Origin of the sequence: Sphingomonas sp. GCM10030256 (assembly GCF_042666415.1) — a bacterium.
Classification (GTDB): Bacteria; Pseudomonadota; Alphaproteobacteria; order Sphingomonadales; family Sphingomonadaceae; genus Sphingomicrobium.
Window position 1 is genome coordinate 56,873 of record NZ_JBHTDI010000003.1, and the last position, 53,510, is coordinate 110,382.

Sequence of the window (53,510 nt, forward strand, 5' to 3'; positions counted from 1 at the left end):
GGCTCACTTGATATCTCCTTGTGGCACTGCGGTTTCGAGCTGCAGTGCGTGAAGCTCGCCCCCCATGCGCCCCCCAAGCGCGGAATAGACCGCCTGATGCTGCCGCACTCGGCTCAGGCCCGCGAAAGATGCGCTGACCACGCGGGCTGCATAATGGTCGCCATCGCCCGCGAGGTCACGGATCGTCACCTCCGCATCGGGAATGGCCGCACGGATCAGCGCCGCGATGTCGTCGGCTATCATCGGCATGGCAGCTCTCAGCGCTCCGCCATCAACTGTTGCCTGGCTTCGTGGGTCTTGAAGTCCAGCTGCTCGCGGATACGGCCGTCGTCCATGTCGATCCCGGCGCCGGTGAGGTCGCCGAGCAGCTTGCGGATTACATCTTCGTCGCCGGCCTCCTCGAAGTCGGCGCGGACCACGTCCTTGGCATAGGATTCGGTCTCCGCCGGCGACAGCTTCATCAGTCCCGCCGCCCATTCACCGAGCAGCCGGTTGCGCCGCGCGAGGAGCCGGAACTTCATCTCCTCGTCATGGGCGAATTTGGCCTCGAACGCCCGTTCGCGGTCATCGAAAGTGGTCATGGCGGCTCCGTGGTTGGTTGCCCGCCGAGATAGGGGGCGGAGCGCTAGTCGTCCAGCGTCACCACCAGCTTGCCGATCACCTGGCGCGATGCCAGTGCCGCGATCGCCTCGCCGGCGCGCTCCAGTGGGTAGGTCGCGCTGACCACCGGGGCGATCTTGCCTTCATCCCACAGCCGGAACAGTTCCGCGACGTGCGCCGCATTGGCCTTCGGATCGCGCATCGCGAACGCGCCCCAGAACACGCCGCAGACATCGCAGCTCTTGAGCAGGGTGAGGTTGAGCGGCAGCTTGGGAATGCCGGCCGGGAAACCGACCACCAGATAGCGGCCCTCCCACGCGATGGAGCGCAGCGCCGGCTCGGCATAGTCGCCGCCGACCGGATCGAAGATCACGTCGGCGCCGGCCGGCCCGACCGCAGCCTTGAACTGGTCTGCCAGGGCTTTCTGCCCGGCCTTGTCGAACGGCCCCCGTGGATAGACGATGGCGTCGTCCGCTCCCGCCTCCCGGGCTGCCTGCGCCTTTTCCTCGGAGGACACAGCGGCGATGACCCGCGCGCCTCGCGCCTTGCCAAGCTCGATCGCGGCTAGGCCAACTCCGCCCGCCGCGCCAAGAACGAGCAGGGTCTGTGCGTCCTTCAACCGTCCGCGGTCGTAGAGCGCGTGGATGCTGGTGGCGTATGTCAGCAGCAGTGCCGCGCCATCCACATAGCTGCGGCTGTCCGGCAGCCGGAAAGCGCTCCTGGCGGGGATAACGATCTTCTCGACGAGGCCGCCGAACCCAGGAACCGCGATCAACCGGTCGCCCGGCTTCCACTCCATCACGCCCTCGCCAACGCTCAGCACCTCGCCCGCAATCTCTCCCCCCGGAGCGAACGGACGCGGCGGTTTCAGCTGATACTTGTCCTCGATGATCAACACATCGGGATAGTTGATCGCGGCGGCATGGACCCGGACGAGGAGTTCGCCCGCGGACGGCGTCGGATCGTGGATCTCGGCGACCTGGAGGGTGTCGGGGCCACCGGGTTCGTGGGAGAGCAATGCGCGCATGTCCGGGCCTCCGTCATGCCGAAACTGATCCGGCATCCGCCTTGGTTCTTGCTCCTAGAGACAGGGCGGCCAGGGCTCAAGGCCGGGGTGACGAAGCTTCCCGCCACCGGTAGTCCGCGACCACTTCTTCCGCAGTCATTCCCTCGAACGTCGCCCGCGCCATGGCCTGGGCGTCGCTACGAGCCATCCGCCGTGCGCCGACGGTGGCGATCGCCCGGTCGAAGTCGAGCCGGTCGGCCACGGGAAGCTCCTGCCGGGCGACGCTGGTCGAGCGAGCGAAGGTTTCAGGAGAGGAGCCGTCGATCACGGTGGGTGAGGGGGACGAGCAGGCGGCGAGCAGCCAAAATCCGCTGATGCTGAGGAGGGACTGAGCCCTTTGACGCCCCCTGCGCCTTCGCTCAGGGCTCAGCGGTTCCTCAGCATGAGCGGTCTCGTTGGTCACTCCACGTAGTTCGCCGTGGTCTTCTCTCGCACCTCGTCGCGGGTCACGCCGGGTGCCAGTTCGATCAGCTTGAAGGGCGCGTTGTGGTCCTCGCGGCTGAACACGGCCAGATCGGTGACGATCATGTCGACGACGTTCTTGCCGGTTAGCGGAAGCGTGCATTCGGGGATGAACTTGGGGCTGCCGTCCTTGGCGTTATGCTCCATTACCACGATGATCCGCTTGACGCCTGCGACCAGGTCCATAGCGCCGCCCATGCCCTTGATCATCTTGCCCGGAATCATCCAGTTGGCGATGTCGCCGCCTTCGCTGACCTCCATCGCGCCGAGCACGGTCAGGTCGATATGCCCGCCGCGGATCATCGCGAAGCTGTCCGACGAGCTGAAATAGCTCGACGAGGGCAACTGGCTGATCGTCTGCTTTCCGGCGTTGATCAGGTCGGCGTCGACCTCATCGTCATACGGGAACGGCCCGATCCCGAGCATGCCGTTCTCGGACTGAAGCGTGACTTCCATCCCTTCCGGAATGTTGTTTGCAACGAGTGTCGGGATGCCGATGCCGAGATTGACGTAATAACCGTCGCGCAGCTCCTTCGCGGCACGCGCGGCCATCTGGTTGCGGGTCCAGCCCAGGGGCGCAGCTTGGGTTGCCATCATGAAATCCTGTCGCCGGGGTCAATCGTGGTCATGTTGTCGCCGTCACCGGCGCGCTCCTCGTCGAGGCCCTGCCAGATCATCGCTTCGGCCTCGGCTTCCGAAATTTCGAGCGCGTGGGCATAGGCCCGCGCACCGTGCCGGATCGCATCGGCCATCATCATCCCGAACATCTCGGGCTCGGGCATTTTGTGGGCGTTGATGAAAAACGTTCCCGGGCCACCATCCTCGACCCACAACCGTGCGATCTCGGTGCTGTCGGCAAGCGCCTCACGCTGGCTGGCCACGTTGATCGCTCCATTACCGATGCCGGTATAGCTTTGGCTAGTCATACCGCCTCCCGCACGCGCGTCGTCACGAACTCGATCTTCTTGTCGTAGGGCGCGCCGAGGATGAGGCGCTTCACGTAGATCGACGGCAGGTGGATACAATCCGGATCAAGGCTGCCGACAGGGACGATCTCCTCCACCTCCGCAACGCAGATCCTGCCGCAGGTGGCGGCCGGCTGGTTGAAGTTGCGGGCGGTCTTGCGGAAGATGAGGTTGCCGCTCTCGTCGGCCTTCCATCCCTTGATGATGGCGAGGTCGGCGCGAATGCCGCGTTCGAGGATATACTCCTCGCCTTCGAAGCTCTTCACTTCCTTGCCCTCGGCTACCTTCGTGCCGACGCCGGTCTTGGTGTAGAAGCCCGGAATGCCGGCCCCGCCCGCGCGCATCCGCTCCGCCAGTGTCCCCTGCGGGCAGAACTCGACCTCCAGCTCGCCGGCGAGGAACTGCCGCTCGAACTCCTTGTTCTCGCCGACGTAGGACGAGATCATCTTGCCTACCTGCCGGGTGCGCAACAGCTTGCCGAGGCCTTCATTGTCGATGCCGGCATTGTTGGAGGCGATGGTGAGGTCCTTGACCCCGCTGGCGACGATCGCGTCGATCAGCCGCTCGGGGATGCCGCACAGGCCGAACCCGCCCGCGGCGATGGTCATGCCGTCGTGGAGCAGCCCGTCGAGAGCCGCCGCGGCGTCAGGGTAGATTTTCTTGGCCATGTGCCCTCCTGCTTGAGAAGGCGGTTAGGCGAAGTTGAAAAGCGCTTCAACTTCGTCATTGCGAGCGCAGCGAAGCAATCCAGTCACCTTCAAAAAGGAGCTAGATTGGCGCGTCGCTGCGCTCCTCGCAATGACGGTGCTTAGCGCAGCTTGGCCATCACGCCCTGCAGCTGCATCGCGTTCGACATGTCGCCTTCGACCTTGAGCTTGCCGGTCATGAAAGCGGTCATCCCGTCGAGCTGTCCGCCGACCATCGCGTCCCAATCGGCGGTGGTCGCCTTGAGTGTCGTGTCGGCCGCGCCATCTTCCTCGCTGACCTGGTTTGCCTGGCCGTCCAGCAGGATCGCACCTTCGTCCATGACGAGCTTGATCCGCTTGCCCGGCACCCAAGCCTGCTTTTCCTGCATCTTGGCGACGAGTTCCTGCTTGGTCATGGCAAACTCCCTTTGAGAACATGAATGTCAGTAAGCGAGCTAGCGGGCCGGCGCTTGGCGGGCAAGGGCGGTGGGAGTAGAGCCGCGCTCATGGACGCACAGACTCGCTACAACGCCGACCTCTCCCTGTTCATCGATGGTGCCTGGAGGAGCGGCGAAGGCCGCGAGGCGCACCAGGTGGTCAACCCGGTCGATGGTGGGACGATCGCCGAGGTGCCCTACGCCACCACGGCCGACTTGGAGGAGGCGCTCGCCGCTTCCGACCGGGCGTGGCCGGAATGGCGGGCGACCGACGTCGAGAAGCGCGGCGCGATCCTGCGCAAGGCCGCCCAGCTGATGCGCGAACGGGCCGACGCCATCGCTGCAATCCTCACGCAGGAGCAGGGCAAGGTCGTCGCCGAGGCCCGCGCCGAGGTGGTCGGCTCGGCCCAGCTGTTCGACTGGTACGCCGAGGAGATCAAGCGCGACTACGGCCGCACCCTGGTGCGTCCTGCCGGGCAGCTGTCGCGGGTGATCCGCCAGCCGGTCGGTCCGACCGCGACCTTTACGCCGTGGAACTTCCCCATCTACCTGCTGGCCAAGAAGGTCTCGGCCGCGCTCGCCGCGGGCTGCACCGTCATCTCGCGGCCTCCGCACGAAACCCCCGGCTGCACCACCGAACTGTTCCGCGCACTGGCTGACGCGGGCATCCCCAACGGTGTGGCGCAGCTCGTCCACGGCGATGCCGACCTTGTCAGCCGCACGCTCATCGGCAGCAAGGAAATCCGCAAGATCAGCTTCACCGGCTCGACTGGGGTCGGCAAGCATCTCATGAAGCTCGCTGCCGACGGGATGAAGCGGATCACGATGGAGCTTGGCGGGCATGCGCCAGTGCTGATCTTCGACGACTGCGACCTGGAAAAGACGCTGGACATGGTCGTGCCGCAGAAATTCCGGAACGCGGGTCAGGTGTGCGTGTCCCCGACGCGCTTCTACGTACAGCGCGGCATCTACGATGCCTTTCTCAAGGGTTTCGCCGAACGCACGGCCCAAGTGAAGGTCGGCAATGGCCTCGACGCCGACACCCGGATGGGGCCGCTCGCCAACGCGCGGCGCCCGGACGCGATCGGCACGATGGTAGAGGATGCGCGTGCGAAGGGGGCCAGGGTGCTCGCAGGCGGTGAGCGAGGGCCAAGCGGCTTCTTCTTCCAGCCGACGCTGCTGGCCGATGTTCCAAACGAGGCCGCGATCATGAACGAGGAGCCGTTCGGACCGGTCGCGGTGACGCGCGCCTTTGACACGTTCGACGAAGTGATCGAGCAGGCCAATCGCCTGCCGTTCGGCCTTGCCGCCTTCGCCTTCACGGAGAACGGCCGTCGCGCGAACCTCATCGGCGACCTGGTCGAAAGCGGGATGGTGGGGATCAACACCTTTGCCATCTCCGTCGCCGACGCCCCGTTCGGCGGGGTCAAGGATTCCGGCTTCGGCTCAGAGGGAGGGATCGAGGGCCTGCAGAGCTATCAAGTGACCAAGGCCATCCACCAGGCCTGAGTCAGGGGAGAGAGGCTAGGCTCCCGCCGCCTCGCGCTCGCAGTTGCCGACTTCCAGGAGGTAGATGCCGGTGGTGACGAAGCTGACCGCCAGGAACCAGGCGAAGTTGGCGATCACCTGCGGCGTCGGGCCGAAAAGGGTCACCACAAGCGTGTAAGCGGACAGGCCGGCGAGCGACAGCAGGCCGAGCAGCAGGTCGGTGAGGCCGGACACGAAGCTCCAGCGGCGGGTCGATCCCGTCGCCATCACCGCGGCGGCGATGTTGGCGAGGCTCCGGATCAGCAGCCAGGCGGTGATGACATACAGGGTCGGCAGGAACTTGGTCTCGGGCCGCAGCAGGAACAGCACGCCCGCCACCATGGTCACCGCTCCCGCCATCATTGTCGCAACGCGCGCGGATTTCCGAAGAGTGCCGGCCATCAACTCGGCCACTCCCGCAGCGAGCAGCAGCGCGCCGACCAGGCGCGCCCCGGAAGTCCGTTCGAGCAGCGGAAGCAACGCCGCCCCGCCCGCAAGCAGGATGATCACCCACGCGGCCGTCAGCATGGCGTGGTAACGGCGGGGGCGGGGCTCCCGAATGGCCTGGGTCTCGGTCACCGCGGCTGGATAGCAGAGGACGCGCGGCAGGGCCAAGCCGGACCGGCCGGCCCTCTCTCGCCTTGCTCTCCGGCCCTCTCTCCAGTATAGGCGCGCCCGTCCGGCGAGCGTGCAAGCGTCGCGGGCAAGCTCGTCATCTGGCGTGCGTGTGGAGTCCGGTCGACCGAGAGGCGCCGTGCTGCACGCGCTGTTTTTGCATGAAGGGGGTTTGCCTCGCGCGGTGTGCGCCGTGGGATGTCTCTCCGGCATGGGGCCGGCGGGGCAGGCATGGTTTCACCAGGCCCGCCAGATGGAAAGCCGACCACAGGTGGTCCGGCTGGCGGCACTTGAAACGAAGACACAGGAAGACAACGACCTTATGGCCACTACGGCATTTCCGTCCCGCGACGACTTCGCGGCTCTCCTCAACGACTCCCTCGGCGGTGAGAACGAGGCCTTTGAAGGCCGCGTGGTCAAGGGCACCGTCACGGGGATCGAGAACGACCTGGCCGTCATCGACGTCGGCCTGAAGTCGGAAGGACGGGTCCCGCTGCGCGAATTCGCGGCTCCGGGGCAGAAGGCCGAACTCAAGGTCGGCGACGTGGTCGAAGTCTATGTCGACCGGGTCGAGAACCACAACGGCGAGGCCATGTTGTCGCGCGACCGCGCCCGCCGCGAAGCCGCGTGGGACCTGCTGGAAACCGAATTCTCCGCCGGCAACCGCGTCGAGGGCGTGATCTTCGGTCGCGTGAAGGGCGGCTTCACGGTCGACCTCGGCGGCGCCGTGGCGTTCCTGCCGGGCAGCCAGGTGGACATCCGCCCGGTCCGCGACGTCCAGCCTCTGATGGACATTCCGCAGCCGTTCCAGATCCTGAAGATGGATCGCCGCCGCGGCAACATCGTCGTCTCGCGCCGCGCCATCCTTGAGGAAACCCGCGCCGAGCAGCGCTCCGGCCTCATCCAGAGCCTGGCCGAGGGTCAGGTCATCGAGGGCGTGGTCAAGAACATCACCGACTATGGTGCGTTCGTCGACCTTGGCGGCATCGACGGCCTGCTGCACGTCACCGACGTCAGCTACAAGCGCGTCAACCACCCTTCGGAGCTGATCAACATCGGCGACACGGTGAAGGTGCAGATCATCCGCATCAACCGCGAGACCCAGCGCATCAGCCTCGGCATGAAGCAGCTGGAAAGCGATCCGTGGGAAGGTGCCGCCGCCAAGTATCCGATCGAGGGTACGTTCAAGGGCCGCGTCACGAACATCACCGAATATGGCGCCTTCGTCGAGCTGGAGCCGGGCATCGAAGGCCTCGTCCACGTCTCGGAGATGAGCTGGACCAAGAAGAACGTCCACCCGGGCAAGATCGTCAGCACCAGCCAGGAAGTCGACGTCAAGATCCTCGAGGTCGACGAGGAAAAGCGGCGCATCTCGCTCGGCCTGAAGCAGGCGCAGTCCAACCCGTGGTCGGACTTCGCCGAGAAGCATCCTGTCGGCAGCCAGGTCGAGGGCGAGGTCAAGAATTCGACCGAGTTCGGCCTGTTCATCGGCCTCGATGGCGACGTCGACGGGATGGTCCACATGTCGGACATCGCTTGGGGCGTGTCGGGCGAGGAAGCGCTGGCGCTTCACCACAAGGGTGAAACGGTGCAGGCCGTGGTCCTCGACGTCGACGTCGAGAAGGAGCGCATCAGCCTGGGCATGAAGCAGCTCGAGCGCGGCGGAGTCGCGGTCGGCGGCGGCACCGGCACCGGCGCGAACAAGGGCGAGACGGTCACCGTCACCGTTCTGGAAATCCGCGATGGCGGCCTGGAAGTGCAGATCGGCGACGATGGCGCGACCGGCTTCATCAAGCGCACCGACCTTGGGCGCGACCGCGACGAGCAGCGTCCGGAGCGGTTCCAGGTGGGCCAGAAGTTCGACGCGATGGTCACCGGCTTCGACCGGTCCAAGAAGCCGACCTTCTCGATCAAGGCGCTGCAGATCTCGGAAGAGAAGCAGGCGGTTGCCCAGTATGGCAGCTCCGACTCGGGGGCGTCGCTCGGCGACATTCTCGGCGAGGCGCTGAAGCAGGCGCAAAAGAAGTAAGGAGCAGGGGCGTGGCGGGGAGACCTGCCGCGCCCTTCTTCTGTCGGACCACTCACTTGCGCGCGCAAGTGAGTTCTGACAGCATGAACACCGACGCGGGGTGCGGGGGCGCCCGGCGTCAAGACTGCGGGGACAACATGATCCGGTCTGAGCTCGTTCAAAAGCTGTGCAACGATTTTCCCGACCTGACCCAGCGCGAGGTCGAAGGGGTGGTGTCGGCCTTGTTCGACGCAATCACCGAGCAGCTGGCCGATGGAGGCCGGGTCGAGCTTCGCGGCTTCGGGGCTTTTTCCACCCGTCAGCGCGACGCCCGGGTAGGGCGCAACCCGCGGACCGGTGCCTCGGTCGACGTCGACGCCAAGCGCGTGCCCTACTTCAAGCCGGGCAAGGAAATGCGCGAGCGGCTGAACCTGCATGAAGTGACGGCCGAGTAATCACCGTCATCCCGGTGGTAGCCGGGATCCCAGCGAGCTTGCGCGCCACTTCCTCATCACGGCGTTGGCGGGGCCGGCGCTTGACCGCGCGTGTACACTGTCCAACACAGCCAATCGGGGCGGACGTGGCGGAATGGTAGACGCAGCCGACTTAAAATCGGCTTTCCGAACGGGAGTGCGGGTTCAAGTCCCGCCGTCCGCACCAAGAGAATGTTCCGACGCGGAGCAATTTGTTAAATAAACGCACGTTATGCCCGCGAGGTGACGTTTCGCCGCGCCCTCGCTCCCGATGATTACGACAGTTCGCGCACGGCTGCGGCGCGGCGTGAGTTGGGAGTCATCCTGATTGTCGTCGCCGCGCTGGGCATGCTGATCTGGAACGGCAGCAGCCTGCTTCAGCAAGTCGTCACCGGCCTGCCGCCAGCCGTCACCGTGACCGTGAAGATTGCGGCCGGAGCGCTCGTGCTGAACGTTGCGCTGCTCCTGTTCGGGTGGCGGCGCTACGTTGATCTGCACCATGAAGCGGAGCTGCGGGCGGACGGCGAGCGGCGTGCCGCGATCATGGCCGTCACCGATCCCACCACCGGACTGGCCAATCGGAAGGGGTTTGCCGACCGGGCCCAGGCCGTGCTGGCGCGGGCGAAGTCGGTGGGACAGGCCGTGGCCGTCGTTTCGCTTCAGATGCATCGATTCAAGACGGTCAACGACCGCCACGGCCATGACTGCGGCGACGAGCTCCTGCGGCTGATCGCCAATGGCCTGAACGAGATTGTGCCCCCGGGGGCGGTGCTGGCGCGACTTGGGGCCGACGAATTCGCACTCGCCATGCCGCACCCTCGCGGTGAGCAGCAAGCGGTTGCCGCGCTTGCCGAAGCCATGCTCAAGATCGTCAGCAGGCCCTATGCGATCGATGATCGGATCACCCAGGTCGGGGCCTTCGCCGGGATCTCCAGCCAGTCGGCGGACCAGCAAGCGGTGATCGGGGACGGCCTGCGTCGGGCCGACATCGCACTGGAACACGCCAGCGGGTCGAGGGCGGCGCGGGCGGTTTGGTTCGACGCCGGCATGGAGCAGGAACTGATCGCCCGTGGTGAGCTGGAGCAGGCGATCCGCATCGGCCTGGAGCTCGGCCAGTTCGTGCCCTTCTTCGAACCCCAGGTCGATCTGCGCACCGGCCAGATCATCGGCTTCGAGGTGCTGGCTCGCTGGGACCATCCGACCCACGGCGCGATCGGTCCCGACCTGTTCATCCCGGTCGCCGAGGAGATCGGCCTGATCGACGAATTGTCGACCAGCATCATGGCCGCAGCGCTTGGCCGCGCCCGCGACTGGGACCCTTGCATCTCCCTGTCCGTCAACTTCTCCCCGTCCCAGCTTGGCGATGCGTGGCTGGCGCAGAAAATCGTGCGGCTGCTGACCGAGACCGGGTTTCCGGCCGACCGGCTGGTCATCGAGATCACCGAAAGCTCACTGTTCGCCGACATGGACATGGCGCGAACCATTGTTGACAGTCTCAAGAACCAGGGCATCCGCCTAGCGCTCGACGACTTCGGGACAGGTTTCTCGTCGCTGTCCCACCTGCGCGCGCTTCCGCTGGACGCAATCAAGATCGACCGGAGCTTCGTCGCCAACCTGCACAAGGACCGGGAAAGCGCCGCCATCGTCAAAGCCGTGACGACCATGGGGCATGCCTTGTCGGTGCCCGTCACGGTCGAGGGAATCGAAGACGCGCCAACCCTTGCCGCGGTGCTGGCGATGGGCGCGGCCCATGCGCAGGGCTGGTATTTCGGCAAGGCGATGAACGGCGACAAGGCCGAGGAACTGCTGCGCGCGCGTCAGCCTTTGCCCCTGACGGAGCGCCGCACCGCCTGACCTGTCCCGTTTGCGGACACGTGGACCCGGCCTTGAGCCGCGGAGTTCTTGAGCGTGGTAAAAAACGCTTTAAGGTTTCGCCATGCCGTCGACCACAATTGTCGCCGAACCTCCGATCCGCCTCGAGCGGCGCCGCGCGGGTATCGTCGCGATTTCCCCGGAGGGAAGCAGCCTAAGGAGCGATCTGCGGCTGTTTTCCGCGACCTTCGCCGCGGGTTTCCTGTTCGTCAGCCTGTTCATTGCCTGAGCCCCACGGGCTTATTGGACTACGATGATTCCCTTCATGCCGAAGCCCGAGTGGAGAAACTTGCCGCAGTGGACCCGGTAGGTCCCACGCTGCGGGACCAGTTCCACCACTGCCTGCTGTCCACCCTTCAGGTCGACTTTCCCGTCCGAGACCTTGCCGCCCACGATGCGCGACGCCTGGAAGAATTCCCGGGCGGTGAAGTCATGCGACCGGCCGCCCTGGTTCACGAACGTCATGCGCACCGGCCGGTCGGCCTGGAGCACGAGCGGCGACGGGTCGAAGCGGTAGCTGGACAGGTTGACGGTGACCGTGGCTGGAGCGGCCTGGCTGCTCTGGGCAACGCCCGGTAAGGCAGCGAATAGTGCAGCGGCGGCAAGACGAATGCGGGTCATGGCACCCTCCTGTGACTCCACCTTCAGTCTAGCACATCGGCGGATCTAACGAGAGCGGCCAAGCTTGCACCCCGGGCCGCTGCCTCCGATATGAGACGTAGTGAACAAACGGAGGGGCGCGTGGCAAAGGACAAGAAGAGCGGCAAGAAATCGGCCAAGAAGGCCGAGGCCGTCGAGCTGATCGCAGGTCCCCAACCTGTGAAAGCGTCCAAGAAGAAGAAAAAGGACGTGTCTGACAAACATCATGGCGGGCTGGAAACGCTGGCGAAGCTGGCCGAACATCCGCTCGTCGGCGACCTTCTGGCGGTGGGCGCCTTGGCTGCAGTTGCCGCCATCGCGGAAAGCGGCAAGGCCGATCCTGCGGCGGTGAAGTCGGCCAATGCCGTCAAGTCGGCAGGCAAGGCTGCGGCGGCGGCAATCGGTGCCCGGCTGCTCAAGGAATTCGCGGCGGCGGACGCTAGCAAGCAGAACGCAAAGGCCTAGGACCCGCGCCTTAGTAAGGTCAGCCGTGCGCGACCGGTGTCGCGTTCGGCGTCCAGCACATAGTCCGCGGGATCAACCGCGTCCCCGCGCGCGGTCTCGATCGCCAGCCAGCCCCCCGGCGCAAGCCAGCCGGTGGCTGCGATGGCGCGCACCAGCTGCGATCCTGCGCCGGCACCATATGGCGGATCGGCCAGGATCAGGTCGAACAGCCTTCCCGACGGCAGCGCGGTGGCCGAATGGGCGCGGATCGAGATCCGCTCCTGCGCTCGGAAGGCGGCCGCATTCGCTTCGATCGTCCGCCGCGCGGCGGAATCGGTCTCGACGAACGTGGCGTGGGCAGCGCCCCGGGACAGCGCCTCTAAGCCCAGTGCCCCGCTGCCCGCGAACAGGTCGGCCACCGTCAATCCGTCGAAACTGCCGAGGCGGCTCGCCAGCATGGAGAACAAGGTCTCGCGCGTGCGGTCCGCCGTCGGGCGGGTGGACAGCCCGTGCGGGGCGGCCAGCTTGCGCCCGCGCCACTCGCCGGCGATGATCCTCATTTGAGGGTGCGGCGGAACTGGAACAGCTGCTCGCGCGGGACTTCCGCGACCTGGCCGATGTCCAGCCCTTCGACGGTGAACGGACCGTAGGACGTGCGGATCAGGCGGGACACCTGCAGCCCGAGGTAGGCGAGCACCCGCCGAACCTCGCGGTTCTTGCCTTCGGTGAGGCTCATCTCGATCCAGCAGTTCCGTCCGGTTCGCCGCTCCAGGTTGGCGTCGATCGAGCCGTAGCGCACACCTTCAATCGTCACCCCTTCGGACAGGTCCTCCAGCTGCGCCTGCCTGACTTCACCGAACGCTCGAGCCCGATAGTGGCGGACGACGCCTGTGCTGGGCAGCTCCAGCTGCCGCTTGAGCTCACCGTCGTTCGTCAGCAGCAGCAGTCCTTCGGTCATGAAATCGAGGCGCCCGACCGGCATCACCCGGGGGAGACCCTCGGGCAGCCGGTCGTAGATGGTCGGCCGACCCTTGGGATCGTTGGCGGCGGTCAGGGTGGTCGGCGGCTTGTAGAAGCGCCACAGCCGCGCGGCCGCCGGCGGCTTCACCGGCTTGCCGTCCACGGTCACACCAGCGAGGGTCTCGAGCAGGGTCGCCGGGGTTGTCAGCACCTCGCCGTTCAGCGCGATCCGCCCGTCGGCGATCATCCGCTCGATGTCGCGGCGCGAGGCGATGCCCGCCCGGCCGAGCAGCTTGGCAATGCGTTGTGGGCCGCTGTCGCGCGTTGCAGGGGGGCCACTGCGCGGCGCTGCCGGGCCTTTGCCGCGCGTGGCTCGCGGCACGGACGGTCGCGTCGTTCGTTGCGGCAAAACTCTTTTCCTTTCGAGGGTCTCAAATGCTGTTCGGCAAGCGCACCAGGATCGTCAAGCGCATCTTGGTGGTGGAAGACGAGCCGTTGGTCGCCTTCGACAATGAAACCATGATCGCCGATGCGGGCTATGAGGTGGTCGCCACCGTCGACCGCTACGCCGACGCGGTCGCCCAACTGGACGAGAGCGAGGTCGACCTGATCCTCAGCGACATCTTGCTGACCGGCGAACGCAGCGGCGTCGACCTGGCGCGCGAAGCCAAGCGGCGCGGCGTGCCCGTCCTGTTCGTGACCGCCCATCCTCCCGCAGGCGCCGAGGAACTGGCGATCGGCCACCTGCTGAAGCCGTACAACGAGCGGGCGCTGAAAGCGGCCCTGAAAGCCATCGACCGGCATCTCGCGGGCAAGTTGGCCGACCCGCCCGAAGGGCTGGTCTTCTACTCCGCCTAGGCGAGCGCCTGGTCGACCAGCGCGTGGAACTGGGCGATGCCGCTTTCCAGCAGGCCGAGCGTCACCTCCTCGACAAGGCCGGAGGCCAGCCCCTGGTGGCACAGCGCCGCAGCGCGGAAGTCCTCTCCGCCGAACGTGCCCTCGTCGAGCAGCTCCCAGCTCCTGCGCCAATGCTCCTCCGCCTGGGGGGTGGCCGGCGCTTCCGGGATCAGCATGACGTCCTCGACCAGCGTTTGCTCGACCGACTGCGGCAGACAGATCAGCAGGTTGATGTAGTCGGGGCTGACCACGACGACGGCATTGGGGAACAGGTGGTAGGTATAGGTCACCGCCCGCCGAAGCGCCGCCCAGTCGCTGCGGTCCATCGCGGCGAGATAGTCCGCCCGGCCGACCGCCGCCCGCTGGTGCGGGCCGATCCGGTCGGCAACGGTGATCCCGTCGGCGAAAAAGGGAGCGATGGTGGCGGCGTGGAGCCGCTGGACGTGGTAGCTCTCCAGGAAGGCGTCGATCACCAGCTTCCAGTTGGCCGCCACCGCGTGGGCGTGCCGGCGGTAGAGGTGCAGGCCGGCCAGGCCGAACGCATCCATGTCCTCGCTCAAGGCTTCCACCGGCGCGAAGTCGGTCTCCGCCGACCGGCCGAACCAGATCAGGCCGCCGCTCTCGACCACCGGGAAACGGGTCAAGGCATAGTCCGCCTTGTCGAGCCACGGGAAGCATTCGGCTCGCGGCAGGGCCAGCAGGCGGCCGTCCGGCTTGTACGTCCAGGCGTGATACGGGCAGACGATCCGCAAGGCAGGCACCACCTCGCCGCCCTCCAGCAGCCGGGTGCCGCGATGCCGGCAGACGTTCGCCAGCACATGCACCCGGCCGTCACCATCGCGGCTGACGATCAGCGGCACCTCGTAGCCGTCGTGAGCCACCGCCCGGTTCGCCGCCGGCAGCAGCGCCGACGGGCCGAGCAGCAGCGGCAGCCGACCGAACAGCCGCTCCTGCTCCCGCTCGAAACGGCGCGCGTCAAGGTAAACGTCGGCGGAGACCCGCTCGACCCGCTTGCCCAGCGCTGCTTCGCCCCGCGCCAAGGCTTCGGCGAGTGCCTGCTGGCCAGGAGTTGGCCTGGCCGATCGGACCGGTGCGTCCATGAGGGCGATGGTGCGCCTGTTGCGGCTGGCTGACAAGCACCCTCTGGTCAGCCGTCGCAGCGCTGCTAAGCAGGGCGACCGAGTTGGCGGAAGGGGTTGGGAATGGCGACAACGGCGATCGGCGACGATCTGGACACCAGGGAGCTGAAAGGCTGGCGCCTGCTCAAGGTGGCGCTGCGCCAGCGCAAGACCGCGATCATGCTGGTGTTCGGCTTCTCCTCCGGCCTGCCGTTCTCTTTGCTCGTCGGAACGCTGAACGCCTGGCTGGGTGAAGCGAAGGTCGACCTCGCCACCATCGGCATTATCTCGTGGATCGGGCTCGCCTACGCGTTCAAGTTCCTGTGGTCACCGCTGGTCGATCGCACGCGGCTTCCGCTGCTCGGCTCGCTCGGACGGCGAAGGGGCTGGCTGCTGCTGTGCCAGATTGTCCTTGCGGGGACCTTCCTGGCCTTGTCGCTGACCAACCCGGTGCTGGCGATCGGAACCTTTGCCCTGGTCGCCGTGATCGGCGCCTTCGCTTCGGCGACGCAGGACGTCGTCATCGACGCCTGGCGCATCGATGTGGCCGACGACCGCGCGACCGTGGATATCCTGTCGTCGATCTACCAAATGGGCTTTCGGACCGCGGCGCTGGTCGGCGGCGCGCTGGCCTTGGTGCTGTCCGCCCGGATCAGCTGGCCTGGCGTGTATGCCGTGATGGGCGTGGTGATGGCGCTGACGATCATCGCGACCCTGCTGGCCCCCGACACCGCGCGGGCTCACGAGGACCGTGAAAGCTCCGCCCTGCGCGAGCAGGGTGCGATCGATCCGCGGGTGCGCGCGATTGCACTCGGCATCGTTGCGCTCGGCTGGCTGTGGGCAATCTACACGATCGCCGCGTTCATGGTGCGCATGCTGAACGTCGCTCCGGGCGATCCCAACCCGCCCAAGGCGAGCGACTTCACGGCGAGCGTCGGACCCTGGATCATCGCCATCACGGTCGTCCTGCCGATGATCATCGCCGCCTGGCTCGACCGGATGAAGTCGCAGGGCCGCTATGTGATCGAACAGGCAGCGCCGGCCCGGACCACTTGGGACCGTGCGGCCGACCATGCCTACAACGCCCTGCTGCTGCCGCTAACGGACCTGATCCGGCGGCTGGGATGGGGCGCGGTGATCGTCTTCGGGATCATCCTCACCTACCGCTTAACCGACAGCATCTGGGGTCCGTTCGCGTTCCCCTTCTACCTGGGCGAGATGCAGTACACCGCCGACGAGGTCGCCTTTGCCTCGAAAGTGTTCGGCGTCTTCATGACGATCGCCGGGATCGCGATTGGCGGCATCATGTTCGTCACGCTCGGGCGGATGCCTACGCTGATGATCGGCGCAATCCTCGCCGCGGCCACCAACCTGCTCTACGCCGACCTGGCCGCAGGCGGGGCCGCGATCGATGCCTTTGCCAACCTGTTCGGGCTGAACGCGCTCGGTGCGGACCCGCGCATGGTGCGGCTGATGGTGGCGATCTCCGGCGAGAATATCGCCGGCGGCCTGGCTGGCGCGGCGTACGTCGCCTACCTGTCGTCAATCGCCAGCAAGGAGTTCAGCGCCGTCCAATATGCGCTGCTGTCGTCGCTGACCTTGCTGGTCGGGTCGCTCGGGCGTGGAGCGCTCGGCGAGATGATCGACACCCAGGGCTATGTGCCGGTGTTCTACCTGACGGCTGCGCTGGGCGGCATCGCAGTCGTATTCTGCGCACTGGAATGGTTGCGGTCTGAACGGAGCCGGAGAAGTGCCGATCCGTCACGGCTGCCGCAGAGCGACGCAGCCCGGGTAATGGAGGGCGACACCGCCTAGTCGGGCACCTCGCCGTTGAGGGCCAGCACTTCTCCGGCAAGGTAAAGCGACCCCAGGATCAGCAGCGGGCGGTCGGCCGGCATGGCCGCGACGGCGTCGGCGATCCGCTCGAACGGACTGGCCTCGAAGCCCAGTTCGTTTGCGATCCCGGCCAGTTCGCCCGGCGCGTAGCAGTCGTGGTCCGCCACTGGCACGGTGTGGACCTGGACCGCGAGCCCGAGGAACGGCTCCAACAGCCCTCGGGGATCTTTGCTCTTCAGGCTTGCCGTGATGAGGTTCACTCCGGACGCACCGAACCGCCGCAGCACTTCGCGGGCGAGGATCCGCGCCGCTGCCGGGTTGTGGGCTCCATCAAGCCAGATCTCGCGCCCGCTCGCCAGCGGCCCGGGGCCTAGCTGTTGCATCCGCGCTGGCCACTGCGCCCAGCCCATTGCCGCGGTAAGGGCGCTGTCTGGCACCGACAGCCGTTCCTGGTGGCGCAGCATCGCCACCGCCAGGGCCGCGTTCCGCGCCTGGTGCGATCCCGGGAGGCGAGGCAGGGGCAGGGTCAGGGCACCCTTCGCGTCGCGGTAGCGGATCGATCGTCCGTATCCGATTGCGTCCCAGGCGCCGCCGCGGGGCAGCCAGGGTGCGCCCTGCCCGTCGGCGATCCAGGCAATCCGTTCCGCTACCCCGCGCGGATACAGGTGCGTCACCAGCGGCACCCCGGGCTTGGCGATGCCGGCCTTTTCGGCGGCGATGTCGATCAGCCTTTTGCCCAGCCACTGCTGGTGATCGATCCCGAGCATCGCGATGCCGCAGACCAGCGGCCGCTCAACGATGTTGGTCGCGTCCAGCCGGCCCCCAAGCCCGACCTCCAGCACCAGTGCGTCGGCCGGAGTCCGGGTGAACGCCAGGAAAGCGGCGGCGGTCGTCACCTCGAAGAAACTCGGCTCGATCCCCTCGGCCGCGTCGAGCACCTCACCTAGCGTTGCGGCAAGTTCGTTGTCGCTGATCAGGCTTCCCGCGAGGCGGATGCGCTCGTTGAACCGCACCAGATGCGGGCTGGTGAAGACGTGGACCCGGTGGCCTGCGGCTTCCAGTGCGGCGCGGACGAAGGCGCAGGTCGATCCCTTGCCGTTGGTCCCGGCGACATGGAAGATCGGCGGCAAGCGGTCCTGCGGCCGGCCGAGCCGCTCCAGCAGGCGCGTGATCCGGTCGAGGCCAAGCCGGTCGCCGCCGGGGGAGAGCAGGGCCAGCCGGTCAAGCTGCGCCTGGACCGCGGGGGAGGACGAACGGGCGAAGTCCATCATCCTCTCCCGCTTGGCGGAGGGGAGGGAGCCGCGCCCGCGGCGGAAGGGGTGGGTGTGTCCGATGCCGGGCGCCAGACCCACCCCCAGCCCCTCCCGCGAGCGGGAGGGGAGCCCGTCACGCCGCTTTCCTCTGCGGCGCGAGATAGTCGATCAAAGTGCCGAGCCGCTCGCGCAGGTCCGCGCGATGGACGACCATGTCGATCATTCCATGCTCCAGCAGATACTCGGCGCGTTGGAAGCCTTCGGGCAGTTTCTCCCGGATGGTCTGCTCGATCACCCGCTGCCCGGCGAACCCGATCAGCGCACCCGGCTCGGCCAGTTGCACGTCGCCGAGCATGGCATAGGATGCCGTGACGCCGCCGGTGGTCGGATCGGTCAGCACAACGATGTAGGGCAGCCCGGCCTCGTGCAGCTGCGCCAGCGCCACCGTGGTCCGCGGCATCTGCATCAGGCTGAGGATGCCTTCCTGCATCCGCGCGCCGCCGGCAGCAGTGAAGATGATGTAGGGCGCATGGTCAGCGATCGCTGCCTTCACTCCGGCGACAAAGGCAGAGCCGACCGCGACGCCCATCGAGCCGCCCATGAAGGCGAAGTCCTGCACCCCGACGACCACCCTGCGCCCATTGATCGATCCGCGCGCATTGAGCAGCGCGTCACGCTCGTCGGTGCTGCTGCGCGCCGCCTTGATGCGGTCGGTGTAGCGCTTGGTGTCGCGGAACTTGAGCGGGTCTTCGCGCACCTCGGGGGGCGCGAGCCTATCATACTTGCCGTCGTCAAACAGCAAGGCGAAGCGCTGGTGCGCGCGGATCCGGTCGTGGTGGTCGCAACGCGGGCAAACGTAGAGGTTTTCCTCCCATTCCTTGAGGAAGACCATCGACTCGCACTTTCGGCACTTGTGCCAGAGGCTGTCGGCAACCTGCCGCTTGGGGAGGAAAGGAATGCCGTTCCGGACTCGGTTCAGCCAGTTCATGATGCGATCCTGTACATGGTGGCGCAGCGCCTAAACCCGGGCGAGTGGCGTGTCCAATCTAGAGGGTGGCTGCAATTCCCCGTGCGGCTTCGGCCGGATCGGCGGCAGCGGCGATCGGGCGCCCGATCACCAGCATGGAGGCGCCGCCATCCAGCGCCGCACGCGGCGTGATGACCCGCTTCTGGTCGCCGATGTCGCCACCCTCTGGACGAACACCGGGCACGACCAAATAGCCTTGCGGCCACGCGGCATGCGCGGCCGCGACTTCCGCGCCCGAACAGACGATGCCGTCGAGTCCGGCCGAGCGCGCCAGGCGGGCCAGCCGCTCCACCTGCTCGGCCGGGGCGCCGCCGACGCCGGTCGCCAGGAGATCGTCCGCGTCAAGGCTGGTCAATACGGTCACCGCGACGATCTTGGTGCCCGCCGGGGCGGCGGCCTTCGCTGCGGCCAGCATGGCGTGCCCGCCCGCTGCATGGACAGTCAGCACTGCGGGCGTCAGCGGCGCCAGCGCTGCCACCGCCTTGCCGACCGTGTTGGGGATGTCGTGGAGCTTGAGGTCGAGAAACACCGGTAGGCCCAGCACCGACAACTGCATGACGCCGTCGGGCCCATTGGCGGCGAAGAACTCCAGGCCGAGCTTGATCCCTCCGACCAGCCCACGCAGCGAGCCGGCGAGGCGGGTGGCAGTGGCGAGGTCCGGAGTGTCGAGCGCGACGAAGATCGGACTCACGCGGTCAGTTCCTCGTCGTGAGGCGCCGCCGCGGGCGGGTTGGCGGCCGCGATGGGCTGCTGCACGGACAGCTTGCGCCGCAACCGCCACAGCTTGGCGCGAAGAACGAAGAGCGGCGGCAGGAAGCCGAGCAGGAACGCGATCACCAGAAGCAGCGGCAGCTTGATGTCAGCCTGCAGGTTCCCCCACAGATTGACGGTCACGTCGGACCAGTTGTTTCGCGCCATGATCGCCACGAACACGGCAATAACGACCCAGAACAGGGTGCGCAGGAACTGCATGGGCGGTTTCTTAAGGCAGCGCGCCAGCCTTGACCAGCGCGAGTCGCGTTCGTCGCTGCAACCTATCGGCCTGCCGCACGTCTAACAGGCAGGCAGTTGAGCCCCGCCCAATCGCCCGCCACTGTCGCGGGCGGGGAGGATGAGAAACTGAACAAGCTGCAACTCGCAGGCGTGGGGGCATGCCTGTTGACCGCTGGTGCACTGGCCAGCATCCGTGTCGTGGACGAACCGGTCACTGCCAAGGTGGCGGTGAACCCCGCCGCCGCGCATCTCTACCTTGCCAAGGTCTCGCCGGCGGCTCGGCAGCGGATCGACTATGCCAGCCTTGATGCGCGGCTGAAGCGGCTCGCCGAACAGCCCACCGTCGTGGGGCTCGCCGTCGGCGTGGTGGAGAACGGCCGCATCACCTTTCTGTCGGGCTATGGCGAAACGCTCGAAGGATCGGGCGATAAGGTTACGCCCGAGACGGTGTTCCGCTGGGCCTCGGTATCGAAGGGCGTCGCCTCCACCGCCGTCGCCAAGCTCGCCGAGCAGGGCAAGCTCGACCTGTCGGCGCCGGTCGCGAATTATGCTCCCAGCCTGAAGCTTCCCGGCGGCGCCGAATATCGCGCGACCGTGTCGGACGTGCTCAGCCATCGCCTCGGCCTGTACCGCAACGCGCTCGACAACAAGTTGGAGGAGGGGCAGCAGCCCGCGGTGCTCCGCCGCGAGCTGTCCACCCTCAATGCGATCTGCGCGCCCGGCACCTGCTGGAGCTACCAGAACATTGCCTACGATGCGGCGTCGGAGATGGTCGTCAAGGCGACCAACACCCCGTACGAGCAGGCGCTCACGCAAATGCTGTTCGCGCCCATCGGTATGAGCAGCGCCAGCGTCAGCCGAGATGGCCTGATTACTGCCAGGAGCTGGGCGCGCCCGCATAGCGTCGGCGGTCGGCCGCTCGAGGTGCTGGAACCCTATTACCGCGTCCCGGCAGCGGGCGGCGTGAACAGCAACATCAAGGATCTGGCGCTGTGGATGATCGCGCAGTCCGGCGGGATGCCGGACGTGCTCAGCCCGCGCTTGCTGTCGACCATCCATCGCCCCCTGGTGAAGACTCCCGGCGAGCGCGGCCGCCTGCGCAAGTTCCTGGAGCGGGTCGGCGACGCCTATTATGGCCTTGGCTGGCGGTCGTACGACTATGCCGGCCACCCGATCGTCGGCCATCGGGGCGGAGTGGCAGGCTACCGCTCGCTCATCCTGTTCGACCCGGGCAGCAAGAGCGGCGTGGTGGCGCTATGGAACAGCAACACCAGCCAGCCGGGCGGCCTCGAGTTCGAGGTCATGGACATGATCTTCGGTCTGCCGTTCCGAGACTGGATGGAGCTCGACCGCAAGCCCGGCGCACCGCCGCTCGCGGTCACCGCCGAGCCGGCGCCCGAGGAAGTCGCCGCCGTTGCGCCGGCCGGATCCGCCAGGCGCGCCACCCGCTGATCCCTTGGGCAAAGCTGCGATTGCTTCGCAGGTGGAACATAGCTCCTCCCGTGCCGGTTGCCCGGCGGAAGGAGACCATCAATGGCCGACAAGAAAAGTGCACCCGACGCCGTCACCCTGCTGAAGGAGGACCACCGCAAGGTGGAAGAGCTGTTCGCGGACTTCGAAAAGGCCAAGGGCGACGGCCGCAAGAAGAAGCTTGCCGAGCAGATCTGCGCCGAACTGATCGTCCACACCCGGATCGAGGAGGAGATCTTCTACCCGGCCTGCGAGGGCAAGGTCGAGGAGGACGACCTCAAGGAAGCCTATGTCGAACATGACGGCGCGAAGGTGCTGATCGCCGACATCGCCAAGGGCGGCCCGGACGACGAATATTACGACGCCAAGGTGAAGGTCCTCCAGGAAGAGATCGAGCACCACGTCAAGGAAGAGGAGAGCCGGCTAAACGGCATCTTCGCACAGGCCAAGCGGGCCGGCGTCGACATGGACGCCCTGGGCGAGGAGATCGCCGCCCGCAAGGCGGAACTGATGGCGCAGATCGAGAAGAATGGCTTGCCCAAGCCGAAGCTCACCACCATGAGCCAGGGCAAGGCCTGACCCTCACGAAAAAGCCCGGTGCCTGTTGGGCACCGGGCTTCCACGGAGCAGGAGGGGCTGCTTCCGATCAGGCGCCGATCAGCACGGGCGTTCCGACGTCCGTCACCTGATACAGCTTGGCCGCGAATGACGAGGGCAGGCGCACACAGCCGTGGCTCGCCGGACGCCCCGGGTTGATCCCGGCATGAAGAGCGATGCCGAACTGATCGAGCCGCTGCATGTGCGGCATCGGCGCGTTGTCGTACTTTACCGAGCGGTGCATCGGCTTCTTCTGCAGGATGGGGAAGATACCGGTAGGCGTATCCTTGCCTGGCTTGCCGCTGGAAATGGTCGAGACCGCAACCAGCAGGTCGCCGCGATACAGGAACGCCAGCTGGTCGGTCAGGCTGATCACCACCCGCGGCTCGCCCGATGCGTCGACGTCGGTGCGCCACAGATATTTGCCGGGCTTGAGTTCAGTCGTTCCAAACGCCTCTGCCATGTCGGCAAGGGCGATACTGGCAGCGCTGGCGGCGGTCTGCTTCGCCTCAGGCGTCTCGACCGGCCCCATGGCCGAGGCCGGAGCCGCGAGGGCGAACAATCCCGATGCCGCAAGCGCAAGCGCTAGCTTCTTCATTTTACGCTCACTTTTTCTATTGACTTTCTGGAATGCTAAACGAGCAAGGCTCCGCTTGCGTTCCAAAAAAGTCGCCGGGCGTTACGACTCGGGGCAGGGTATGATGGCGCTAATTGACTGAAGAACCGCTACTTTCCAAGTGTTTGGCCAGGTCGCTGGAACCACCGATTCGTTCGCCGTCGATGAAGATCAGCGGTGTAGTGGGGATGCCATGCTCGGCCTTGAACGCGTCCACCTCGTCGCGGCTGCGCAGGATGTGTTCGTCGATCGCAAAGCCGGCGCTTTCCAGCATCTGCTTGGCTCGCAGGCCGAACGGGCATTCATGGTCGGGCAGGACCATCCGGTAGAGGGTAGCCTCGCGAGGGTCGGGCATGTCTTGTCTCCTTGCCTTACTAACCGGTTGACCGGCAAAGTGTTTCATCGCCGGCGCAGCCTTGACTAGTAGGAGTTGGCTGCCGAACGATCGGTATGCCGCGCCTGACCGACCCCAAGCAGCTGAAACTGTTTCTCCTCCAGCTTTCCCTGACCGGGAACCTCAGCCTCTCGGCGCAGCGTGCCGGTCTGGCCGTCTCGGGGATCCACAAGCGCCGTGCGCGCGACCCTGCTTTTGCGGATGACGGGAACTGCGCGGCGGCACGTTTCCGCTCCTCATCCAGCCGCCCGGGTGGCCAGGCGGCCGGAAAGGCATTCCTGACCACGGCATGAACCGTGCAGCTTTCCCGCGGTCCCCGCCGAGGGCCGCAGTTCCGCCGTGCTCCGGGCCGGGCAGTTGACCGCGGCCGGTATTGCTTCGGAGGCTGCGGACACCGAGATGACCGCGATGGAGGCCGCCGAGTTCCTGCAGAGGGTTCGCCACCGCCACGAAGGACCGCGCTCCCCGAACCTTGAATATGCCACCTGGGCCGAGGTCGAAGAATGGTTCTCAAAGGCCCTGCACCAGAGGGGTCAGCACCGGCCACGCACGGGGCGCTAAAAGGAAGGGCGCCTCCGCGATCGCGGAAGCGCCCCATTCTTTTGCGGCTAGGTCGACTTACAGGAAGAAGTCACCGCTGTTCACGTCGGCGACGCCGAACAGCACCACGGCGAAGTCGGGAGTGCCGCCGTCGACGTTGCCGAACAGGATGGTCACCGGACCTTCGAAGGTGCTCGGCTTGTCCTGCCCGTCGATGTCGATGCCCAGGGCCATTTCGGCGCCCTGGACGCTGTCATAGACCTTGTAGGTCAACTCGCCGGCATTCTTGTTCGCCGCCATGCCGCGGAACGTGAACGCCTGGTCGCCGGCGAGCCCGGAGATTGCGTCGAGCCCGCTGAGGTCAATCTTGTCGACGCCCGACTGGAAGTCGGTGATCCGATCGATCGAGAACGAGCCCAGCTTGGTCGCGACCTTGCTGGAGTTGAACTCGCCGACAAACGTGTCGCTGCCGGCGCCACCGGTCAGCCAGTCCATGCCGTCGCCGCCGATCAGGCGGTCGTTGCCCGCTCCGCCGACCAGCTGGTTCGCCTGGGCGTTACCCGTCAGGACGTTGTCGAGCTCGTTGCCGGTGGCGCTGACGGCCAGTCCGGTCAGAACCAGGTTCTCGACGTTGGCGGTCAGCGCATAGTCGATGGAGCTGGAAACGGTGTCGACACCTTCGTCGGCAAGCTCCGTCACCACGTCACCGGCCGCTTCGACGAAGAACAGGTCGTCGCCGCGTCCGCCAAGCATGGTGTCGTTGCCAATACCGCCGTCGAGGATGTCGTTGCCCGCACCCGCACCGATGATGTCGTTGCCGGCATTGCCCTTGAGCAGATTGTCGGCCTGGTTACCGATCAGATTGTCATGACCGGAGCCACCGATCGCATTCTCGATCACCGCGCCATAGGCGATGCCGAAATTGTCGGTCAGCCGGCCGATGGCGGCATTGGCCTGCAGTGCTGCCATGTTCGCATCATAGGTTGCGCGGGTGTAGGTTGCATTGGAAATGCCTGCGGCAGTCCGGTTCGCGACAACCTGCTCGTAGGTCGGCGCGGTGTCGAAGGTGACCCCGCCGATGCTGCTCAGCGAGCCCGGCGTGAGATCGATCACCTGATCGGTGGCAAAGCCCGACGCATCGATCGTGTCGTTGCCGCCGGCGTCCCAGATGGCGCCAATCGGAGCCGGGGTCTTGTTGAAGTCGAATGCATCGCGGCCGGCGTTGGAGTTGAAGCCGTACACGGTGTCGCCGGTACGGGTGGTCATGTCGGCGCCGTACATCTTCTGAATGGCGGCGATGTCGTGGATCAGCGGCACGGAGCTGTAGGCGGTGCCAGAGATGTGGAAGTCGAAATGCCGCGCGCCGAGCGAACTGGCGTTGAAGTAGGACATCACCGAATAAGCGCGGGTGTCCTGTGCATATTCCGCATTGACCGTGTAGGTGATGGAACGGCCCGGAGCCGCATTGTAACCGCCCGGGTGGCTGAGGCCGAGCCCGTGGCCCGCTTCGTGCAGCAGGGTCTGCATGCCGTAGCCGCCTTCGTCGAGCTGGAAGTTGCTCGCCTGGCTGGCAGAGATCCAGCTGTCGCCGCCGACTTCGCGAACTTGGCCGCTAAGGGTTGTATCCAGGCCAGCGGTCGGAATGCGGGCGTAGGCCTGGGTGGTTGGCGCACTCGCCAGGTTGCCGAAGTTCATGTCGGCGTCATCGGCGTTCGTTTCGCGGAAGCTGACCGCCGCCACATCGTCCCAGCTGGTCATGATCTCGCGGGTGGCATCGCGCTGAACCGTGTTGAACGACGCGAAGTTGAAATATTCGGACAGCGCGTAGTTCGTCATCACGCCCTGCGCGTTGGGGGCGGTGTAGCCGTAGCCGTTGGTCAGCAGCTGGTTCGCATTCTCGAAGAACCCGAAGGTCACGACCTTGTTGTCGTCACCGATGTTGTTCTGACGGCCCATGTTAACGGTGTCGTTGAACCCGTCGAGGAACCCGCCGCCGGTGCGGTTCAGGTGCGCGGCGACCTGATCGGCGCTCCAGATGGCCTTGCCATTGGCGTGGTTGGTTCCGGCCAGCGTGTCGAGCGAAACGCCGTACGCGTCCAGGACACTGTCCGTCTGCTCTTCGATCGGCATCGAGCAGGCCGGGCAGGCGCAGGCGAAATCTTCGGGATTATGCAGCACGATTTCACTCGACATTTAGTGGTCCCTCTTCATCAAACAGGTCGGAAGATGTCAGTGGCGGAGCGTGGATGCTCCTGCGACCGGATCATGCGCGCCCACGGCGACGCAACCGGTGCACGTCAAGGCTTCCGACTCGGCGGAAGCCGGGCGGAGCTTGGCGATTTGGTGGTGTGCGCGGGAGGGTTGCAGCAGGATCAACCGGCGCGAGAACAACCGCAGAGCAGTGCCGCCGTTGATCCCAAACCAAGAACGGCGATACGCTGCCATTCAACTGCCCCCGGAGAAAAGCCAAAGAAAATCAGTGGCTTCTCGAAGGGGCGGACCTTATGGAGAGCAATGACGGCCGTCAATCAGCCGTTGGAACTTTTTTAACTCTGTCCCGATTTGGACACAGTAAGCGGTTTTTGCGAGTGCGGCCAAGGGAGCGTGGAGGGGAACAACATGAAATGGACCGACCTGATCGTGCCCGGCGCGGCTGCCTTGATGCTCGGCGCGTGCGAAAGCCGCGGCGGGGTCGCGCCGGCGGAGAATGGTGATGCGCAAGTGAGCCGGTCAACGGCCGACCCGGCTGTCATGGCATCGGGGGAGCAGAGCGTGAGCAATCAGCAGACCGCAGCGCCCCAGCCATCTACTGGGACCCCCGGAACGCCAACGAAGCAGCCGGCTCCAATTGACCCGAAGACGGTGCAGCCTTCGCCGATCCAGGTCCCGGCAGAGGTGGACCCGCCGCACGTCGATCCCGGGGACAAGGTCCCCGAGTAGGGGGCTTGCGCCTTACTTGACCCGCTCGACCTGCTCGAACTCGAGCTCGACCGGCGTTGCGCGGCCGAAGATGGACACGCCGACCTTGACCCGACCGCGGTCGAAGTCGAGTTCCTCGACCACGCCGTTGAAGCTTGCGAACGGGCCGTCGAGTACCTTGACCGCGTCGCCGATCTCGTAATCGACGTTGATCTTCGCCTTGGGCGCGGCGGCCGCGGCTTCTTCCTTGGTGTTGAGGATCCGCGCAGCCTCAGCTTCGCTGATCGCCTGTGGCTTGCCGTTGGGTCCGAGGAAGCCGGTCACCTTGGGCGTGTTCTTGACTAGGTGGTAGACGTCGTCGCTCATGGTCAGCTTGGCGAGTACATAGCCGGGGAAGAACTTGCGGTCGGAGGTGACCTTCTTGCCGCGGCGGATTTCCGTGACCTTCTCGGTCGGAACCTCGACCGACTCCACCAGTTGCTCCAGCCCGAGGCGGCGGGCTTCGGACTGAATCGATTCGCGAACCTTGTTCTCGAAGCCGGAATAAGCGTGGATGATGTACCAGCGGGACATGTAGGCTGTTTTCCCTGTTGCCTTAGCCGAGGAGGCCGAGGAGGAATTTGACGATCGCTGCGAACGCGCTGTCGACCGCGAAGAAGAACAAGGCCAGCAGCCCGGTGAGGATGAACACCATCACCGCCGTCACCCAGGTCTCCTTGCCGGTCGGCCAGACGACCTTGCCTGCCTCGACCCGGACCTGCCGGATGAATTCGCCGGGAGAAACTTTCGCCACCTGACTGTGCACCTCGAAGAGATAGAAAAACGAGGTCCGCAGGGCTTCCCCGCCGGACCTCGGACGCCGGGCGATGTAGCGCCGTTCGCCGGATGCTTCAAGGCGGGCCGCGCCGCGGCTTCGCGCTCGCTCGCGAAGCTCAGGCTTCGCTCACTCGCTTCGGCCGGGCAGGGGCAGAGGGACTCGAACCCACGACCCTCGGTTTTGGAGACCGATGCTCTACCAACTGAGCTATACCCCTAGGCCGACCGCCATTCCCTACGAATCCTACAAACTTCAGGAAGTCCGGATCAGCGGGAAAAGCAGTGCGCAGGTATACGCGCGAGTCCTACTCCGCAAGAGGAGATGCCTCAGGCGGCGATGTCGTAGGGTTGGATCTCGCCCGAGAGATAGAGGTTGCGCGCCTTGGTGCGGCTGAGCTTGCCCGATGAGGTCCGCGGCAAGGTCCGGGGAGGAACCAGTTCCACCACCGGGGTGATGCCGGTGATTGCCCTCACCCGCTCGCGGATGTCGTCGCGGAGGCGACCGCGTTCGCTCGGGTCCGAGACGCGGCAGTGGACCAGCACGGCGGGCGTTTCCTCGCCGGAGGGACCGCTGATCGCAAAGGCGGCGATGTCGCCGGACTTGAACCCAGGCAGTTGCTCGACCGCCCACTCGATGTCCTGCGGCCAGTGGTTGCGGCCGTTGATGATGATCATGTCCTTGGCGCGGCCGACGATGAAGACGTAGCCCGCCGACAGGTAGCCCATGTCCCCGGTGTCGAGCCATCCATCCTCGCTGAGGCAGGCGCGGGTTGCCTCCTCGTCACGGAAATAGCCGACCATGATGCTCGCGCCGCGCACGAACACCTTGCCGATGCCGCGGTCGGGAAGGGTTTCGCCGCCAGCACCGCGGACCTCGATCTCCATTCCTTCGACCGCCTTGCCGCAATTCACGATGGCGCGGTACCGCCGGGGCCGCTCCTGCGCGGGTGTGCCCACGCCGGACAGCTCGCTTTCCTCGACCAGTTCGAGCCGGATGCCCTCGCCTGGCGGCATCAGCGACACGGCGAGAGTGGCCTCCGCAAGGCCGTAGCTCGGGCAGAAGCTTTGCGCCTTGAACCCGGCGTCCGCGAAGCTGTCGACGAACGCCTGCATGACGTCGGGGCGGATCATGTCGGCCCCGTTGCCCGCGATCCGCCAGCGCGAAAGGTCGAACCGCTCGGACGCTTTCAACTGGCTCGACATGCGCCGCGAGCAGATGTCGTAGCCGAACGTCGGCGAGTAGGAGAGGGTCGTGCCGGGATTGCGGCTGATCATGTCGAGCCAAGCCAGCGGGCGCCGCGCGAAGTCCTCGGTCTTGAGGTAATCGACGCTGAGCTGGTTGGCGAGCGGCGAAAGCATGCAGCCGACCAGGCCCATGTCATGGTACCAGGGCAGCCAGGAGATGCAGCGGTCGCTGTCAAGCACCTTCAGCCCCAAGCCATGGGCGCGTAGATTGTCGAGCAGGGCCGCGTGAGTCACCGCTACGCCATGCGGAAAGCGGGTCGATCCGCTGCTATATTGCAGATAGGCGATTTCGCCGGGATCAGAGGTGGGCAGGGTTCCACGGCCCGGCTCGATGTTCGTCAGCGACTCCCACGGTCGCGCCCCGACGCCGCACTCGGCGGCGGCCTGGCTGGCGAACTCGGCAAGCTCCGCCGGGTAAAGGAACAGCGCGGGATCGCTGCTCCCGAGCATTATCTTGAGCTGGTCGACATACGCATCCCGACCCCCGAAGCTTGTCGGGAGAGGCAGTGGCACCGGCCAGCAGCCCGCGTAGATCGCGCCGAAGAAACAGGCCGCGAACTCGGGACCGGTCTCCGCCACCAGGGCAATCCGGTCGCCTTTGCCCAAACCAAGCGCCGCGAAACGGTGGGCATGCTCCAGCGCTTCGCCGCGGAGTTCGAAGAAGGGATAGGCGCGGACCAGATTGCCACGGGCATCGTGGAAGTTCATCCCGCGCACACCCTTGGCGGCATAGTCGAGGGCTTCGCCAAGGGTTTTGAAATCAGCGATGCGACGCGGCAGGACGTCCGTGGTCGGAGTAGCGCCCGGGGGGGAGAGATCGGCCGTGATGAGAGAGTGATCGTCGCTCACGCGATCTTCCTGTGTTGTTGTTCCAAGCGGCTGCACGCACCGCAGGCCGCCAGCCGGCGTACCTCTTCCCTTTCAATCTCTCCGGGGAGTGTGGCACAATCAAGGCGTGACCAGGACCCAGGACGAGCGGCGCGGAGGGCGGCGGGCACGGCCTCCACTCGGGGATGAAGCGCTGCGGGAGCTGGCGCTGGCGTATGTGTCCCGGTTCGCGACCACCCGGGCGCGGCTCCGCGACTATCTGCGGCGTAAGGTCCGCGAACGGGGATGGGGCGGCGATGGCCCTCCCGATTTCGACAAACTGGCGGATCGGCTTGCCGAACTGGGCTATGTCGATGATGCCGCATTCGCCTTGGCCAAGTCCCGGTCCCTGTCGGCGCGAGGCTACGGGGCACGCCGGGTGGACCAGGCGCTCCGTGCCGCAGGGGTCGACGAGGGCGATGGGGAGGGCGCGCGCGCCCTGGCTCTGACGGAAGCGGCCGAAGCCGCGTTACGCTTTGCGAGGCGGCGGCGGCTTGGACCTTTCGCCGCAGCACCGACGGATCCCTCAGGCCGACAAAGGGCTCTCGCCGCAATGGTTCGGGCCGGCCATGACTTCGCCTTGGCGCGGGCCGTCATCGACACTCCGCCCGGAGCGGAAATCAGCGTGGAGCAGCTGTTAACCTATTGATAGTCACGAAGTAGTAACCCTTTTGCTAAGTTCCGGCTGGCCGTGCTACAAGTGGCATTGTGCAACCAGAGTCCGCGCCACGCTTACCTGACGAATCGTCTCTGTCCGGAGGGATTTCAGGGGCGGAGCCTGCCGCAATTCGGGCGTCCGGACGCGTGAAATGGTTCGATGCCACCCGCGGCTTCGGTTTCATCGTCAGCGACTCGGTCGAAGGCGACATCCTGGTTCATTTCAGCGTCCTTCGTGAACACAACCGCCGCAGCCTGCCCGAGGGGGCACTTGTGGAGTGCGACGTGGTGCGCCAGAACCGCGGCCTTCAGGCCAGTCGGGTGCTGTCGATCGATACGACAGACGCAGTGGTGCCTCGCCCGGCTCAGCCGGCCAGCCGAGCCGATCGGCAGGATCGCGAGGCGCTGCTGGGCGAAGCTGGCGAGTTCGAGCCGGTGGAGGTGAAGTGGTTCAATCGCGTAAAGGGTTACGGCTTCCTCAATCGCCCGGACGGCACCGGGGGCGACATCTTCCTGCACATGGAGACGGTCCGCCGGTCGGGCATCGCGGACCTTCAGCCGCAGCAACTGGTCGAGGCCCGGATCGCGGAGGGCAAGAAGGGTCTCACGGCCGTCGACCTGCGGCTGCATGGCTGATCGCGGCGGCGCTTCTGCCGCTGACGCTGGGGGCCGCAGCCTGCCAGCCGCAGGAGCAGCAGCCCCGGCTTGAGCGATCCGCGGCGGGACTGATGCAGGTTCCGCTGACCATCACCGGCGCGAGTGGCAAGATGCACCGCTTTACCGTGGAAGTCGCTGCGACTCCGGCCGAGCAGGCGCAGGGGCTGATGAACCGAGAAACGCTCGGCCCGGACCAGGGCATGATCTTCCCGTTCGAACAGCCGCGCGATGCCAGCTTCTGGATGAAGAACACGCTTATCCCGCTCGACATGATCTTCATCCGCACCGACGGCACGATCGCCCGGATCGAGCCGAACACGGTTCCGCTCTCGCTGGAGCCGGTGCTGTCGCTGGAGCCGGTGGCCGCGGTCCTGGAGCTGGCCGGCGGGCGCTCCGCCGAGCTGGGCATCGAGGCGGGCGACCGGGTCAGCTGGCCGCGCTGAATAGCCGGGCGGCATCGTCGCTTGCGCTCGGTGCAGCGACAAGGCAGAGGCATCGACCCATGGGAATCCTGGCTCGCATCTTCACCTGGTGGAACGGCGCATCGCTCGGCACGCGCTTGTTCACGCGTCGCCACGGGCGCGAAGTCGGGCGGGACGAAGCAGGGAACGTCTACTTTCAGCATCGCAAGGATCCGGCTCGCCGCTGGGTGATCTACGAAGGGAGCAACGACGCCAGCCGGGCGCCGCCCGGCTGGACGAGTTGGCTGCGCGGCCAGATCGATGACGTGCCCTCCAAAGCGCTTCCGCCCCGCCGCGCGTTCGAGCAGGCCCCGGTTCCAAACCTGACCGGCACCGAGAAGACCTACCGGCCGAGCGGATCGCTCTCGCGCGGCGGCCAGCGGGCCGCCGCGACCGGCGATTACCAGGCGTGGACCCCGGAATAAGGGTGCGCACTGCGGTTGCCTCCGTGGTGGCGCTGCTTGCGCTTGCGGCCTGTCGGCAGGGCGGGGACGAAGCGGGCTCGTCGCCGGGAAATCGGCAGCAGCCTGCTGCCCAGCAGGGTTCAGCCGGGGCGCCGGCGCCCGTGGCTGGCGCCACGCCGATGCCTGAGCGCGTCGCGGTGCTGGGCTTCCTCAACAAGCGCAACGGCATCGCGCGGGACATCACGCTGAAGCCGGGCCAGGCCGTCCGATTCAAGGATGCCATCGTCCGGCTGCGCGCCTGCGAAACCACTCCCCCATGGGAGTTCGACAAGCTGACCGGCGCCTTTGTTCAGCTGGACGTGCAGCAGCCCGGCGGAACTGGGTGGCGGCGGGTGTTTTCCGGCTGGCTGTACAAGGAATCCCCGTCGCTGAACGTGGTCGAGCACCCGGTCTACGATGTCTGGCCCAAGAGCTGCGTGATGAACTTCCCCGACGCTCCCGAACAAGCTCCGGCTTCGGACGAGGACAGCAGCACGTCCAATGCGGTCCAGTCGGGTGGCGGAGCGCCGTCGCGGGCTAGGGCGGCCGACAGCAATCCGACGTAAGCGTCTCGCGGTACCGTCACCGCGCCAAGGCTGGCGAGGTGATCTGTCATGAACTGGCAGTCGAGCAACGTGAACCGCCCGACCCGGAGCCGGGCGATCAGCCAGGCCAAGGCGACTTTCGAAGCATCGCGAGCACGGCTGAACATGCTTTCGCCGAAAAAGGCGCGGCCAAGCTTCACCCCATAGATTCCGCCGGCCAGCCGTTCGCCCTCCCACACTTCTATGGAGTGGGCGTGGCCCCAGGCGTGCAGCCTCAAGGCGGCCTGCTCGATCGGATGGCTGATCCACGTCTCGGCCCGGTCCGCACAGCCGGCGATCACTCCAGCGAAGTCGCGATCGCAGGTGACGGTGAAACGGTTGGAGCGGATGCGCTTGGCGAGCGATCGCGAGAGATGGAAGCCGTCCAGCGGAAGGATCGTGCGTTCGCGTGGTTCCACCCAGAAGACATCGGCAGCCTCGCGATCGTCCGCCATCGGGAACACGCCAGTCGCGTAGCCTTGAAGCAGCAGGCGGGGATCGAGGGCGGCCATCGGTTGCTTTAACGCACGATCGGATTGGATGCGGCAATCGTCTTCAAAACAGGCCGCGTACTTCCTCTTGCGGGCGGCACAGGCGAACGCCCTTGTCGGTCTCGACAATGGGTCGATTGATCAGGACCGGATGCTTCATCATGGCGTCGAGGATCGTCTCGTCGTCAACGCCCTCATCGAGCAGGCCGAGCTCTGCGGCCAGCGGCTCCTTGGCGCGGAGCCCCTCACGCGGTGTCAGGCCGGCGCGGGCGTACAGCCGCTCCAGTTCTTCGCGCGGCGGCGGGTTCTTGAGATATTCGACGATCGTCAGCTCCGCGCCCTCAGCCTGGAGGATGTCCAGAGTCTTGCGCGAAGTCCCGCACGCCGGATTGTGATAGATGGTAGCCTTCATCTTCGTTCCTCCTGTTCTCTTGCCGGGACCCGAAAAACCGTGATGTAACCTGGATCAACTCACGCTACACGGCACTTGCTCGGAGTAGGGGGGGACATGCGTGATGCGGGTGACGACAACGATCTGATGTGGGAGGGCTGGATTCTCAATCCAGACGGAACCATCCATGCAGCAGAGGTCGTTGCGACCGCGGTCCTTCCGGCCCCGCGGGACGTCAAGGTACGGCTGCATTACGCATTCACCCGCGAAGAGGCATTGGCCGGCAAGCTGCGGTGGATTCAGTTGCAGTTCGACGCGCCGACCGCTCGCTCACTCGCCCACCACTTGCTGGAATCGAGCGAGAAGACCGGCCGCACCTAACTTTGTTCGGCCGGATTTTCCTCAAGCCAGCGCTCCAGCCACTTGATCGTATAATCGCCCGACAGGAAGGCCTCGTCTCGGACGATCCGCTGGTGCAGCGGCACGGTGGTCTTCATGCCCTCGACGACGAACTCCTCCAGCGCGCGCTTCAGCCGCATGATGCAGCGCTCGCGCGTGGTGCCGTAGACGATCAGCTTGCCGATCATGCTGTCGTAATAGGGCGGCACCTTGTAGCCGGTGTAGAGCCCGCTATCGACGCGAACGTGCATTCCGCCCGGCGCGACGTAATTCTTCACCGTGCCGGGTGAGGGCGCGAAAGTCTGCGGATCCTCGGCGTTGATGCGGCATTCGATTGCATGGCCGTGGAGGCGGATGTCTTCTTGCCGGCAACTCAGGCCGTCGCCCTGTGCGACGCGGATCTGTTCGCGCACCAGGTCGATCCCGCTGATCATCTCGGTCACCGGATGCTCGACCTGCAGGCGGGTGTTCATCTCGATGAAGAAGAACTCGCCGTTTTCGTACAGGAACTCGATCGTGCCGGCACCGCGATACCTCATATCGGCCATCGCCTTGACCACCACAGCGCCCATCTCAGCCCGCTGTTCGGCGCTGATGACCGGAGAGGGCGCTTCCTCGATGACCTTCTGGTGGCGGCGCTGGATCGAGCAGTCGCGCTCGCCCAGGTGGATGGCATTGCCCTCGCCATCGCCGAACACCTGGAACTCGATGTGGCGCGGGTCGCCCAGATATTTTTCCATGTAGACGGTGTCGTCGCCGAACGCCGAGCGGGCTTCGGACGCCGCCTGCATCATCAGGCTTTCCAACTGCTCTTCGGACGGGACGACCTTCATTCCGCGCCCACCGCCACCGGAGGCCGCCTTGATCAGCACCGGATAGCCGATCTCGTTGGCGATCGCGTGCGCTTCCTCGACGCTGTCGAGCGGCCCGGGCGAGCCGGGAACCAGCGGCAGGCCGAGCTTGGCGGCGGTACGCTTTGCTTCGACCTTGTCGCCCATGATCCGGATGTGCTCGGGTTTCGGCCCGACCCAGATGATGTTGTGGAGCTCGACGATCTCCGCGAACTGCGCATTCTCCGACAGGAAGCCGTAGCCCGGGTGGATCGCATCGGCGTGAACGATCTCCGCGGCGGAGATGATGTTGGGAATGTTGAGATAGCTGTCGGTCGCGGACGGTGGGCCGATGCACACCGCCTCGTCCGCCAGCCGCACGTGCATCGCGTCGGCGTCCGCAGTGGAATGCACCGCAACCGTCTTGATCCCCATCTCATGACAGGCCCGATGGATTCGCAGAGCGATCTCGCCGCGATTGGCGATCAGCAGCTTGGTGATCTTGGCCATGGTTATTCGATGACGATCAGCGGCTGATCGAACTCGACCGGCTGCGCATTGGCCACCATCACCTGCTTGATCGTTCCTGCCCTGGGCGCGGTGATCGGGTTCATCACCTTCATCGCCTCGACGATCAGCAGCGTGTCGCCGGCCTTGACCGTCTGGCCGGCGGCGGCGAACGGCTTGGAGCCGGGCTCGGCCGAGAGATAGGCGGTGCCGACCATCGGCGAGCGCACGATCTCGCCGGAAGGAAGCGCATCCGCCGCCGGTTCGGGAGCCGCGGCGGCAGTCGGCGCGCGGGCCGCTGCAGCTGCAACAGGCGGGGCCGACATCATGCCGAAGGCAGCGATCTGCGCCGGCGTCAGCGCACCGGCGCCCGCGGGAGCGTCCCGCCGCACGCGAATCTTGCGGTCGCCGTCCTCGACTTCGATCTCGGTCAGCTCGTTGGCGGCGAGCAGCTCGGCGAGCTCACGAACCAGCGCGCTGTCCACCCGCATCTGCTTGCCCCCGCTATCGCCCGTGGAACCCGTCTCGTCGGCCATTCTCAATCCCCAATGTTCACGCGCGCGCCTCTGTCAGAGGCGCGCCGCCGCGTCCAGTGCCAGGCTGTATGACAGCGATCCGAACCCGCTGATCGTGCCCCTGCAAACGCCTGAGACGAGGCTTCGGCGCCGAAAGCTCTCACGGGCCGCGGGGTTGCTCAGATGCACTTCGATGACCGGCGTCACGACCGCGGCAATGGCGTCGCGCAGTGCCACCGAAGTGTGCGTGAAGCCGCCCGCGTTTAGGATCACCGCCTGCGCACCGGAGCGGGCAGCCTCGTGCAGCCAGTCGATCAGATGACCTTCATGGTTCGACTGGCGAACGTCGAGTTCCACGCCAAGGCCTTTGGCTTGGGTAACGAGCGCATCGGCGATGTCGTCCAGCGTGTCGCGGCCGTACACCTCCAATTCGCGCGAGCCGAGCAGGTTGAGGTTGGGACCGTTCAGGACGAAGACCTTGCGCATTGCCGTGGGCACCTGCGCCACCTAGATGCACCAGTCAATGAGCGAGGAAACCACCCTTTCGATCTCGGTAAACGGTGAGCACCGCCGAGTGCCTGCCGGGACCAGCGTCGCCAGCCTTGTCCGCGAAATCGGCTTTGACCCGGGCCGGGTCGCAGTGGAACGCAACCTGTCTGTCGTGCCGCGGTCGACGCTCAGCGAGGTGCAGGTGGAAGACGGCGACGACTACGAGATCGTCCACTTTGTCGGCGGAGGCTGAGTTGAACGTGCACCGGAATGTCGTGGGCGATGACACGTGGAGCGTTGCCGGCCGGAGTTTCTCCTCGCGGCTGATCGTCGGCACCGGCAAGTATAAGAGCCTGGAGGAGAATGCCGCTGCGGTTGAGGCGAGCGGCGCGGAGATCGTCACGGTTGCCGTGCGGCGGGTCAACGTGTCCGATCCGAACGCGCCGATGCTGACCGACTTCATCGACCCGAAGAAGGTGACCTATCTGCCGAACACCGCTGGATGCTTCACCGCCGAGGAGGCGATCCGGACGCTTCGGCTGGCGCGGGAAGGCGGCGGCTGGAACCTCGTCAAGCTGGAGGTGCTTGCGGAGGCCAAGACCCTCTACCCGGACATGATCGAGACCATCCGAGCGACAGAATTGCTGTCGAAGGAGGGCTTCGAGGTGATGGTCTACTGCACCGACGATCCGATCATGGCCAAGCGTTGCGAGGATGCGGGCGCCGTGGCGGTGATGCCGCTGGGCGCGCCGATCGGATCCGGGTTGGGCGTGCAGAACCCGGTTACCATCCGTTTGATTGTCGAGCAGTCCAAGGTGCCGGTGCTGGTGGATGCCGGCGTCGGTACGGCCAGCGATGCGGCCGCAGCCATGGAATTGGGCTGCGACGGCGTACTGATGAACACCGCCATTGCCGAGGCCAAGGACCCGATCCTGATGGCGCGGGCAATGAGGGCCGCGGTGGAGGCCGGACGTCTGGCCTACCGCGCCGGACGCATGGCCAAGCGCCGCTACGCCGATCCGTCGAGCCCGCTGGCCGGCCTGATCTAAAGCCGTGCGCCGCGCCGAGTTCGCCTTCATCGTCGGTGCGCCGCGATGTGGGACGACTTCACTCGCGAAGTATCTGAGCAGGCATCCGGAGGTCTGTTTCTCCTCGACCAAGGAGCCGCACTTCTTCGCCCGCTTCGACTTGCGCGGGGAAAGCGACGAGCGGCTGCGGGAGATCGTCTCAACGCGCTATCTTTCCCGGTATTTCGCGCAATGCGCACCGTCCGAGCTGCGGATGGAGGGTTCGGTGACGTCGCTGTATGCGGCGGAGCAGATGGTCGAGCCGGTGCTTCGCTTCTGGCCGGGCGCACGGTTCATCATCGCGCTGCGCGATCCGTTAGAGATGCTGCCCTCGCTGCACCAGCGGCTCTTGGTTCAGGGCGACGAGGTTGAGCGTGACTTCGAGCGCGCCTGGCAGCTGCGGCACCAGCGGGCGCAGGGGCGCCGGATACCCAAGAGCTGCGCCGAGCCGCGTTTCCTGCAGTATGAGGAGGCGGCGCGGCTGGGTTCGCACACCGAGCGGTTCGTCGCGGCCGCCGGCCGGGAGCGGTGTCACTTCTTCTTCGTCGATGCGTTCCGCGCCGATCCGCGGGCGGAGTATCTGCGCGTGCTGCGGTTCCTCGGCCTGCCGGACGACGGGCGGACGGAGTTCCCGAACGACCGGCCGGGCGGGAGCTTCCGCATCGGCTGGCTGCAGCGGCTGTTGAAGCGGCCCCCGGTGATCACGCGCCATGTGCTCGCCGGGAAGGCCTTCGAAGAGCATCTCAAGCCGCTCGAACCGGCCAGGAACCCGAGCCCTATCGCGGAAGCGATCAAGCAGAGCCGCAAGAAACTGCTGCGCTGGAACAGCGTGCCAGCCGTTTCCACGCACCTGTCGCCGGCGCTTCGCGACGAGATCGCGGACCTGCTCCGCGACGACGTCGCCAAGCTTGAGCGGATCACAGGTCGCGACCTGGGTCACTGGCTGAAATGCACTCCCGAACGCGAGGCCTCTGTTCGCGGGACGACTTAGCGCGTAGACGCGCCCGCATGCTTCATTCCCAACTCCACCCTGCACTCGCGCAGGCTCTCGCCGCGCGTGGTTACGACACCCTCACCGAAGTCCAGACCGCCGCCAGCGCGCCCGAGGCCGCCGGCCGCGACCTGATCGTGTCCGCCCGCACCGGATCCGGCAAGACCGTCGCCTTCGGCCTCGCCATCGCCGGCCAGCTGTTGGAGGGCGACATGCTACCGCTGGCCCGCGAGCCGCTGGGCCTGGTGATCGCGCCGACGCGGGAGCTGGCCTTGCAAGTCTCGACCGAGCTGGAGTGGCTGTACGCCCCTGCCGGAGCGCGGGTGGTGACCTGCGTCGGCGGCATGGATCCTCTCAAGGAACGGCGCGCGCTGCAGGGTGGGGCGCACATTGTAGTCGGCACTCCGGGGCGGCTGCGCGACCATCTCGAGCGCGGGGCGCTGGACCTGTCCAAGCTGCGCGTCGCGGTGCTCGACGAGGCGGACGAGATGCTCGACATGGGCTTCCGCGAGGAGCTGGAGGAGATCCTCGACGCGACGCCGGACGAGCGGCGGACCCTGCTGTTTTCCGCCACCATGCCGCGGCCGATCGTCGCGCTCGCCAAGCGCTACCAAAAGGATGCGCTGCGGATCGAAACGGTCGGCGGCGCGCAGGGGCATGGCGACATCGCCTACCAGGCGGTGGCGGTGCACCCGACCGATATCGAGCATGCGGTGGTGAACCTGCTGCGCCTGCACGAGGCGGAGACCGCGATCCTGTTCTGCGCCACGCGCGAAGCGGTGCGGCGGCTCCACGGCAGCCTGACCGAGCGCGGGTTCGAGGCGGTGGCGCTGTCGGGCGAGCATGCCCAGTCCGAGCGCAACCGCGCGCTGCAGGCGTTGCGCGACGGCCGGGCGCGGGTGCTGGTGGCGACCGACGTCGCGGCGCGCGGCATCGACCTGCCGTCGGTCAGCCTGGTGGTCCACGTCGAGCTGCCGCGCGACGCGGAGGCGTTGCAGCACCGCTCGGGCCGGACCGGGCGAGCCGGGCGCAAGGGGACGGCGGTGCTGATTGTGCCGACCATGCGGCGCCGGCGGGTGGACATGATGCTGCGCTCGGCGCGCATTCCGGTCGAGTGGATCGGCGTGCCCGACCCCGCGGAGATCCGCGCCAAGGACCGCGAGCGGCTGCTGGAGCGGCTTCGCACGCCGGTGGAGGCGGACGAGGAAGAGACGGCGCTGGCGAAGCAGTTGCTGGAGGAGCTTGGGCCCGAGGCGGTGGCGGCGGCGCTGGTCAAGGCGCTCGGCACCGATCTTCCGGCACCGGAGGATATCCTCACCGCCGGAGCCCAGGACGACGGCCCGCGGACCCGCACCGGCTTCGAGGGATCGAGCTGGTTCAAGATCAACGCCGGCCGTCGCAACCAGGCCGACCCGCGCTGGCTGCTGCCGCTGATCTGCCGCCTCGGCCACGTCAGCCGCAGCGAGATCGGAGCGATCCGGGTGGCGGCGAGCGAGAGCTATTTCGAGGTCAGCGCGCGGGCGGTGCCGAACTTCGTCAAGGCGCTGCGCAAGAGCTCGGCGGCGATGGCCGAGGACGGCATCCTAGTGGAACCGAGCACCTCGCCGGCGGAGCATATCGCAGCAGGCGGCGGCCCGCCGAAGCCGCGCGGGGCGGGTGGCCCTCGAGGACCGAAGCCGGCACGGCACCGGTCCAAAGGTTAGGCAAAGGTCAGCTCCGCGCGGCTATCGCCTCAGACCCAAACTTCCCTTTCTTCGCTCCTCAACGCGAGTTGAGCGAGCGCGAATGTTCACAATGTTCACGGTAACGGAGGGGTCTTGCTGCGCAGCGGGATGGTTGCGCGGGCGGGTGATGATCGAAGGTTTGAAAGAGCCGGCTCGTGAAGGCAGCGGCAGCCAAGCAGACGAAGTCCTACTTTGGAAGAGAAATGGACCAACACTATCGTCCCATTGGCATCCCCAACGACGATATGATCCGGTTCATCAAATAACGATACCGCCTGATGTTTTAAAGGCATAGCGTTCAGCCCCTGATCAGCCCCTGAGACGACCAGGAGGGTTCGATGGCGCTGAGACTCAAAGCCGATGTGGGCTCCGTCGTCGAAAGCGGCAGTGCGATCGGCAATGTCCTTTTGAACGATACATCGGCCGTTCGCGTGACCCAGGTAAAAGCGGGCTCGGGCAGCTATATCCCCATCACAAGTGCAGGTGCCACACTGTCCGGGGCTTACGGAACCCTGACGGTGATGCAGAACGGAACATACTCCTATTCAGCATCCGTCGCCGACAGACTGGCGAAAGGAGCGATGGCAACCGACACGTTCACTTACATGGCCGTGAGCAGTAGCGGCTCCTCGGCAAGTGCGACGCTGAAATTCACTGTGACGGGCATCAACGATGCACCGACCCTGACGTCGACGGCTGTTACACTGAACTCCATCACCGAGGATCAGACTGCCAACGGCGGGCAGGCATTGTCCACAATCGTGAAACCGAGCGACGCGGACACTGGTGCTGCGAGCGGTGTGGCGATCACCGGGCTTGCTTCGGGGAATGGTCGCTGGGAGTTCTCAGTGAACGGCGGCACCAACTGGTCAGGTGTGGGGCCCGTCAGCGACAGCGCCGCGCTGTTGTTGCGGTCATCGGACCTGGTTCGCTTCGTTCCAAACGGCTTCAGCGGCACCACCGCCAGCTTCATCTATCGAGCCTGGGATCAAACGAGCGGGCAGGCGGGGGCCAAGGTAGGCTCAACGATCAATGGGGGCGAGACGGCCTTTTCGAGCAACTCTGCGACTGCTTTCCTGACCGTTACGCCGGTCAACGATGCGCCTGTTGCCAATCCGGACACCGCCACGACCGAACTGGCCGTTCCGATTTTGATGAACGTGCTTGCAAACGATAGCGACGTGGACGGTGATGCTCTGGTCATCACCGCTGCAGGCGGAAGTGCCAATGGCGTCGTCACGATCGAGCAGAACCAGGTTCGCTACCTTCCAAACCCAGGTGTCAGCGGGAGTGATACTTTCGTCTATACCGTATCGGACGGCGCCGGAGGCACTGCCAGCGCGACCGCTTCAATAACGATCGGTCCGGGCGCGCCGCCGGTCACGATCATACTCGATCAGGATTATGGTTACGGACATTACAGGGTCGGCGGGCTCCCAGCGCATTCGACCATAGACGCGACCGGCGCAAGCTGGATCGTTTCAAACAGCGCCAATCAAAACCCGGACGCTTTGACTTCCTACCTTGTGGGCACAGGGGTGATCAACAAATACCCGTTCATCATCGACCCGGCGGGAGAAGGTCTGAGGATTAAAGGTGGTACGATCTGGGGCGAAGTTCCGCAAACTTCAGATTGGCAATATACTTACAACTATTCTCACGCGATCAGAATAGACAGCACACCGAATGTCGTCATCGACGACTGGCGCATCGACAAGCCCTGGGACGGAATACATTTCCGTGGCAATTCGGGCGGGTTCCTCGTCGACGACCTGTACATTTCCAACGTTCGTGACGACGCGATCGAGAATGACTTCGGGCTGAGTGGAACCGTTCGCGACAGCTTGTTCGACGGAGTGCACGTTGGAATGGGTCTGAGCAGCAAGACCAATCCCGACGTGTCCGCAAACACCGTGACATTCCAGAATGTGTTCATTCGCAGCCAGCTTTACCTCGTCAATGGCGAGATGACCCACGGATCCTTCTTCAAGACCAACACCAACATCGGCGGAACCAATCCCCACCTCCGCATCATCGACTCGGTTTTTGCGATCGAGGACGTGACGCCCGAGATGGTGGCGCGTCTCAGGGTCGCCTGGGACCAGGTTATCGAGTCCCACGGCAACGTTTTCCTCAACTTGACCGACAGTCCCCTGCCGTCGACCTATCCCAGGCCGCCAGCCGGCTTCACCATCCTGGAGGGTCAGGTTGCCCGGGACTATTGGAACAGGGCTGAAAGCGGATGGCTCGCAAATCACGATGGGATCGACGATCTGGATCTGACACCGCTGCCGCCCTTGCCGGCGACGGCAGCGTCCGATCTGTTCTTCCCCTGAGGCTTGGACTCACCATGTGGCGGCGGTCCGATGACCTCACCGACGCTAGTGAGAATCCGCGCTCACGAAACTGTCGAGCACCCGCTTGCGTCCGGCGTGTTCGAAGTCGATTTCCAGCTTGTTGCCTTCGATGACGGCGATGGTGCCGTAGCCGAACTTGCCGTGGAACACACGCTGGCCGAGGGTGAGGTCGTCTCGGCCCTTGTTCCCGAGGCTGACGGCGGAGGCTTTCACTTCGATGGGCGGGCGTTGGTACGTGTCATACGCCCCTCGACTACGGGCTGCGCCCTCCGCTCGGGACGAGCGGTTGTTCAGTTCCGCCCGGAAGGCCGCGGCGGCGTCCTGATTCGCACTGAAGCCCGCCGCACGCTGGTAGCCGGGGCCGCGGGTGCTGGCGCGGTGGGCGGCTCCGCTGGCGAGGTGGGCGAACGGGTCCTCGCGCTCGCTGAACTGGGCGCGCCAGAGGGACTCGCCGCCGGTCATGGTCTGCTCGCTCTCGATATGCTCGGGCGGAAGCTCAGCGACGAAGCGAGATGGGATGGAGCTGGTCCACTGCCCGTAGATCCGGCGGTTGGCGGCGTGGAGGATGGTCGCGCGCTTGCGGGCGCGGGTGATGGCGACGTAGGCGAGGCGGCGTTCCTCCTCCAGGCTGGCGAGGCCGCCTTCGTCGAGCGCACGCTGCGACGGGAAGACGCCTTCTTCCCAGCCGGCGAGGAAGACGAGCGGAAATTCCAGGCCCTTGGCGGCGTGGATGGTCATGATGGTGACCTTGGGCTCGCCGCGGGCCGCGTCATTGTCCATCACCAGGCTGACGTGCTCGAGGAAGGCGCCGAGAGATTCATATTCCTCCATCGCGCGGGCAAGCTCGGCGAGGTTTTCGAGGCGGCCGGCGGACTCGGCGCTGCGCTCGGCCTGGAGGGCGGCGGTGTAGCCGGATTCCTCGAGGATGAGGCGGGCGAGCTCGGCGTGGGGGGTGGTGCGATTGCCTTGGGTGAGGGCTTCCATCGGGGTGGTCGGCACCCCTCCGTCAGCGCTGCGAGGTGCCACCTCCCCCAAGGGGGAGGAACTGCTGAGGTGCATCTCGCGCCATCTTGCGAAGTCGCCGACGAAGCGGGCGAGGGAGCGGCGGGCTTGGGGAGTCAACTCGTCGCTGTCGAGCATCTGCGCGGCGGCTAGGAGGAGGGGCTGGCGGGTGGCGCGGGCGAAGTTGTGGATGCGCTGCACTGCCTTGTCGCCGAGGCCGCGCTTGGGCGTGTTGACGATGCGTTCGAAGGCCAGGTCATCCGACGGCGACTGGACCAGGCGGAGGTAGGCGAGGGCGTCGCGGATCTCGGCGCGCTCGTAGAAGCGGAAGCCGCCGACGATCTGGTAGGGCAGGCCGATGGCGATGAAGCGCTCTTCGAACTCGCGGGTCTGGAACTGCGCGCGGACGAGGATGGCGATGTCGTCGAGGCTGCCGCGCGAGCGCTGGTGCGCCTCGGCTTCCTCGCCGATGCGGCGCGCTTCTTCGGGACCGTCCCAGACGCCGACGACGCGGACCTTGTCGCCCGCGTCGAGCTCGGTCCACAGGGTCTTGCCGAGTCGGCCTGAGTTCTGGGCGATCAGGCCGGAGGCGGCGCCGAGGATGTGCGGGGTGGAGCGGTAGTTCTGCTCCAGCCGGACGATGGTCGCGCCGGGGAAGTCCTGCTCGAAGCGGAGGATGTTGGCGACCTCCGCGCCGCGCCAGGAATAGATCGACTGGTCGTCGTCGCCGACGCAGCACAGGTTGCGGCGCGGCTCGGCGAGCAGCTTCAGCCACTCGTATTGCGACTGGTTGGTGTCCTGATACTCGTCGACCAGGATGTAGCGGAAGCGGTCGCGGTAGACTTCCAGCACGTCGGGGTGCTTGCGGAAGATCACCAGCATGTGGAGCAGGAGGTCGCCGAAATCGCAGGCGTTGAGGGTTCGCAGGCGCTCCTGATATTGGGCGTAGAGTTCGCCCCCACGGCCGTTCGCAAAGGCCTCACTCTCGGCGACGCCGATCTGGTCGGGGGTGAGGCCCTTGTTCTTCCAGCCGTCGATCACGCCGGCGAGCTGGCGCGCGGGCCAGCGCTTCTCGTCGAGGTTGGCGGCGACGATCAGCTGCTTCAGCAGGCGCAGCTGGTCGTCGGTGTCGAGGATGTTAAAGTTACTCTGCAGCCCGACCAGCTCGGCATGGACGCGGAGCATTCGCGCGGCGACCGAGTGGAAGGTGCCGAGCCAGGGCATGCCCTCGACCGCGCCGCCGGTGATCTGGCTGACCCGCTCCTTCATCTCGCGCGCGGCCTTGTTGGTGAAGGTGACGGAGAGAATCTGCGACGGCCAGGCGCGGCGGGTGGCGAGCAGGTGGGCGAGGCGGGCGGTCAGCGCCGCGGTCTTGCCGGTGCCGGCGCCGGCGAGGACCAGGACGGGACCTTCGGTGGTGAGGACGGCCTGGCGCTGCGGCTCGTTCAGGCCATGCAGATAGGCGGGCTCGGATTGGGGAAGATCGGGGGAGTCGGACACGCGGTCGGAGGTAGGGGCCGGGGAACAGATCGGCAACAGCAAAGGGGATGGGACGGCCGGGTTTCGCCCCCGAAATCCCCGTGATCCACAGGCATGGCACTGCCGATTTCGCTTTGCGCGACTCGGGAGTTGGAGTCATCTTCCAAGGGTGATCGGGGCGGACGCCTCCTCCCTCCAGGGAAGTGGCAGAAGCACCGATCTCCGCCGGCAGGCGTTGGATGATCTTGGCAGGTTGGATCGGCTCCCAGGGCTGGTCGGACGGCGAAGACGCCCGGAGCATGGCCGGTACGAGGCGCCGGAAGAGACGGCCAATCTCTTCACCGCGGAGGTTCGCTCTTCGGAGCGGGCAGCCAAGGGGAAGAGGGCCTTCCCAAGAAGGGCCGCGAGAGTTGCAGCAGGCGTTCGCTTCGCAAGAAGCGGACACGGTCCTGGCTGAAGGAAGCCGCCAGTCTCCCAGGAGAATGGCGGTGGAGATCAAACAGGACAGCCGGAGCGGCGGATATCTTCTCGGAGATGTCCCGCAGCGATGGCGGAACCGGGCGGCAGGCAAGCTCCGCGAGGAGCCGGGCCAGTCGCTCGGGGGAGGGCTCCCGTCACACGGAGCGCGGCCGCAACGACGCGACGCCTGAGCCGGTGAGCAAGGATGACACGGGCGAGGTTCCCCAAGAACCCGCAGCCCGGATCAAGACCGGCGAGCAAGGCTCGGCGCATTGGGGGTTGGCAGCGATGCCAGCCCCCATTTCGCTGGTGGCGTCGATTCGGATCGGCACGGCTCATTCTCCTTCGCCCAGCCGCCTGAGCGCGACCTTCTTGCCGATGATCTCCGCCGCGAGCATCAGGCTCTGGTGCATCTCGCGCCCTTCGCGGAAGTCGGGTGGCGCGAGGTTCTCGACCCGGGCGGCGTCGAACATATGCTCGCCGGCCTGCCATGGCTCCCCATGCTCCGAGGCATTCACCGCGACTGCGATTCCGCCATTGTCGTGAAGCAGGTTGAACGCGTCGAGGTCGCTGGCCCCGTCGCCGACATAGACGATCTGGTCGAGCGGAACGTGCCATTCGCCCGGCGGCTTGTCGCGATGGACGTCCTGCGGCTCGTTGGCTCCGGCAATATCGAGGCCCTTGGCGAGCGCGAGCAGGTAGCGCGCCTTTTCTGAGTGGATCAGGGTCCGCTTGACCGCCAGGAAGCGGTCGCCTTCCCCGAAGTGCATCGACGAACCCCAGATGCCGTCGAGCAGGTCGGCAACCGGTGTCGCGCAGATGATGTCTACGAAGCCGGACGATACGACATGAAGCTCGATATCGGCGCCGCCGGCCGCGTCGCGCGCCCTGGCACGCAGCGCCGGGAGAATGTCGAGAACGCCAGGGTAAGGATCGAGCGAGCGGCCCGCATCCTCCAGCCAGGATTTGGTAATCGTGAGATCCTGCTCGCGGGCAAGCTTCGCCATCAGCCAGCCCTTGGCCAGGATCTCGTCCCAGCCGTCCTCCACCAGCGGCATCAACTGGTCCTTGCGCCATTGCTGCGCATCCTCGACGCCCAAACGGCCGAGCAAGGCTTCGAACGTGCCCTCGGACAGCGTACGGTCGAAGTCGAAGGCGAAGACGATGCGATCGATGAAGCCTCGCGTCGCAGTTCCGCCGTTGCTCATCGTTACGCCTCCTGTTGAGCGGGGATAAGCACCGGCAGCGGCGGCGGTTCCCGGGTCCTCTGGACGGCGGTCGGGTGGCGCGGCATGGTGTCAGCGCTCGGTTCCTCGCCCGCTCGGAGGTCCCATTCGTGTTGTTGCTGTTGCTTGCCGCTTTCCAGTCCGAGCCGTCGAAGATCGAAGCGCCGGTCGTGCGGCCCGATAGCCCACCGCCCGCCGTCCATGTGCCATTGCCTTCCGCCAAGCCGCCGGTTGTGTGGGTCTCGCCTCGTCCGGTCGGTGGGTACGGGGACCCGGCAGCAATGCAGGAGCCGATGGGCATGCCTGGGCAGGCCTTGTTCGAGCGAGCGACGGGGCCTTCGCCGCGGCAACCGCTGCCGTCGCTGATCTCCGCTGCCGATTACCCGGCGGAGGCCATGCGCAACGATATCGGAGGAGCGAGCGGAGTGGTCCTGCTCATCTCGTCGATCGGTCGGGTCGGAGGTTGCCATGTGGAGAAGAGTTCAGGATCGGCAGCGCTCGATAGCGCGACCTGCCGGCTGTTGGCGTCGCGCGCGCGTTTCATCCCGGCCAAGGACGAGGATGGCCAGCCGGTTGAGTCCGCCACCCGGGTCCGCATCCAGTGGAAGCTGCCGCCGCGGCTGCCGCTGACTGACTGGAGCACAAAGGTGGTGGCGGCGTTCGGTGCAGACGGCCAGGTGAAGTCGTGCGAGGAAACGCTGCAGGGGCTGACCCGCCCGCCGGGCGTCACCTGCAAGGGCATCCAGGCGGTGCGGCAGCAGGCCATGGGCGGGGAGTCGCAACCGGCTGGTCCAATATCGGCGAGGATGATTGTCACGGCGCAACTGGTCTCCAGCGGAGCAGACGTGGCGCCCGTGAGGGTTCCGGCCGACCGGCTGCTGATGCGGGTCGTGGCGGAGCTGACGGTCGGCACCGACGGCCGGATCGCCGCCTGTACGGTAAAGGAAAAGCAGGGCGTCCTGCCGGCGCTTTCTTCCCGGCCGCCGGACTGCATGCGGCTGTTCCGTGGCCTCTATGAGCGTCCCAAGGAACCACGCAAGGTGACGGTTGCCGCGGCGATGTGGACGCTGCCCGAATAAGCGCGCGCTGCTTCAGTCGCAGGCGAGGTGGAGCTTCCAGCCGAGCCAGGCGGCGCCGATGCTCGCGATGGCGACCATCAGCAGGGTGCCCGCAACCGACACTCCGGCAGTCACAAGCCCGGTCAGCAGCAGAGTCGCCGCGACCATCGCGCCCGAATTGACGATGTTGTTGGCGGCGACGGTGCGGGCCGTTTCCGACTTGGGCACGGTGGTGGTCAGGAAAGCGTAAAGCGGCACGACGAACATGCCGCCGGCCACCGCCACGAAGAACAGGTCGGCGATAACCAGCCACGCCTTGCGGTCGGCCAGGAACTCACCGAGGGTCAAAAGCTGCGTGCTGGCCGGCCAGTTACGGGCGAGCAGGAACAGCAGCAGCACGAAGAACCCCATCGCCAGCGCCGCGGCGGGGGCATAGCGGGCGGCCACGTCGCCCTTCAGCAGGCGGTTGATCGCGACCGAGCCGACCGCGACCCCAACCGAGAAGATGGCGAGGAACAGGGTGGCGACGCTCTGGTCGCCGAAGAAGACGTTCTTGACCAACGGCGGGAACTGGGCGGCGAGCACCGCGCCCATCGCCCAGAAGAAGCTGATCGCCATGATCGCCAGGAACAGCCGGGGGATGTGCATGGTCGCCTTCACCAGCCGGATGGAGGCGCGCAGGATGTGCCAGTCCATGCCCGCGTCGGGGAATTCCGGATCATCGGGCACGTCGACCGGGGGAGCTGGCGGGACAAATTGGCCCGCGATCCGACCGAGCACGGCGACGGCGAGGACGCCGACCGCGGCCAGCTCGGCATGGTAGCTGCCGTCCGGATTCTTCAGGACCAGCAGCCCGCCGAGGATCGTTCCGCCAAGGATACCGATGTAAGTGCCGGCCTCGACGAGACCGGTGCCGCCGAGAACTTCGTCGGGCTCGAGATGCTGCGGCAGGATGGCGTATTTGATCGGGCCGAAAAAGGTCGAATGGACGCCCATCGCGGTCAGCGCGACCAGCAGCAGCTGTACATTCTGCAACAGCAGGCCGGCCGCGCCGAAGACCATGATGACGATCTCGGCAGTCTTCACGATGCGGACGATCTTCGCCTTGTCGATCGCGTCGGCCAGCTGCCCGGCGAGCGCCGAGAGGAGGAAGAAGGGGAGGATGAACAGCCCCCCGGCAATCGCGCTGAACGCCGCTTCCTGTTCGGCGCTGCGGTAGATGCCGTAGATCACCAGCAGCACCATGGCGGTGCGGAACAGATTGTCGTTGAACGCGCCAAGGAATTGCGTGACGAAGATCGGCAGGAATCGGCGCGTGCCGACGAGGTGGGTTGCGCCGTACATCAGTGTCTCACGCGCCTTGACGGTCTACCCCAGCAATTCATCGGACCCCTCTAGCGGCTGAACCGGCCCCGGCAAGCCGAGGCGCGCCAGCCGACACCTATCCCGCATGCAGCCGGTTCGATATCAAGTCGGGCATGCAGCGACCCGAGGCGGGCGAACCATTGCTCGCGATCTTCTGGCGGTTCCTTCGCTTCGGCTGCCTGGCGTGGGGCGGTCCGGTGGCGCAGATCGCCATGATCAAGCGCGAACTGGTCGACGAGGAAGGCTGGATTGCAACCGGGCGATTCAATCGGCTGCTCGCAATCTACCAGGTTCTTCCCGGTCCCGAGGCGCACGAGCTGTGCGTTCATTTTGGAGTGATGAAGGGCAGGCGGCTAGGTGGGCTGCTGGCCGGCCTTGGCTTCATGCTGCCCGGTTTGCTCCTGATCCTGGCGCTGGGCTGGCTGTACCAGCGTCTCGACTTTCAGCACCCGCAGGTGGCGGCCGTCTTCATGGGCATCCAGATCGGCGTAATCGCACTGATTGCACGCGCCGTGCACCGGATTGCGGATCATGCACTGACTGACCGGGCGCTCTGGATCATCGCGGCGGCAAGCGCCGGCTGCACCGCGCTGGGGGTCAGCTTCTGGGTGACACTCGCAGCTGCGGGTCTGGTCTATGCGGCCGTGAGAGCGGATCGCAGACTTGTCGCGTCGCTGGTCGCCGTGGCGGCGGCCATGATTGCCATGATGACCGGCGAGAGTGCGCTGCCAATCACGCCGGACGTCCAGCGAGGAGGCCCGGAGAATGCGGTTAGCGCAGTGCCATTGTTCCTGTCCGGCCTGAAAGCAGGGCTGCTGACCTTTGGCGGGGCTTATACAGCCATACCCTTCGTCCGGGACGATGCCGTTGGGCGTGGGTGGGTCAGCGAGAACCAGTTCCTGGACAGCCTGGCGCTGTCCGGAGTTATCCCGGCGCCGCTGATTATCTTCGCGACCTTTGTCGGCTACATCGCCGGCGGCCTCGCGGGCGCGCTCGCCATGACCGCGGGGATCTTCCTTCCCGCCTTTGCTTTCGGGCTGCTGTTCTTCGACCGGCTGGAGGCGGTGATCGACAATGAACGACTGCACCGCTTCCTCGAAGGGGTCGCGGCCGGCGTGATCGGGCTGATCGCGGTCACTGCCGTGCAGCTCGGATGGAGCGCCAGCCGGTCGGTGCCTTCGCTGCCCTGGGGTGCCGCCCTGTTCGTCGCCAGCCTAGCCGTTCTGTGTCTCTGGCGTTCGAAGGCCAGCGTCCCTGCGCTCGTACTCGGGTCCGGACTGGCGGGCGCCCTGGTGTTCCGGTGACAGGGCTAGCGCACCCGATTTGCCCCCGCCCTGCTTTCGCGTAGACAGGCGCCCGCATGCTGTCGCTACCCAATCTCCTCACCCTGTCCCGCATCCTGGCAGTGCCGATCCTGGTGTTCCTGCTGTGGAAGCCGACCCCGCTCGATTATCTGATCACCTTCGTCCTCTACTGCATCGTCGGGATCACGGATTATTTCGACGGCTATCTGGCGCGCGCCCATGGGCAGATCAGCAGGTTGGGGCAGTTCCTCGATCCGATCGCGGACAAGATCATGGTGGCGGCGGTAATCATCATGCTGGTGTCCAGCCGCAAGTCGAGCGGCGAGCCGATCATCCATGGCCTCCACATCCTGCCGGCGCTTACCATTCTGCTGCGCGAGATCATCGTGTCGGGCCTGCGCGAGTTCCTGGCGGGGCTGTCGGTGTCGGTACCGGTCAGTGCGCTCGCCAAGTGGAAGACGACGCTGCAACTGGTGGCGCTTGGGGCGCTGATCCTGGCCGGGTCAGTCCCTGACCAGGCGTGGGTGCATGATGTCGGGCTGGCGAGCCTGTGGGCCGCGGCCGCACTGACGATGATCACCGGCTGGGACTATCTGCGCACGGGCATGCGGCACATGGACTGAGCGCCGACTGATCGATTTCCCCAGTGGGTCGATCAAAGTATAATCGTTTCCGTCGTTGCTGAAGTCGGCATAGCTTGATCGCCACCTTGCCAAAAGGAGCATAGATCATGGACGCGAAGACTGGCGATATGGGCGGCTGCCCGATGAAGGGGACCAAGGCACGCTCGCTGCTGGGACGCACCAACAAGGATTGGTGGCCCGAAGCGCTGCCGGTCGACATGCTCCATCAGAATGGGGTCTCGCCCGACCCGATGGGTGCGGACTATGATTATGCCGAGGCGTTCGAGAAGCTGGACTATCAGGCGCTCAAGGCCGACCTGACCGCGCTGATGACCGACAGCAAGGCGTGGTGGCCGGCCGATTACGGCCACTACGGTCCGTTCATGATCCGCATGGCGTGGCACGCCGCCGGAACGTATCGCGTCACTGATGGCCGCGGTGGCGCATCGAGCGGCCAGCAACGCTTCGAACCGCTCAACTCCTGGCCGGACAATGGCAATCTCGACAAGGCCCGCCGTCTGCTGTGGCCGATCAAGCAGAAGTACGGGAAGCACATCAGCTGGGCCGACCTGTTCATCCTTGCTGGCAACGTCGCAATCGAAAGCATGGGCGGTCCGGTGTTCGGCTTCGGCGGTGGGCGCAAGGACGTCTACCAGTCCGAGGGCGACACCTTCTGGGGCGCCGAGGAAATCTGGGTCAACCAGGGCGCGCAGACCCGCATCAGCGAGGAACTGCCCGAGCTGGAAGGGCCGCTCGCCGCGATCCAGATGGGCCTCATCTACGTCAATCCCGAGGGGCCCGGCGGCAACCCCGATCCCCTGCTGTCGGCGCGCGACATGAAGGCGACTTTCCTGCGCATGGCGATGAACAGCGAGGAGACGGTCGCGCTGACCGCTGGCGGTCACGCCTTCGGCAAGGCGCACGGGGCCAAGCCGGCCGACACCTATCGCAAGGATCCGGCGTCCGAAGCGGTGCACCTGCAAGGCCTCGGCTGGCTGACCGACGATGAGGAGATCGGCAAGGGTCACATCACCACCTCCGGAATTGAAGGCGCGTGGTCGAACAACCCGACCAGGTGGGGCGGCGACTATTTCCGGCTGCTGTTCAAATATGACTATGAGCTGGTCGAGAGCCCGGCCGGCGCCAAGCAGTGGACGCCGATCAACCCCGATCCGGAGGACCTCGCACCCGACGCGCGCGACCCGAACAAGCGCGTGCCGACGATGATGACCACCGCCGACATGGCGCTGAAGATGGACCCCGAATTCCGCGCGATCTCCGAGCGGTTCCGCGACGACCAGGCGGCGCTCGACGATGCCTTCGCGCGCGCCTGGTTCAAGCTGACCCACCGCGACATGGGGCCGAAAGTCCGTTACCTCGGGCCGGAAGTTCCCGAAGAGACGTTGATTTGGCAGGATCCGGTGCCCGAGGGAACTGCCCCGTCCGATGCCGATGTTGCCGCGTTCAAGGACAAGGTGCTGAACTGCGGGCTGACCGTGACGCAGCTGGTCAAGACGGCTTGGGCGTCCGCTTCGACCTACCGCAAGTCCGACCATCGCGGCGGCGCGAATGGTGCGCGCATCGCGCTGGCGCCGCAGAAGGACTGGGCGGTGAACGAGCCTGCCGAGCTAGCGAGCGTGCTCGGCAAGCTCAACGAGCTGCGCGGCGCCATGTCGCTTGCGGATGCGATCGTGCTGGCCGGGACGGCGGCGGTCGAGAAGGCCGCCAGGGATGCCGGCTTCGATGTCGAGGTGCCGTTCACCGGCGGTCGTGGCGACGCCACTCAGGACTGGACGGACGTCGACAGCTTCGTCTGGATGGAGCCGCAGGCGGATGCCTTCCGCAATTATCTCAAGACCAGGCAGCCGGTGAAGACGGAGGAGCTGCTGCTCGACAAGGCGTCGCTGCTCGGCCTCTCGGCGCCGGAGATGACGGTGCTCCTAGGCGGGCTGCGGGTGCTGGGCGCCAATCATGGCGGCAAGCCGGAAGGCGTGTTCACCGACCGCGTCGGCCAGCTGACCAACGACTTCTTCGTCAACCTGCTCGACAATGAGACCTTCTGGGACCTGGTCGACGCGTCCAGCGACGAGGAGTTCATCGGCTACACCCGCGGCGGGCGAAAGGAGAAGTGGCGGGCGACGCGGACCGACCTCATCTTCGGGTCCAACAGCCAGCTGCGCGCCACGGCCGAGGTCTATGCCGAGCGCGGCAACGAGGAGAAGTTCGTCCGCGACTTCATCAAGGCCTGGACCAAGGTGATGAACGCCGATCGTTTCGATCTTCTGCCGGAGCGCAAGCTGGCGAGGGATGTGGCGCAGGTCAGCGCCTGAGCCTCAGGCCGCGCGGGCAGGCTCCAGCGTCTGGTGATGACGGCTGAGAGCCTGGCCGAGCAGCTGGAATTCCTCACTGCGCGGGCTCCCCTTGCGCCAGATCAAGGCGATCCGGCGCGAGGGATAGTCGGCGTCGAGCGCCCGAACGGCAATGTCGGTGCCGGCCAGGAGGCCGCCGTCCACCGCCATCTGCGGCACCATGGTCAGGCCCAGGCCATTGTCGACCATCTGCACCAGCGTATGCAGCGAGGTGCCCATCATCATCGCCGAAGCTCGCAGTTCGGGGCGGTTGCAGGCGGAAAGGGCATGGTCCTTGAGGCAATGGCCGTCCTCCAGCAGGAGCAGCCGCCCGGTTGCGATGTCCTCGGGGCGAACCTGCGGATCGGCGGGTTCCTCGCCGGGCGGAAAGGCGACCAGCAGGCGATCGTCGAACAGCTCGGCGGTATCGACGTCGCCGCATGCGAACGGCATAGCCAGAAGCACGCAGTCGAGCTGGCCCCGCTGCAGGGCGTCACAGGCCGCCTGGCTGGTTTCTTCGCGGAGATAAAGTTTCAGCGTCGGCCATTCCGCGCGGAGCTTGGGAAGGAGAGAGGGTAGCAGGAAAGGGGCAATGGTCGGGATCACGCCCATCCGCAATTCGCCCGTCAGCGGCTCGCGCTCGGCGCGAGCCATATCGGCCAGCTCCTCGCCCTCGCGCAGCACCCTGCGGGCCTTGTCGACGATCCGGAGGCCCAGGGGGGTGAAACGGATCACCCGCCG

Annotated in this window: 58 protein-coding genes, 2 tRNA genes and 2 pseudogenes (2 of these 62 running past the window's edge); 28 read left to right on the top strand and 34 right to left on the bottom strand. The window is 66.1% G+C overall.

All coding sequences use genetic code 11. The annotated features are described in order from the left end of the window. The 9 genes from grxD to ACFQPG_RS11360 all read right to left on the bottom strand — a co-directional run. A protein-coding gene (gene grxD / locus ACFQPG_RS11320) for a Grx4 family monothiol glutaredoxin (RefSeq protein ID WP_380813288.1) crosses the window boundary here: on the bottom strand, positions 1–7 show its 5' portion. 311 nt of this gene lie to the left of the window's left edge; the window shows 7 of its 318 coding nt (coding positions 1–7); it begins with the start codon at positions 5–7; its stop codon lies off the left edge, out of view. Beyond that, complete coding sequence (locus ACFQPG_RS11325; protein ID WP_380813291.1) at positions 4–249, bottom strand: BolA family protein; 246 nt, start codon at positions 247–249, stop codon at positions 4–6. Before ACFQPG_RS11325 ends, grxD begins: the two co-directional genes overlap by 4 nt. Positions 250–257: 8 nt before the next feature. Continuing rightward, positions 258–581, bottom strand: a complete 324-nt coding sequence (locus ACFQPG_RS11330; protein WP_380813294.1) for a DUF1476 domain-containing protein — start codon at positions 579–581, stop codon at positions 258–260. A 44-nt stretch (positions 582–625) separates the two neighbouring features. Beyond that, the gene (locus ACFQPG_RS11335; protein ID WP_380813297.1) at positions 626–1,627 is read right to left on the bottom strand and encodes an NADPH:quinone oxidoreductase family protein; all 1,002 of its coding nucleotides are present in this window, start codon (positions 1,625–1,627) and stop codon (positions 626–628) included. A gap of 76 nt (positions 1,628–1,703) precedes the next feature. After that, positions 1,704–1,934 (bottom strand): hypothetical protein, encoded by a 231-nt coding sequence (locus ACFQPG_RS11340; protein ID WP_380813300.1) that lies wholly within the window; start codon positions 1,932–1,934, stop codon positions 1,704–1,706. Positions 1,935–2,065: 131 nt separating this feature from the next. Then, positions 2,066–2,701: a 3-oxoacid CoA-transferase subunit B gene (locus tag ACFQPG_RS11345; RefSeq protein WP_380813763.1), complete on the bottom strand. Its 636-nt coding sequence runs from the start codon at positions 2,699–2,701 to the stop codon at positions 2,066–2,068. A gap of 20 nt (positions 2,702–2,721) precedes the next feature. Beyond that, positions 2,722–3,054 (bottom strand): DUF5076 domain-containing protein, encoded by a 333-nt coding sequence (locus tag ACFQPG_RS11350; protein WP_380813303.1) that lies wholly within the window; start codon positions 3,052–3,054, stop codon positions 2,722–2,724. Continuing rightward, on the bottom strand, positions 3,051–3,761 hold the full coding sequence (locus tag ACFQPG_RS11355) for a CoA transferase subunit A (protein WP_380813306.1): 711 nt from the start codon (positions 3,759–3,761) through the stop codon (positions 3,051–3,053). The genes ACFQPG_RS11350 and ACFQPG_RS11355 overlap by 4 nt, the downstream gene beginning before the upstream one ends. Positions 3,762–3,901: 140 nt before the next feature. Next, positions 3,902–4,195 (bottom strand): SCP2 sterol-binding domain-containing protein, encoded by a 294-nt coding sequence (locus ACFQPG_RS11360; protein ID WP_380813309.1) that lies wholly within the window; start codon positions 4,193–4,195, stop codon positions 3,902–3,904. Between the two features lie 90 nt (positions 4,196–4,285). Between ACFQPG_RS11360 and ACFQPG_RS11365 the strand changes: the two genes are divergently transcribed. Continuing rightward, positions 4,286–5,725, top strand: a complete 1,440-nt coding sequence (locus ACFQPG_RS11365) for an NAD-dependent succinate-semialdehyde dehydrogenase (protein ID WP_380813312.1) — start codon at positions 4,286–4,288, stop codon at positions 5,723–5,725. A gap of 15 nt (positions 5,726–5,740) precedes the next feature. Here the strand turns inward: ACFQPG_RS11365 and ACFQPG_RS11370 are convergent, their stop codons facing one another. Next, positions 5,741–6,322, bottom strand: coding sequence for a DUF308 domain-containing protein (locus ACFQPG_RS11370; RefSeq protein ID WP_380813315.1), 582 nt, complete (start codon positions 6,320–6,322; stop codon positions 5,741–5,743). A gap of 358 nt (positions 6,323–6,680) precedes the next feature. On the opposite strand from ACFQPG_RS11370, the gene rpsA reads away from it, so the two are divergent. From rpsA to ACFQPG_RS11395, 5 genes are all read left to right on the top strand, one after another. After that, positions 6,681–8,387, top strand: coding sequence for a 30S ribosomal protein S1 (rpsA, locus tag ACFQPG_RS11375; RefSeq protein ID WP_380813766.1), 1,707 nt, complete (start codon positions 6,681–6,683; stop codon positions 8,385–8,387). Positions 8,388–8,524: 137 nt separating this feature from the next. After that, on the top strand, positions 8,525–8,821 hold the full coding sequence (locus tag ACFQPG_RS11380) for an integration host factor subunit beta (RefSeq protein WP_380813318.1): 297 nt from the start codon (positions 8,525–8,527) through the stop codon (positions 8,819–8,821). A 119-nt stretch (positions 8,822–8,940) separates the two neighbouring features. After that, positions 8,941–9,026: transfer RNA gene (locus ACFQPG_RS11385), tRNA-Leu, on the top strand. 56 nt (positions 9,027–9,082) lie between these two features. Beyond that, positions 9,083–10,693, top strand: a complete 1,611-nt coding sequence (locus ACFQPG_RS11390) for a putative bifunctional diguanylate cyclase/phosphodiesterase (protein WP_380813321.1) — start codon at positions 9,083–9,085, stop codon at positions 10,691–10,693. Positions 10,694–10,775: 82 nt separating this feature from the next. Next, entirely contained in the window at positions 10,776–10,940 is a 165-nt protein-coding gene (locus ACFQPG_RS11395) for a hypothetical protein (protein WP_380813324.1), read from the top strand. A gap of 11 nt (positions 10,941–10,951) precedes the next feature. On the opposite strand, the gene ACFQPG_RS11400 is transcribed toward ACFQPG_RS11395, so the two are convergent. Beyond that, positions 10,952–11,332, bottom strand: coding sequence for a cupredoxin domain-containing protein (locus ACFQPG_RS11400; RefSeq protein WP_380813327.1), 381 nt, complete (start codon positions 11,330–11,332; stop codon positions 10,952–10,954). Positions 11,333–11,452: 120 nt separating this feature from the next. On the opposite strand from ACFQPG_RS11400, the gene ACFQPG_RS11405 reads away from it, so the two are divergent. After that, the gene (locus ACFQPG_RS11405; RefSeq protein ID WP_380813330.1) at positions 11,453–11,815 is read left to right on the top strand and encodes a hypothetical protein; all 363 of its coding nucleotides are present in this window, start codon (positions 11,453–11,455) and stop codon (positions 11,813–11,815) included. Here the strand turns inward: ACFQPG_RS11405 and rsmD are convergent. Then, positions 11,812–12,354 carry a 16S rRNA (guanine(966)-N(2))-methyltransferase RsmD gene (gene rsmD, locus ACFQPG_RS11410; RefSeq protein ID WP_380813333.1) on the bottom strand — a complete coding sequence of 181 codons (543 nt, stop codon included), beginning with the start codon at positions 12,352–12,354 and terminating at the stop codon, positions 11,812–11,814. The two genes, ACFQPG_RS11405 and rsmD, sit on opposite strands and share 4 nt — an antisense overlap. Beyond that, positions 12,351–13,136, bottom strand: coding sequence for a pseudouridine synthase (locus ACFQPG_RS11415; protein WP_380813336.1), 786 nt, complete (start codon positions 13,134–13,136; stop codon positions 12,351–12,353). The genes rsmD and ACFQPG_RS11415 overlap by 4 nt, the downstream gene beginning before the upstream one ends. A gap of 53 nt (positions 13,137–13,189) precedes the next feature. On the opposite strand from ACFQPG_RS11415, the gene ACFQPG_RS11420 reads away from it, so the two are divergent. Then, positions 13,190–13,612 (top strand): response regulator, encoded by a 423-nt coding sequence (locus ACFQPG_RS11420; RefSeq protein ID WP_380813339.1) that lies wholly within the window; start codon positions 13,190–13,192, stop codon positions 13,610–13,612. On the opposite strand, the gene ACFQPG_RS11425 is transcribed toward ACFQPG_RS11420, so the two are convergent. Next, positions 13,609–14,751: an aromatic ring-hydroxylating dioxygenase subunit alpha gene (locus ACFQPG_RS11425; RefSeq protein WP_380813342.1), complete on the bottom strand. Its 1,143-nt coding sequence runs from the start codon at positions 14,749–14,751 to the stop codon at positions 13,609–13,611. The genes ACFQPG_RS11420 and ACFQPG_RS11425 overlap by 4 nt on opposite strands. 102 nt (positions 14,752–14,853) lie before the next feature. Here ACFQPG_RS11425 and ACFQPG_RS11430 point away from each other — a divergent pair, with 102 nt between their 5' ends. Beyond that, positions 14,854–16,584, top strand: coding sequence for an AmpG family muropeptide MFS transporter (locus ACFQPG_RS11430; RefSeq protein ID WP_380813345.1), 1,731 nt, complete (start codon positions 14,854–14,856; stop codon positions 16,582–16,584). Here the strand turns inward: ACFQPG_RS11430 and ACFQPG_RS11435 are convergent. From ACFQPG_RS11435 to ACFQPG_RS11450, 4 genes are all read right to left on the bottom strand, one after another. After that, positions 16,581–17,876 (bottom strand): bifunctional folylpolyglutamate synthase/dihydrofolate synthase, encoded by a 1,296-nt coding sequence (locus tag ACFQPG_RS11435; RefSeq protein ID WP_380813769.1) that lies wholly within the window; start codon positions 17,874–17,876, stop codon positions 16,581–16,583. The two genes, ACFQPG_RS11430 and ACFQPG_RS11435, sit on opposite strands and share 4 nt — an antisense overlap. Before the next feature lie 115 nt (positions 17,877–17,991). Continuing rightward, a complete protein-coding gene (gene accD / locus ACFQPG_RS11440; RefSeq protein ID WP_380813348.1) occupies positions 17,992–18,846 on the bottom strand; it encodes an acetyl-CoA carboxylase, carboxyltransferase subunit beta in 855 nt (284 codons plus the stop codon). 58 nt (positions 18,847–18,904) lie between these two features. Beyond that, positions 18,905–19,576: an orotidine-5'-phosphate decarboxylase gene (gene pyrF / locus ACFQPG_RS11445; protein WP_380813351.1), complete on the bottom strand. Its 672-nt coding sequence runs from the start codon at positions 19,574–19,576 to the stop codon at positions 18,905–18,907. Then, positions 19,573–19,857 (bottom strand): hypothetical protein, encoded by a 285-nt coding sequence (locus ACFQPG_RS11450; RefSeq protein ID WP_380813354.1) that lies wholly within the window; start codon positions 19,855–19,857, stop codon positions 19,573–19,575. Before ACFQPG_RS11450 ends, pyrF begins: the two co-directional genes overlap by 4 nt. A gap of 96 nt (positions 19,858–19,953) precedes the next feature. Between ACFQPG_RS11450 and ACFQPG_RS11455 the strand changes: the two genes are divergently transcribed. After that, positions 19,954–21,330: a serine hydrolase domain-containing protein gene (locus ACFQPG_RS11455; RefSeq protein WP_380813357.1), complete on the top strand. Its 1,377-nt coding sequence runs from the start codon at positions 19,954–19,956 to the stop codon at positions 21,328–21,330. 81 nt (positions 21,331–21,411) lie between these two features. Beyond that, positions 21,412–21,927, top strand: coding sequence for a hemerythrin domain-containing protein (locus ACFQPG_RS11460; RefSeq protein WP_380813359.1), 516 nt, complete (start codon positions 21,412–21,414; stop codon positions 21,925–21,927). Positions 21,928–21,994: 67 nt separating this feature from the next. Here ACFQPG_RS11460 and ACFQPG_RS11465 read toward each other — a convergent pair whose 3' ends face one another. Both ACFQPG_RS11465 and ACFQPG_RS11470 read right to left on the bottom strand, forming a co-directional pair. Next, positions 21,995–22,543, bottom strand: coding sequence for a L,D-transpeptidase family protein (locus ACFQPG_RS11465; protein ID WP_380813361.1), 549 nt, complete (start codon positions 22,541–22,543; stop codon positions 21,995–21,997). A gap of 109 nt (positions 22,544–22,652) precedes the next feature. Beyond that, positions 22,653–22,916 (bottom strand): glutaredoxin domain-containing protein, encoded by a 264-nt coding sequence (locus ACFQPG_RS11470; protein WP_380813364.1) that lies wholly within the window; start codon positions 22,914–22,916, stop codon positions 22,653–22,655. Positions 22,917–23,011: 95 nt separating this feature from the next. Between ACFQPG_RS11470 and ACFQPG_RS11475 the strand changes: the two genes are divergently transcribed. Then, entirely contained in the window at positions 23,012–23,248 is a 237-nt protein-coding gene (locus ACFQPG_RS11475; protein ID WP_380813366.1) for a hypothetical protein, read from the top strand. A gap of 46 nt (positions 23,249–23,294) precedes the next feature. After that, the gene (locus ACFQPG_RS11480; RefSeq protein ID WP_380813368.1) at positions 23,295–23,516 is read left to right on the top strand and encodes a hypothetical protein; all 222 of its coding nucleotides are present in this window, start codon (positions 23,295–23,297) and stop codon (positions 23,514–23,516) included. Positions 23,517–23,573: 57 nt separating this feature from the next. On the opposite strand, the gene ACFQPG_RS11485 is transcribed toward ACFQPG_RS11480, so the two are convergent. Beyond that, the gene (locus ACFQPG_RS11485) at positions 23,574–25,688 is read right to left on the bottom strand and encodes a M10 family metallopeptidase C-terminal domain-containing protein (protein WP_380813371.1); all 2,115 of its coding nucleotides are present in this window, start codon (positions 25,686–25,688) and stop codon (positions 23,574–23,576) included. 426 nt (positions 25,689–26,114) lie between these two features. On the opposite strand from ACFQPG_RS11485, the gene ACFQPG_RS11490 reads away from it, so the two are divergent. Next, the gene (locus ACFQPG_RS11490; protein WP_380813373.1) at positions 26,115–26,435 is read left to right on the top strand and encodes a hypothetical protein; all 321 of its coding nucleotides are present in this window, start codon (positions 26,115–26,117) and stop codon (positions 26,433–26,435) included. Between the two features lie 12 nt (positions 26,436–26,447). Here the strand turns inward: ACFQPG_RS11490 and nusG are convergent, their stop codons facing one another. The 4 genes from nusG to ACFQPG_RS11510 all read right to left on the bottom strand — a co-directional run bounded on the left by nusG (position 26,448) and on the right by ACFQPG_RS11510 (position 29,324). Continuing rightward, on the bottom strand, positions 26,448–26,987 hold the full coding sequence (gene nusG / locus ACFQPG_RS11495; RefSeq protein WP_380813375.1) for a transcription termination/antitermination protein NusG: 540 nt from the start codon (positions 26,985–26,987) through the stop codon (positions 26,448–26,450). Between the two features lie 22 nt (positions 26,988–27,009). Continuing rightward, on the bottom strand, positions 27,010–27,207 hold the full coding sequence (gene secE, locus ACFQPG_RS11500) for a preprotein translocase subunit SecE (protein WP_380813378.1): 198 nt from the start codon (positions 27,205–27,207) through the stop codon (positions 27,010–27,012). Positions 27,208–27,375: 168 nt separating this feature from the next. Further along, positions 27,376–27,448, bottom strand: a tRNA-Trp gene (locus tag ACFQPG_RS11505). A 109-nt stretch (positions 27,449–27,557) separates the two neighbouring features. Then, positions 27,558–29,324, bottom strand: coding sequence for a fatty acyl-AMP ligase (locus ACFQPG_RS11510; RefSeq protein ID WP_380813381.1), 1,767 nt, complete (start codon positions 29,322–29,324; stop codon positions 27,558–27,560). A 106-nt stretch (positions 29,325–29,430) separates the two neighbouring features. Between ACFQPG_RS11510 and ACFQPG_RS11515 the strand changes: the two genes are divergently transcribed. The 5 genes and pseudogenes from ACFQPG_RS11515 to ACFQPG_RS11535 all read left to right on the top strand — a co-directional run. After that, positions 29,431–29,991 (top strand): regulatory protein RecX, encoded by a 561-nt coding sequence (locus ACFQPG_RS11515; protein ID WP_380813383.1) that lies wholly within the window; start codon positions 29,431–29,433, stop codon positions 29,989–29,991. 155 nt (positions 29,992–30,146) lie between these two features. Further along, the gene (locus tag ACFQPG_RS11520) at positions 30,147–30,635 is read left to right on the top strand and encodes a cold-shock protein (RefSeq protein WP_380813385.1); all 489 of its coding nucleotides are present in this window, start codon (positions 30,147–30,149) and stop codon (positions 30,633–30,635) included. Continuing rightward, complete coding sequence (locus tag ACFQPG_RS11525) at positions 30,632–31,099, top strand: DUF192 domain-containing protein (protein WP_380813772.1); 468 nt, start codon at positions 30,632–30,634, stop codon at positions 31,097–31,099. The genes ACFQPG_RS11520 and ACFQPG_RS11525 overlap by 4 nt, the downstream gene beginning before the upstream one ends. A 59-nt stretch (positions 31,100–31,158) precedes the next feature. Next, on the top strand, positions 31,159–31,542 hold the full coding sequence (locus ACFQPG_RS11530) for an NADH:ubiquinone oxidoreductase subunit NDUFA12 (protein WP_380813388.1): 384 nt from the start codon (positions 31,159–31,161) through the stop codon (positions 31,540–31,542). A 158-nt stretch (positions 31,543–31,700) separates the two neighbouring features. Continuing rightward, a pseudogene (locus tag ACFQPG_RS11535) lies at positions 31,701–31,937 on the top strand (DUF2155 domain-containing protein); the annotation flags it as partial. 35 nt (positions 31,938–31,972) lie between these two features. On the opposite strand, the gene aat reads toward ACFQPG_RS11535, so the two are convergent. After that, positions 31,973–32,656: a leucyl/phenylalanyl-tRNA--protein transferase gene (gene aat, locus ACFQPG_RS11540; protein ID WP_380813390.1), complete on the bottom strand. Its 684-nt coding sequence runs from the start codon at positions 32,654–32,656 to the stop codon at positions 31,973–31,975. Positions 32,657–32,699: 43 nt separating this feature from the next. Continuing rightward, complete coding sequence (arsC, locus tag ACFQPG_RS11545) at positions 32,700–33,047, bottom strand: arsenate reductase (glutaredoxin) (RefSeq protein WP_380813392.1); 348 nt, start codon at positions 33,045–33,047, stop codon at positions 32,700–32,702. Between the two features lie 96 nt (positions 33,048–33,143). On the opposite strand from arsC, the gene ACFQPG_RS11550 reads away from it, so the two are divergent. Continuing rightward, the gene (locus tag ACFQPG_RS11550; protein WP_380813395.1) at positions 33,144–33,407 is read left to right on the top strand and encodes a hypothetical protein; all 264 of its coding nucleotides are present in this window, start codon (positions 33,144–33,146) and stop codon (positions 33,405–33,407) included. On the opposite strand, the gene accC is transcribed toward ACFQPG_RS11550, so the two are convergent. The 3 genes from accC to aroQ are packed head-to-tail and all read right to left on the bottom strand — an operon-like array spanning position 33,404 to position 35,763. After that, on the bottom strand, positions 33,404–34,765 hold the full coding sequence (accC, locus tag ACFQPG_RS11555) for an acetyl-CoA carboxylase biotin carboxylase subunit (protein ID WP_380813397.1): 1,362 nt from the start codon (positions 34,763–34,765) through the stop codon (positions 33,404–33,406). The two genes, ACFQPG_RS11550 and accC, sit on opposite strands and share 4 nt — an antisense overlap. Before the next feature lie 2 nt (positions 34,766–34,767). After that, on the bottom strand, positions 34,768–35,298 hold the full coding sequence (gene accB, locus ACFQPG_RS11560) for an acetyl-CoA carboxylase biotin carboxyl carrier protein (protein ID WP_380813400.1): 531 nt from the start codon (positions 35,296–35,298) through the stop codon (positions 34,768–34,770). Positions 35,299–35,331: 33 nt separating this feature from the next. Beyond that, positions 35,332–35,763, bottom strand: a complete 432-nt coding sequence (aroQ, locus tag ACFQPG_RS11565; RefSeq protein ID WP_380813404.1) for a type II 3-dehydroquinate dehydratase — start codon at positions 35,761–35,763, stop codon at positions 35,332–35,334. 37 nt (positions 35,764–35,800) lie between these two features. On the opposite strand from aroQ, the pseudogene thiS reads away from it, so the two are divergent. From thiS to ACFQPG_RS11585, 4 genes and pseudogenes are all read left to right on the top strand, one after another. Next, positions 35,801–36,815 (top strand): annotated as a pseudogene (thiS, locus tag ACFQPG_RS11570) (sulfur carrier protein ThiS). 4 nt (positions 36,816–36,819) lie between these two features. Continuing rightward, positions 36,820–37,824, top strand: a complete 1,005-nt coding sequence (locus ACFQPG_RS11575; protein ID WP_380813407.1) for a sulfotransferase family protein — start codon at positions 36,820–36,822, stop codon at positions 37,822–37,824. Positions 37,825–37,841: 17 nt separating this feature from the next. Continuing rightward, positions 37,842–39,527, top strand: a complete 1,686-nt coding sequence (locus tag ACFQPG_RS11580) for a DEAD/DEAH box helicase (protein ID WP_380813409.1) — start codon at positions 37,842–37,844, stop codon at positions 39,525–39,527. 359 nt (positions 39,528–39,886) lie between these two features. After that, positions 39,887–41,884 (top strand): Ig-like domain-containing protein, encoded by a 1,998-nt coding sequence (locus ACFQPG_RS11585; protein ID WP_380813411.1) that lies wholly within the window; start codon positions 39,887–39,889, stop codon positions 41,882–41,884. Positions 41,885–41,929: 45 nt separating this feature from the next. On the opposite strand, the gene ACFQPG_RS11590 is transcribed toward ACFQPG_RS11585, so the two are convergent. Together ACFQPG_RS11590 and ACFQPG_RS11595 are read right to left on the bottom strand one after the other, a co-directional pair. Continuing rightward, on the bottom strand, positions 41,930–44,407 hold the full coding sequence (locus ACFQPG_RS11590; protein ID WP_380813414.1) for an ATP-dependent helicase: 2,478 nt from the start codon (positions 44,405–44,407) through the stop codon (positions 41,930–41,932). Positions 44,408–45,180: 773 nt separating this feature from the next. Next, a complete protein-coding gene (locus ACFQPG_RS11595; RefSeq protein WP_380813417.1) occupies positions 45,181–46,053 on the bottom strand; it encodes a hypothetical protein in 873 nt (290 codons plus the stop codon). 14 nt (positions 46,054–46,067) lie between these two features. On the opposite strand from ACFQPG_RS11595, the gene ACFQPG_RS11600 reads away from it, so the two are divergent. Next, positions 46,068–47,150: an energy transducer TonB gene (locus tag ACFQPG_RS11600; RefSeq protein ID WP_380813420.1), complete on the top strand. Its 1,083-nt coding sequence runs from the start codon at positions 46,068–46,070 to the stop codon at positions 47,148–47,150. Positions 47,151–47,162: 12 nt separating this feature from the next. Here the strand turns inward: ACFQPG_RS11600 and ACFQPG_RS11605 are convergent, their stop codons facing one another. Next, positions 47,163–48,473, bottom strand: a complete 1,311-nt coding sequence (locus ACFQPG_RS11605) for an MFS transporter (RefSeq protein ID WP_380813423.1) — start codon at positions 48,471–48,473, stop codon at positions 47,163–47,165. A gap of 134 nt (positions 48,474–48,607) precedes the next feature. Between ACFQPG_RS11605 and chrA the strand changes: the two genes are divergently transcribed. From chrA to katG, 3 genes are all read left to right on the top strand, one after another. Continuing rightward, positions 48,608–49,798 carry a chromate efflux transporter gene (gene chrA / locus ACFQPG_RS11610; protein WP_380813426.1) on the top strand — a complete coding sequence of 397 codons (1,191 nt, stop codon included), beginning with the start codon at positions 48,608–48,610 and terminating at the stop codon, positions 49,796–49,798. 56 nt (positions 49,799–49,854) lie between these two features. Continuing rightward, positions 49,855–50,421: a CDP-diacylglycerol--glycerol-3-phosphate 3-phosphatidyltransferase gene (gene pgsA, locus ACFQPG_RS11615; RefSeq protein ID WP_380813429.1), complete on the top strand. Its 567-nt coding sequence runs from the start codon at positions 49,855–49,857 to the stop codon at positions 50,419–50,421. Between the two features lie 107 nt (positions 50,422–50,528). Further along, on the top strand, positions 50,529–52,751 hold the full coding sequence (gene katG / locus ACFQPG_RS11620; RefSeq protein ID WP_380813432.1) for a catalase/peroxidase HPI: 2,223 nt from the start codon (positions 50,529–50,531) through the stop codon (positions 52,749–52,751). A 3-nt stretch (positions 52,752–52,754) separates the two neighbouring features. On the opposite strand, the gene ACFQPG_RS11625 is transcribed toward katG, so the two are convergent. Beyond that, positions 52,755–53,510 carry the 3' portion of a hydrogen peroxide-inducible genes activator gene (locus tag ACFQPG_RS11625; protein WP_380813435.1) on the bottom strand. The gene runs 168 nt beyond the window's last position, so 756 of the gene's 924 nt are visible here — the last part of the coding sequence; the start codon falls outside the window, past its right edge; the stop codon is at positions 52,755–52,757.

Coding starts and splice junctions, on each gene's coding strand:
- ACFQPG_RS11470 (WP_380813364.1), bottom strand. CDS start 22,916: ATGCCCGACCCTCGCGAGGCTACCCTCTACCGGATGGTCCTGCCCGAC.
- accC (WP_380813397.1), bottom strand. CDS start 34,765: ATGGCCAAGATCACCAAGCTGCTGATCGCCAATCGCGGCGAGATCGCT.
- ACFQPG_RS11490 (WP_380813373.1), top strand. CDS start 26,115: ATGAAATGGACCGACCTGATCGTGCCCGGCGCGGCTGCCTTGATGCTC.
- ACFQPG_RS11605 (WP_380813423.1), bottom strand. CDS start 48,473: ATGTACGGCGCAACCCACCTCGTCGGCACGCGCCGATTCCTGCCGATC.
- ACFQPG_RS11530 (WP_380813388.1), top strand. CDS start 31,159: ATGGGAATCCTGGCTCGCATCTTCACCTGGTGGAACGGCGCATCGCTC.
- ACFQPG_RS11580 (WP_380813409.1), top strand. CDS start 37,842: ATGCTTCATTCCCAACTCCACCCTGCACTCGCGCAGGCTCTCGCCGCG.
- rpsA (WP_380813766.1), top strand. CDS start 6,681: ATGGCCACTACGGCATTTCCGTCCCGCGACGACTTCGCGGCTCTCCTC.
- rsmD (WP_380813333.1), bottom strand. CDS start 12,354: ATGAGGATCATCGCCGGCGAGTGGCGCGGGCGCAAGCTGGCCGCCCCG.
- ACFQPG_RS11465 (WP_380813361.1), bottom strand. CDS start 22,543: ATGAAGAAGCTAGCGCTTGCGCTTGCGGCATCGGGATTGTTCGCCCTC.
- ACFQPG_RS11460 (WP_380813359.1), top strand. CDS start 21,412: ATGGCCGACAAGAAAAGTGCACCCGACGCCGTCACCCTGCTGAAGGAG.
- katG (WP_380813432.1), top strand. CDS start 50,529: ATGGACGCGAAGACTGGCGATATGGGCGGCTGCCCGATGAAGGGGACC.
- ACFQPG_RS11355 (WP_380813306.1), bottom strand. CDS start 3,761: ATGGCCAAGAAAATCTACCCTGACGCCGCGGCGGCTCTCGACGGGCTG.
- ACFQPG_RS11485 (WP_380813371.1), bottom strand. CDS start 25,688: ATGTCGAGTGAAATCGTGCTGCATAATCCCGAAGATTTCGCCTGCGCC.
- ACFQPG_RS11475 (WP_380813366.1), top strand. CDS start 23,012: ATGCCGCGCCTGACCGACCCCAAGCAGCTGAAACTGTTTCTCCTCCAG.
- ACFQPG_RS11365 (WP_380813312.1), top strand. CDS start 4,286: ATGGACGCACAGACTCGCTACAACGCCGACCTCTCCCTGTTCATCGAT.
- ACFQPG_RS11330 (WP_380813294.1), bottom strand. CDS start 581: ATGACCACTTTCGATGACCGCGAACGGGCGTTCGAGGCCAAATTCGCC.
- ACFQPG_RS11335 (WP_380813297.1), bottom strand. CDS start 1,627: ATGCGCGCATTGCTCTCCCACGAACCCGGTGGCCCCGACACCCTCCAG.
- ACFQPG_RS11380 (WP_380813318.1), top strand. CDS start 8,525: ATGATCCGGTCTGAGCTCGTTCAAAAGCTGTGCAACGATTTTCCCGAC.
- nusG (WP_380813375.1), bottom strand. CDS start 26,987: ATGTCCCGCTGGTACATCATCCACGCTTATTCCGGCTTCGAGAACAAG.
- ACFQPG_RS11425 (WP_380813342.1), bottom strand. CDS start 14,751: ATGGACGCACCGGTCCGATCGGCCAGGCCAACTCCTGGCCAGCAGGCA.
- ACFQPG_RS11325 (WP_380813291.1), bottom strand. CDS start 249: ATGCCGATGATAGCCGACGACATCGCGGCGCTGATCCGTGCGGCCATT.
- ACFQPG_RS11595 (WP_380813417.1), bottom strand. CDS start 46,053: ATGAGCAACGGCGGAACTGCGACGCGAGGCTTCATCGATCGCATCGTC.
- accD (WP_380813348.1), bottom strand. CDS start 18,846: ATGAACTGGCTGAACCGAGTCCGGAACGGCATTCCTTTCCTCCCCAAG.
- ACFQPG_RS11550 (WP_380813395.1), top strand. CDS start 33,144: ATGCGTGATGCGGGTGACGACAACGATCTGATGTGGGAGGGCTGGATT.
- ACFQPG_RS11350 (WP_380813303.1), bottom strand. CDS start 3,054: ATGACTAGCCAAAGCTATACCGGCATCGGTAATGGAGCGATCAACGTG.
- ACFQPG_RS11435 (WP_380813769.1), bottom strand. CDS start 17,876: ATGATGGACTTCGCCCGTTCGTCCTCCCCCGCGGTCCAGGCGCAGCTT.
- aroQ (WP_380813404.1), bottom strand. CDS start 35,763: ATGCGCAAGGTCTTCGTCCTGAACGGTCCCAACCTCAACCTGCTCGGC.
- ACFQPG_RS11395 (WP_380813324.1), top strand. CDS start 10,776: ATGCCGTCGACCACAATTGTCGCCGAACCTCCGATCCGCCTCGAGCGG.
- aat (WP_380813390.1), bottom strand. CDS start 32,656: ATGGCCGCCCTCGATCCCCGCCTGCTGCTTCAAGGCTACGCGACTGGC.
- pgsA (WP_380813429.1), top strand. CDS start 49,855: ATGCTGTCGCTACCCAATCTCCTCACCCTGTCCCGCATCCTGGCAGTG.
- accB (WP_380813400.1), bottom strand. CDS start 35,298: ATGGCCGACGAGACGGGTTCCACGGGCGATAGCGGGGGCAAGCAGATG.
- ACFQPG_RS11400 (WP_380813327.1), bottom strand. CDS start 11,332: ATGACCCGCATTCGTCTTGCCGCCGCTGCACTATTCGCTGCCTTACCG.
- ACFQPG_RS11420 (WP_380813339.1), top strand. CDS start 13,190: ATGCTGTTCGGCAAGCGCACCAGGATCGTCAAGCGCATCTTGGTGGTG.
- ACFQPG_RS11430 (WP_380813345.1), top strand. CDS start 14,854: ATGGCGACAACGGCGATCGGCGACGATCTGGACACCAGGGAGCTGAAA.
- ACFQPG_RS11360 (WP_380813309.1), bottom strand. CDS start 4,195: ATGACCAAGCAGGAACTCGTCGCCAAGATGCAGGAAAAGCAGGCTTGG.
- arsC (WP_380813392.1), bottom strand. CDS start 33,047: ATGAAGGCTACCATCTATCACAATCCGGCGTGCGGGACTTCGCGCAAG.
- chrA (WP_380813426.1), top strand. CDS start 48,608: ATGCAGCGACCCGAGGCGGGCGAACCATTGCTCGCGATCTTCTGGCGG.
- ACFQPG_RS11450 (WP_380813354.1), bottom strand. CDS start 19,857: ATGCAGTTCCTGCGCACCCTGTTCTGGGTCGTTATTGCCGTGTTCGTG.
- ACFQPG_RS11585 (WP_380813411.1), top strand. CDS start 39,887: ATGGCGCTGAGACTCAAAGCCGATGTGGGCTCCGTCGTCGAAAGCGGC.